45 protein-coding genes and 1 riboswitch are annotated in these 46,679 nt (G+C 51.9%); of the genes, 10 read left to right on the top strand and 35 right to left on the bottom strand.

Annotated elements, in window-relative coordinates:
- Window positions 1-181: 181 nt before the first annotated feature.
- The 5 genes from BN3772_RS27585 to BN3772_RS27565 form a co-directional block, all read right to left on the bottom strand.
- Window positions 182-1,141, bottom strand: coding sequence for a glycoside hydrolase family 43 protein (locus BN3772_RS27585; RefSeq protein ID WP_042203572.1), 960 nt, complete (start codon window positions 1,139-1,141; stop codon window positions 182-184).
- A gap of 33 nt (window positions 1,142-1,174) precedes the next feature.
- Complete coding sequence (locus BN3772_RS27580; protein ID WP_042203571.1) at window positions 1,175-2,653, bottom strand: alpha-N-arabinofuranosidase; 1,479 nt, start codon at window positions 2,651-2,653, stop codon at window positions 1,175-1,177.
- Window positions 2,654-2,684: 31 nt separating this feature from the next.
- Window positions 2,685-3,575 (bottom strand): carbohydrate ABC transporter permease, encoded by an 891-nt coding sequence (locus BN3772_RS27575; protein WP_209443716.1) that lies wholly within the window; start codon window positions 3,573-3,575, stop codon window positions 2,685-2,687.
- 80 nt (window positions 3,576-3,655) lie between these two features.
- Window positions 3,656-4,534, bottom strand: a complete 879-nt coding sequence (locus BN3772_RS27570) for a carbohydrate ABC transporter permease (RefSeq protein ID WP_042203568.1) — start codon at window positions 4,532-4,534, stop codon at window positions 3,656-3,658.
- Window positions 4,535-4,613: 79 nt separating this feature from the next.
- A complete protein-coding gene (locus BN3772_RS27565; protein ID WP_042203566.1) occupies window positions 4,614-5,858 on the bottom strand; it encodes an extracellular solute-binding protein in 1,245 nt (414 codons plus the stop codon).
- Window positions 5,859-6,449: 591 nt separating this feature from the next.
- Between BN3772_RS27565 and BN3772_RS27560 the strand changes: the two genes are divergently transcribed.
- From BN3772_RS27560 to BN3772_RS27550, 3 genes are all read left to right on the top strand, one after another.
- The gene (locus BN3772_RS27560; protein ID WP_042174439.1) at window positions 6,450-7,409 is read left to right on the top strand and encodes an ArsR/SmtB family transcription factor; all 960 of its coding nucleotides are present in this window, start codon (window positions 6,450-6,452) and stop codon (window positions 7,407-7,409) included.
- A 317-nt stretch (window positions 7,410-7,726) separates the two neighbouring features.
- On the top strand, window positions 7,727-8,554 hold the full coding sequence (locus tag BN3772_RS27555) for a carbonic anhydrase (protein WP_042203564.1): 828 nt from the start codon (window positions 7,727-7,729) through the stop codon (window positions 8,552-8,554).
- A 76-nt stretch (window positions 8,555-8,630) separates the two neighbouring features.
- Window positions 8,631-8,957 (top strand): hypothetical protein, encoded by a 327-nt coding sequence (locus tag BN3772_RS27550; protein ID WP_042203562.1) that lies wholly within the window; start codon window positions 8,631-8,633, stop codon window positions 8,955-8,957.
- Window positions 8,958-9,064: 107 nt separating this feature from the next.
- Here BN3772_RS27550 and BN3772_RS27545 read toward each other — a convergent pair whose 3' ends face one another.
- The 4 genes from BN3772_RS27545 to BN3772_RS27530 form a co-directional block, all read right to left on the bottom strand.
- Window positions 9,065-9,421, bottom strand: a complete 357-nt coding sequence (locus tag BN3772_RS27545; protein ID WP_042203561.1) for a hypothetical protein — start codon at window positions 9,419-9,421, stop codon at window positions 9,065-9,067.
- Window positions 9,422-9,662: 241 nt separating this feature from the next.
- Window positions 9,663-10,496, bottom strand: a complete 834-nt coding sequence (locus BN3772_RS27540; RefSeq protein WP_042203560.1) for a carbohydrate ABC transporter permease — start codon at window positions 10,494-10,496, stop codon at window positions 9,663-9,665.
- A gap of 3 nt (window positions 10,497-10,499) precedes the next feature.
- Window positions 10,500-11,396, bottom strand: coding sequence for a carbohydrate ABC transporter permease (locus tag BN3772_RS27535; RefSeq protein WP_042203558.1), 897 nt, complete (start codon window positions 11,394-11,396; stop codon window positions 10,500-10,502).
- 65 nt (window positions 11,397-11,461) lie between these two features.
- Window positions 11,462-12,796 (bottom strand): ABC transporter substrate-binding protein, encoded by a 1,335-nt coding sequence (locus BN3772_RS27530; RefSeq protein ID WP_042203557.1) that lies wholly within the window; start codon window positions 12,794-12,796, stop codon window positions 11,462-11,464.
- Between the two features lie 371 nt (window positions 12,797-13,167).
- On the opposite strand from BN3772_RS27530, the gene BN3772_RS27525 reads away from it, so the two are divergent.
- Window positions 13,168-13,326 carry a hypothetical protein gene (locus BN3772_RS27525; RefSeq protein WP_042174418.1) on the top strand — a complete coding sequence of 53 codons (159 nt, stop codon included), beginning with the start codon at window positions 13,168-13,170 and terminating at the stop codon, window positions 13,324-13,326.
- A 124-nt stretch (window positions 13,327-13,450) separates the two neighbouring features.
- Here BN3772_RS27525 and BN3772_RS27520 read toward each other — a convergent pair whose 3' ends face one another.
- The 17 genes from BN3772_RS27520 to BN3772_RS30805 form a co-directional block, all read right to left on the bottom strand.
- A complete protein-coding gene (locus BN3772_RS27520; protein WP_042203556.1) occupies window positions 13,451-14,218 on the bottom strand; it encodes a class I SAM-dependent DNA methyltransferase in 768 nt (255 codons plus the stop codon).
- Between the two features lie 15 nt (window positions 14,219-14,233).
- Window positions 14,234-15,145 (bottom strand): CvfB family protein, encoded by a 912-nt coding sequence (locus BN3772_RS27515; protein WP_042203555.1) that lies wholly within the window; start codon window positions 15,143-15,145, stop codon window positions 14,234-14,236.
- Window positions 15,142-15,489 (bottom strand): ribosome silencing factor, encoded by a 348-nt coding sequence (gene rsfS / locus BN3772_RS27510; protein ID WP_042174413.1) that lies wholly within the window; start codon window positions 15,487-15,489, stop codon window positions 15,142-15,144. Before rsfS ends, BN3772_RS27515 begins: the two co-directional genes overlap by 4 nt.
- The gene (yqeK, locus tag BN3772_RS27505; protein ID WP_042203554.1) at window positions 15,486-16,064 is read right to left on the bottom strand and encodes a bis(5'-nucleosyl)-tetraphosphatase (symmetrical) YqeK; all 579 of its coding nucleotides are present in this window, start codon (window positions 16,062-16,064) and stop codon (window positions 15,486-15,488) included. Before yqeK ends, rsfS begins: the two co-directional genes overlap by 4 nt.
- Entirely contained in the window at window positions 16,036-16,638 is a 603-nt protein-coding gene (locus BN3772_RS27500) for a nicotinate-nucleotide adenylyltransferase (protein ID WP_042203553.1), read from the bottom strand. The genes yqeK and BN3772_RS27500 overlap by 29 nt, the downstream gene beginning before the upstream one ends.
- A gap of 36 nt (window positions 16,639-16,674) precedes the next feature.
- On the bottom strand, window positions 16,675-16,968 hold the full coding sequence (gene yhbY, locus BN3772_RS27495) for a ribosome assembly RNA-binding protein YhbY (protein ID WP_039871239.1): 294 nt from the start codon (window positions 16,966-16,968) through the stop codon (window positions 16,675-16,677).
- 44 nt (window positions 16,969-17,012) lie between these two features.
- Window positions 17,013-17,894 carry a shikimate dehydrogenase gene (gene aroE, locus BN3772_RS27490; protein WP_167336700.1) on the bottom strand — a complete coding sequence of 294 codons (882 nt, stop codon included), beginning with the start codon at window positions 17,892-17,894 and terminating at the stop codon, window positions 17,013-17,015.
- Window positions 17,895-17,913: 19 nt separating this feature from the next.
- Complete coding sequence (yqeH, locus tag BN3772_RS27485) at window positions 17,914-19,041, bottom strand: ribosome biogenesis GTPase YqeH (protein ID WP_042203549.1); 1,128 nt, start codon at window positions 19,039-19,041, stop codon at window positions 17,914-17,916.
- Window positions 19,041-19,565, bottom strand: coding sequence for a YqeG family HAD IIIA-type phosphatase (locus BN3772_RS27480; protein WP_042182348.1), 525 nt, complete (start codon window positions 19,563-19,565; stop codon window positions 19,041-19,043). Before BN3772_RS27480 ends, yqeH begins: the two co-directional genes overlap by 1 nt.
- A 38-nt stretch (window positions 19,566-19,603) precedes the next feature.
- Window positions 19,604-21,850, bottom strand: coding sequence for a DUF4129 domain-containing transglutaminase family protein (locus BN3772_RS27475; RefSeq protein ID WP_042203548.1), 2,247 nt, complete (start codon window positions 21,848-21,850; stop codon window positions 19,604-19,606).
- Window positions 21,847-23,094, bottom strand: a complete 1,248-nt coding sequence (locus BN3772_RS27470) for a DUF58 domain-containing protein (RefSeq protein WP_042203547.1) — start codon at window positions 23,092-23,094, stop codon at window positions 21,847-21,849. The genes BN3772_RS27475 and BN3772_RS27470 overlap by 4 nt, the downstream gene beginning before the upstream one ends.
- A gap of 2 nt (window positions 23,095-23,096) precedes the next feature.
- A complete protein-coding gene (locus BN3772_RS27465) occupies window positions 23,097-24,053 on the bottom strand; it encodes an AAA family ATPase (RefSeq protein WP_042203545.1) in 957 nt (318 codons plus the stop codon).
- A 275-nt stretch (window positions 24,054-24,328) separates the two neighbouring features.
- Complete coding sequence (locus BN3772_RS27460) at window positions 24,329-25,801, bottom strand: methyl-accepting chemotaxis protein (protein WP_052380726.1); 1,473 nt, start codon at window positions 25,799-25,801, stop codon at window positions 24,329-24,331.
- A 159-nt stretch (window positions 25,802-25,960) separates the two neighbouring features.
- Window positions 25,961-26,311 (bottom strand): stage V sporulation protein AE, encoded by a 351-nt coding sequence (spoVAE, locus tag BN3772_RS27455; RefSeq protein WP_042174395.1) that lies wholly within the window; start codon window positions 26,309-26,311, stop codon window positions 25,961-25,963.
- Complete coding sequence (gene spoVAD, locus BN3772_RS27450; RefSeq protein WP_042203544.1) at window positions 26,308-27,348, bottom strand: stage V sporulation protein AD; 1,041 nt, start codon at window positions 27,346-27,348, stop codon at window positions 26,308-26,310. The genes spoVAE and spoVAD overlap by 4 nt, the downstream gene beginning before the upstream one ends.
- 2 nt (window positions 27,349-27,350) lie before the next feature.
- Complete coding sequence (gene spoVAC / locus BN3772_RS27445) at window positions 27,351-27,848, bottom strand: stage V sporulation protein AC (RefSeq protein ID WP_425280469.1); 498 nt, start codon at window positions 27,846-27,848, stop codon at window positions 27,351-27,353.
- A gap of 137 nt (window positions 27,849-27,985) precedes the next feature.
- The gene (locus BN3772_RS30805) at window positions 27,986-28,156 is read right to left on the bottom strand and encodes a hypothetical protein (RefSeq protein WP_157643662.1); all 171 of its coding nucleotides are present in this window, start codon (window positions 28,154-28,156) and stop codon (window positions 27,986-27,988) included.
- A 173-nt stretch (window positions 28,157-28,329) separates the two neighbouring features.
- On the opposite strand from BN3772_RS30805, the gene BN3772_RS27440 reads away from it, so the two are divergent.
- Together BN3772_RS27440 and BN3772_RS27435 are read left to right on the top strand one after the other, a co-directional pair.
- Window positions 28,330-29,403 (top strand): M42 family metallopeptidase, encoded by a 1,074-nt coding sequence (locus BN3772_RS27440; protein ID WP_042174391.1) that lies wholly within the window; start codon window positions 28,330-28,332, stop codon window positions 29,401-29,403.
- 25 nt (window positions 29,404-29,428) lie between these two features.
- On the top strand, window positions 29,429-29,860 hold the full coding sequence (locus BN3772_RS27435) for a hypothetical protein (RefSeq protein ID WP_042203543.1): 432 nt from the start codon (window positions 29,429-29,431) through the stop codon (window positions 29,858-29,860).
- 68 nt (window positions 29,861-29,928) lie between these two features.
- Here BN3772_RS27435 and BN3772_RS27430 read toward each other — a convergent pair whose 3' ends face one another.
- The 7 genes from BN3772_RS27430 to BN3772_RS27400 all read right to left on the bottom strand — a co-directional run bounded on the left by BN3772_RS27430 (window position 29,929) and on the right by BN3772_RS27400 (window position 37,063).
- Window positions 29,929-31,074, bottom strand: coding sequence for a mannitol-1-phosphate 5-dehydrogenase (locus BN3772_RS27430; protein ID WP_042203542.1), 1,146 nt, complete (start codon window positions 31,072-31,074; stop codon window positions 29,929-29,931).
- Window positions 31,074-31,508 carry a PTS mannitol transporter subunit IIA gene (locus tag BN3772_RS27425; protein ID WP_042174387.1) on the bottom strand — a complete coding sequence of 145 codons (435 nt, stop codon included), beginning with the start codon at window positions 31,506-31,508 and terminating at the stop codon, window positions 31,074-31,076. Before BN3772_RS27425 ends, BN3772_RS27430 begins: the two co-directional genes overlap by 1 nt.
- A 16-nt stretch (window positions 31,509-31,524) precedes the next feature.
- Entirely contained in the window at window positions 31,525-33,591 is a 2,067-nt protein-coding gene (locus BN3772_RS27420; protein ID WP_042203541.1) for a BglG family transcription antiterminator, read from the bottom strand.
- A gap of 98 nt (window positions 33,592-33,689) precedes the next feature.
- A complete protein-coding gene (locus BN3772_RS27415; RefSeq protein ID WP_042203540.1) occupies window positions 33,690-35,150 on the bottom strand; it encodes a PTS mannitol transporter subunit IIBC in 1,461 nt (486 codons plus the stop codon).
- Between the two features lie 269 nt (window positions 35,151-35,419).
- Window positions 35,420-36,283 carry an aldo/keto reductase gene (locus BN3772_RS27410; RefSeq protein WP_042203539.1) on the bottom strand — a complete coding sequence of 288 codons (864 nt, stop codon included), beginning with the start codon at window positions 36,281-36,283 and terminating at the stop codon, window positions 35,420-35,422.
- A gap of 108 nt (window positions 36,284-36,391) precedes the next feature.
- Window positions 36,392-36,706, bottom strand: coding sequence for a DMT family transporter (locus BN3772_RS27405; RefSeq protein WP_042203538.1), 315 nt, complete (start codon window positions 36,704-36,706; stop codon window positions 36,392-36,394).
- On the bottom strand, window positions 36,707-37,063 hold the full coding sequence (locus BN3772_RS27400; protein ID WP_042203536.1) for a DMT family transporter: 357 nt from the start codon (window positions 37,061-37,063) through the stop codon (window positions 36,707-36,709).
- A gap of 91 nt (window positions 37,064-37,154) precedes the next feature.
- A riboswitch (guanidine-I (ykkC/yxkD leader) is annotated at window positions 37,155-37,260 on the bottom strand.
- A gap of 289 nt (window positions 37,261-37,549) precedes the next feature.
- Here BN3772_RS27400 and BN3772_RS27395 point away from each other — a divergent pair.
- A complete protein-coding gene (locus tag BN3772_RS27395) occupies window positions 37,550-38,059 on the top strand; it encodes a DinB family protein (protein WP_042203576.1) in 510 nt (169 codons plus the stop codon).
- Window positions 38,060-38,129: 70 nt separating this feature from the next.
- Here BN3772_RS27395 and BN3772_RS27390 read toward each other — a convergent pair whose 3' ends face one another.
- On the bottom strand, window positions 38,130-39,083 hold the full coding sequence (locus tag BN3772_RS27390) for a hypothetical protein (RefSeq protein WP_052380725.1): 954 nt from the start codon (window positions 39,081-39,083) through the stop codon (window positions 38,130-38,132).
- A 407-nt stretch (window positions 39,084-39,490) separates the two neighbouring features.
- On the opposite strand from BN3772_RS27390, the gene BN3772_RS30980 reads away from it, so the two are divergent.
- On the top strand, window positions 39,491-39,952 hold the full coding sequence (locus BN3772_RS30980; protein WP_042203535.1) for a hypothetical protein: 462 nt from the start codon (window positions 39,491-39,493) through the stop codon (window positions 39,950-39,952).
- A 191-nt stretch (window positions 39,953-40,143) separates the two neighbouring features.
- Here BN3772_RS30980 and BN3772_RS27375 read toward each other — a convergent pair whose 3' ends face one another.
- Window positions 40,144-42,963, bottom strand: coding sequence for a glycoside hydrolase family 3 protein (locus tag BN3772_RS27375; protein WP_209443715.1), 2,820 nt, complete (start codon window positions 42,961-42,963; stop codon window positions 40,144-40,146).
- A 198-nt stretch (window positions 42,964-43,161) separates the two neighbouring features.
- Between BN3772_RS27375 and BN3772_RS27370 the strand changes: the two genes are divergently transcribed.
- Together BN3772_RS27370 and BN3772_RS27365 are read left to right on the top strand one after the other, a co-directional pair.
- Window positions 43,162-44,385: a sugar efflux transporter gene (locus BN3772_RS27370; RefSeq protein ID WP_042203534.1), complete on the top strand. Its 1,224-nt coding sequence runs from the start codon at window positions 43,162-43,164 to the stop codon at window positions 44,383-44,385.
- Between the two features lie 174 nt (window positions 44,386-44,559).
- On the top strand, window positions 44,560-46,679 hold a 2,120-nt coding region (locus tag BN3772_RS27365), incomplete at its 3' end, for a hypothetical protein (protein ID WP_042203533.1).

Raw genomic sequence — 46,679 nt, 5'->3', positions numbered from 1 at the left:
CCCTTTATTCCGGCGATTTGGCTGCGCCGGCCGGATTCAAGGGCAGTTTTGCCCTTTATCCCGCCGATTTGGCCGCGCCAGCCGAATTCAAGGGCATTTATACCCTTCATTTCGCCGATCTGGCCGCGTCGGACGGATTCAAGGGCATTGTTGCCCTTCACCACACCCGGCCATGGTCCGGCTACTTGTTATCCGGCAGCGGCACGCCGAAGTCCGGTGTGCCGTCTGCCTTCCAGCCCAGCACCTTGGCGCGGGTGTGGCGGTTCGGATCATACAGCGGATCGCCTGTGATGTCCTTGTAGCTGCGGGCGTGGTAGATCAGCACATCCTCCCCGTCAGCACCCACAGTGAAGCTGTTATGGCCCGGGCCGAACTGGCCGTTCTCCTCGCTAGTCTGGAACACCGGCACCGGATGCTTGCTCCACGAGGCCGCATCCAGCAGATCGCTGTCCTCATCGGCAGTCAGCAGTCCCATGCAGTAGTTGTAGTCGGTCGCGCTGGCCGAGAAGCTCATGAAGATCTTACCGCCCCGCTTCAGTACAGCTGCGCCTTCGTTCACGCTGAAGCCGATTGTCTCCCAATCGTATTCCGGCTGGGCAATCATAGTCTGCTTCCCGGTCAGGGTCCACGGATTACTCATTTCCGAGATGTACAGGTTGGAGTTGCCCGGAATGTCCGGGTCCTTCTGGGCCCACACATAATAGAGAATACCTCTATGCTGGAAGGTCGTTGCATCCAGGGCAAAGGATTCCCAGGCCGTCTTAATCTGGCCCTTCTCCACCCAGCTGCCTTCCAGCGGATTAGCGGAATCATTCTCCAGCACGAACATGCGGTGGTCAAACAGCCCATCCTGTGTTTCCGTGGTGCGCGCGGCGGCAAAATAGATATACCATTTCCCCTGCAGATAATGAATCTCCGGTGCCCAGATATTAGCGCTGAGCGGTCCCGTTTCGTATTTGCGCCAGGCTACAGCCGGCACCGCCTCTGCGAGGTCTTCGATTGCTGCGGCTCTGCGCACTTCAATCCGGTCATATTCCGGTACGGAAGCGGTAAAGTAGTAATATCCGTCTGTATGCTTATACACCCAGGGATCAGCGCGCTGCTCCACAAGCGGGTTGCTGTATTCTTTGCCAGTACTCATATCAGTTTCTCCTTTGGTCCATTTAAGCTGGATCTATTTAAGTGTAAGCACAGTAACGGATGCCGGCGGGAGGACGCAGTGCAGCACGCCGTCCGTCAGTTCGGCACCTTCGTAGGCAGCCGGGGCTACAGTATCCGGTGCATCGAAGGTATTATGTGCTCCCAGCTCTGTGTGCGTCAGAATCTGTCCGGATACCCGGCCTGCCTGTGTGCCTCTGATGTCAAGGCTTAAGGCGGCATCCGCCTCATGGCTGAGGTTACAGATCGAGACATAGACCTTGCCTTCCGAGTCGCGGGACGCAGAAACGCTAAGCTGCGGAACCGTTACATCCCCCCAGGTATACAGCGGGCTCTCAAAGGCAACCTCCAGCAGCTCATTATCCTGATGCACCTTATACATTTCAAATACATGATAGGTAGGCGTAAGCAGCAGCTTATCCCCTTCCGTTAGGATCAGCGCCTGCAGCACATTGACCATCTGGGCAATGTTCGTCATCTGCACGCGGCCACTGTGATTGTGAAAAATATTCAGGTGGATGCCGGCAACCAGCGCATCTCTGAGGGTATTCTGCTGGTAGAGGAATCCGGGATTGGTTCCCGGCTCGTTCAGGAACCAGGTGCCCCACTCATCTATAATTAATCCTACCCGCTTCTGCGGATCATATTTGTCCATGATCGCCGTGTGGCGGGTAATCAGCTCATCCATACGTAGGGATTTCTGCATCGTCTCAATCCATTCGGCTTCATCGAAGCCAAGCGCCGGACGTTTCTCCTCCCAGCTGCCGGGAATGGTATAAGAATGCAGGCTGAGGCCGTCCATCATGCCGCCTGCCTCACGCATCACAACCTCTGTCCAGTTGTAATCATCCACATTGGCTCCGCCGGCAATCTTGTATAGCTTGTTGTCGCCGTAATTACGGACATAGGTCTGATAACGCCGGTAGAGATCCGCATAATACTCAGGGCGCATATTTCCGCCGCAGCCCCAGTTCTCATTGCCGACGCCAAAATATTTCAGCGCCCATGGCTTCTCCTGCCCGTTCTCCTGCCGCCAGCCGGCCATCGGTGATTCCCCGTCAAAGGTCATATATTCGACCCATTCTGACATCTCCTGAACCGTGCCGCTGCCGACATTGCCGCATATATAAGGCTCACATTCCAGCAGCTCACACAGGCGGAAAAATTCATGCGTACCAAAATGGTTGTTCTCCACCACGCCGCCCCAGTGGGTGTTAACCATCCGTTTGCGGCCTTCCTTCGGGCCAATTCCGTCCTTCCAGTGATACTCATCGGCAAAGCAGCCGCCCGGCCAGCGAAGCACCGGAATATTCAGCTTCTTGAGCGCAGTCACGACATCATTGCGGATGCCGTCCGTGTTCGGGATCGGCGAATCCTCGCCTACCCAGATTCCTTCATAGATGCATCTGCCCAGATGCTCGGCAAAATGCCCGTAAATATTTTTATTGATCCTGTTTTTAGGAAGATCGGCGTTGATTACAAGCTTTGCAGTCATAGTTTCTCTCTCCTTGGGTTAAGCCTTATATTTAGCCCTTTATCCCTGAATTCAAATTGATTGATTGTACAAAGTATTTCTGTGCGAACAAGAAAAGCACCAGTGTAGGAATAATGGCCAGAATCGCCGAGCCCATCAGCTGCCCGATCATCCGGTAGTTTCCGTATATATCCTGCAGCAGCAAGAGTCCTGCTGTAACCGGCATTTTATCAACATCTGTGAACACGATAACCGGCCACAGGAAGTCATTCCATGATCCGGTGAACGAGAACAGGCCGCATACAATCAGAATCGGTTTCATCAGCGGTACAATGATCGAGGCATAAATCCGGAAATGGCCCGCACCATCCACATGAGCCGATTCATCCAGCTCTTTAGGGATACCATTCATAAATTGTCTGACCAAAAAGAGGTTACCCATACCCGCAAGCCCCGGTATAATCATCGCCCAGGAAGTATTCACCCATCCCAGGGCATCAATGATTTTGTAGGAAGGAATCAGGTTCACGACACCCGGGAAAAAGGAAATACCCAGTAAAGTAAAAAAGAGTGTATCTCTTCCTCTGAACTTCATCCGGGAATACCCGTAACCGGTTATGGAAATGACCACAACGACGAGGAATGTATGCATGGTGGCAATAAACAGGGAGTTCATCAGCCAGCGCAGAATTGGAGCCGTAGAGGTATTATTTAAAATTGCGATATAGTTATCAAAAATCCATTCCTTCGGAAACATTCTGAATCCTGAGCTGACGACCTCAGTCTGCGAACGGAAGGAGGTAGTGATTCCAAACACTACAGGAACGATCCAGATTACACACAGAATGATCAGAAACAGATAGGAGATATATTTTGAGATGCTAATGCCTGAACCTTTTCTTTTATCGATTCGCTGTCCGTTTATAAGCGGACCTTTATCCATTTGCCCGGCCACTTGGTTTGCCATACGGGTACACCTGCCTTTTCAATTTCGCTGCTTGATCCGTTTGTCTTATGGGAGAATTAGGTCGCATTCCGGTTCATTACATAATATTGCAGAGCCGAAATCAGCAAAATAACCAGTCCCAGAAGCACTGCCATTGCCGAAGCCATCCCTGCAATAGATTCACCGTTGCCGAATGCGAGCTGGCGGATATACATCATTAATACATGCGTACTCTGACGCGGACCGCCGTCTGTCATCATGAGCGGCTGGCCGAAGACGTTGAAGGCCCCCGCAGTCGTCATAACAAAGGTATAAATAAGCGGGAAGCGGATTGAAGGCAGTGTGATGCTCGTAAATCTGCGGACAGGGCCTGCACCGTCAATTTCAGCAGATTCGTATAAATCCTGAGCTACACCGCTGATGGAAGCACGGTAAATGATCAGGTTGCCCCCGACACCGCCCCAAATGGTAATGATAATAATGAGAATCCAGGCATACGGCTGGTGAGTCGGCCAGGAGACATCAGAGCCGAACACATTACCGGCCATCCCAAGCTGTTTGTTGAAGAGCAGCAGCCAGATCAAGGCGCCCGCAGAAATGGAGATCAGGCCGGGAACATACAAAATAGCTTGAATCAGGCTCTTCCCCTTCACTTTTTTGTGTTCCAGCGCAACCGCAATCAGCAGCGGAAGCACAATTAACAGCGGTACACTAAGCAGAACGAAAATCAAAGTATTCTTGAGACCGTTGTTAAACTGCGTATGAAAGGTGGAGCTGTTGTCAAAAAGAATGGTCTTGTAGTTGTCGAGGCCAACCCAGACCGGATCATTCATCAGATTCCACTTCGTGAAGGAAGCATAAATCCCGTAAATGGTCGGCAGCAGGATAAATACAATGAATAAGATGACATGTGGACCTACAAAGAAAACAGGCGCCAGATTTAATTTCTTTTTCATAGGCAATCTTTTCTCCTTTGGCATAAAGCAATGTGCCACAAGTGGCACATTGCTCCATACAATCATTTCCGCTTGCTGTTTATTGCGCTGCGCTTGTTCCTTCAGCGATCTTATCTTCTACGAATTTCTGCATGGTCTGCAGGGTTTCGTCAATATCCACGTTGCCGCGGACGATATCTCCGCAATAGGTATCAACAGCTTCTGCGATGTACGGGTAGTACTCATAAGTGTAGATATAGAGCGATTCAATCTCTTTTTCGTCAGAGGTAAAGAAAGATTGCATGTAGTTCTTGTACTCAGGGTTCTCGATAACTTGCTTACTCGCTACCGTTTGTCCGGCTTTCGCCCACTCCATGGAGTTTTCACGGATGAACTCCAGGAAGCTGCCGATTCCGGCTACTTTTTCTTCCGATCTGTCTTTGTTCTTCAGCATCGCGAACAAATGGGAGGACGATCTGTTCGTAAACTTGTCAGGTGTAGGGGAATAAATATTGGTTACTCCGAAATTAAGGCCCTCTACTCCGGCATGTGCAGTGGAGCTCCAAGTACCGTCAGTGGAGAACAATACGTTACCGGCTTGGAACATCAGGTAGCCGTCTTCACCAAATGGTGTCATCAGGCCGGCATCGTTGATTTTTTTAACTTCCTCAAAGGCTTGCTTCATAACCGGTGTATTCACAGCAGGCTTGCCGTTCTCCTGGATATCTCCGCCAAGGTTCTGAATCTGCGCCAGAATGACCCAGCCAAGCAGGGCGTCATTGACGACAAAATCGCCTTCATCCAATTTGCCCTGCAGAGAGAGCATTTCATCGATGGTTACAACGTTATCGTCAAGGAAAGATTCGGCGCCGTATTTCGCGAGCAGATCTTTGTTGTAATACATAACATTACTATGGATATCGAGCGGTACTGTATACTGCGTTCCGTCGATGTTACCTGTATTCCATGCTTGCGGCAGGTAGTTCTCTTCCTTAATTTCAGTCTGGGCAGCAGTTACGGCAGTCATGGGCTCCAGCTGCCCCTGCTTCACAAAGCCCGGTACACGGTCCGCGTGAATAATCGCGAGGTCAGGTACGCCTTTACCGGAGTTAAGTACAGTTGATACCTTTGTATACATATCTGCAGTAATGACATGCTTCACTTGAATTTCAGGATTGGTTGCATTGTAATCCTTCACCAGCTGATCCATATAAGCACCATCATCACCGGTCAGCGGCGTCCAGAACGTAATTGTCTTTGTATCATCGTTCCCGCAGCCTGCCAACACCGTAGATAATGATAGAACAAGTGCTAATGCTGAAAAACCCCACTTTTTAGTCAACACTTTCTCCTCCTAAATGATTAAAATTAGTGAATCATCTACAAAAATGTTTTTGCAAACAATTAACTCTCGGTTGATTCCGGGTCATGCCGCTGATCCCACCGATTTGCCCGGACGAATAATATTCCAGGATGCCTTGGTCAATCGGCGCGCTTATGTTGCCGGCTCTTTAATGAATGAACCGTAAGGATGCTTGTCCCTTTCGGCCTTACGCGCCGCTCTCAGTGTGTGACGACAATGTGAGCCCATCCATTTCACATATTCATTAATTAATTAAAAAACATTTGAATGTATTCGCTTACAGGTATAAAATAACATATATAAACTACGTTGTAAACATAATAATATAAAACTATTTATATATATACAAAATAAACATAGTTTTATCGTCAATATAGATAATAGAAGCGCATTTTTTAAGATTTAAGCGAATTTATATTTATATAAATACAAAATAAAATATTTGATTTTGTAAATGTTAACTTATTTTTAATATAATCTCACAAATAAAGGCAGGAAGCTTTCCTTTTCACCTCAATTAGTTTATAATTTCATAAAATAGTCATTACAGAAGTCTGCGGAAGAAGGTTTGAGATGATATATATAAAAGATCTGATGAGTGGCATTGATATTTTCAAAGCGCTTAGCTCTGAAATCCGGATTCAAATTCTGGAGCTGCTCGCCGGTAATCAGGAGCTTAACCTGAATGAAATCGCCAAGAAGCTGAACCTCAGCAACGGTGCTATCACAATGCACATTAAGAAGCTGGAGGAGAGCGGACTGATTGAAATTAACACCTCTGTCGGCAAACACGGCATCCAGAAGGTCTGCTACCTGAACAAGGATAAGCTGATGGTGGATCTGCGCAGCAAGGATGTCGACAACCTCTATGAGGTGGAGATCCAGGTCGGCCACTACAGCAACTATCAGGCGGTTCCTACCTGCGGGCTTGCTACCAAAGACAGTATAATCGGAGACTTTGATGAGCCGCGTTACTTCGCCGATCCCCAGCGGATAGATTCCGAGATTATCTGGATGGCCGAAGGCTTCCTTGAGTACCGTATACCGAATTACCTGAAAGCGAACCAGACCTTCCGGGAGATTCAATTCTCCATGGAAATCGGCTCCGAAGCCCCGGGCTTCAGCGACAACTACCCGTCCGATTTGTATTTTTACCTGAACGGGATCGAGATTGGCTATTGGACCAGCCCGGGCGACTTCGGCGACCAGCGCGGAACATTCAACCCGGACTGGTGGCCGCCGCATCTTAATCAATACGGGATGCTGAAGCTGATCCGGATCAATAACGAAGGAAGCTTTATCGACGGCTGCCGGATCTCCAACATCACACTGAACGATATCAAGCTGGATTACAAAAGCGAGCTGACCTTCCGCATTGCCGTCACCGACAAGCCGGTCAACAAGCGCGGCCTGACTATCTACGGCAAGCATTTCGGCAACTACAGCCAGGACCTGCTGGCCCGCGTGCTCTACAATGTGCATGAGGTAGAGGAAATGAACCGGCGGCCGGCGGCCGAAGCTATTACTGAATAGCAGCTTACTTTGAGCTGTCTAAGAGTGCTGAAGCACTCTGAAGAACAGCTAAGAGCCCTTAAGTGAGGGAAAGCTGTCGATCTGTTTCTTTGCCCTTTCGCTTCCTGCCTGGATGCGGAAGGGTATTTTTGTATGTAACGGTAGATTTACAGTTCGGGAGCCTTCCCACGGGAGAGCCTGATTTCTATAGAAATCTGGTTTATTATGGATATTTTGAACTAGTTAGGCAGCTGAGTCTTTGTTCTCTGGATACTAGTTCATCCATTATTTACAATATAAATAACAATGTTCCAAATCATTAGAGAGAAGGATGAAGTATGCAAGTTACCAAACGGGTGTCGCGACTCCTGTTCTCAGCCGCTTTCCTGACTGTAATGGCCGGCTGCGGAAACAACAACAATCTCAACCTTAACGAACAAGCTGCACAAGAAACTACCGCCCCGTCCACCGCACACCAGACACACTGGTCTTATGAAGGCGATACATCTCCTGAACACTGGGCGGAGCTGGATCAGTTGTTCGCTACCTGTAATACCGGCACAGCCCAGTCCCCGGTTAATATCCTGCATGATAAAGTACAGGCGGATGAGCACCTCTCCCCTGTCAAAGTCGAGTACTCTCCTTCACCAGTGTCTATCGTCAACAATGGCCACACGATCCAGGTGAACATTAACAACAAGGACAATAAGCTTACTATTGAGGGCAAGACTTACCTGCTGCAGCAGCTCCACTTCCATCTGCCCAGTGAACACGAGGTTGACGGCAAGCATGCAGAGATGGAGCTACATCTCGTTCATAAAAGCAAAGATGGTTCGCTCGCCGTACTCGGTGTATTGATCAATGCCGGCAGTGAAAATACCGCCCTGAACCAGCTCTGGTCCGTGCTTCCTGCGGAGGAAAGCGCAGAGGAGATTGTAATTGACGGAGCATTCGATCCGGCCGGGCTGCTGCCCGCCGATCTTCACTCCTTCCGTTACCAAGGCTCGCTCACTACGCCGCCGTGTACCGAAGGCGTCCAGTGGATCGTCCTGGAGAATCCGGTAACCTGGTCCGCAGAACAGATCGGCCAATTCGCTGCGATTTTCCCGCATGATAACCGCCCTGTTCAGCCGCTGGGCAGCCGGGAGATCGGCAGCGATGAATAAGCACATATAGTAATGCGATATAAAAAGGCGATCTCCGCGGTTGATGGGGATCGCCTTTGTTGGGGCAGATACATAAGTGAAAGCGAGTAAGTCTACGGATGGACGCGGGCAGATCGCCGGGTTCAAAGGCATTTTTGCCTTTGATTCAGCTCATTTAGCTCAGATGCCTGATTTCAAAGGCACTTTTGCCTTTGATTCGGCTCATCTCACGCAAATTTCCGATTTCAAAGGCACTTTTGCCTTTGATTGGGCTCATTCTGCTCAGATGTCCGATTTCAAAGGCACATTTGCCTTTGATCTGGCTCATCTCACGCAAATGTCCGATTTCAAAGGCACTTTTGCCTTTGATCTGGCTCATTCTGCTCAGATGCCCGATATCAAAGGTATTTTTGCCTTTGATTAAGCTTCCCGGGAGCGGATCCGCAAAATTAACAGCATATATCCCGTACTTCTCCCTCGCCCGCGGCTAGCAAAAAAAAAAAAAAAGCAACTCATCCGCAGATGAGCCGCTTATGATGCAGTGCCGCCGTTCCCTTTGAAGCTGAAGCGCATCCGCAACCAGGCCAAAACATAGATAACGCACAAGAAAATCCAGTAGCTATTATCGAACAAGCCGCCCCCGGTTACCGCCGACAGAACCGCATGGTACACACAGGTAAATATAAACAAAGACAGGAATAGCAGCGAAATCCCTTTATACGATGCCGGCTTCCGGATTCCCGCTTTTGAAAAAATATATAACACCACCAGCGCCAACAGTATGGTGAAAGGCACCCTGTAACTGAAATCCGAAAATACGTCGTGCATGGTAACTACTGCTGCTACAAGCACAAAACACAATGAAATGTTAAGCACACTTTGCTTCATGACCAAGACCTCCGCCCTAAAGAAATATTTTCCATATATTCTAATAATAAAACGAATCCAGCATATTAGCAAACGAAAACGCAAATAAAAAAACAAGCCGCCCACCACTCAAGGTAAGCCGCTTGCCAAATTTACAACCGGTCTATATACTTGTCTTGCTTAGGGGCAGGTGAAAGGCAGATCAGGTTAGACTTATAGCCCTTCACCTGCCCACTCTTCACCAGCTTCACGATCACCTGCCTCACCCCTTCACCGCACCCGCCGTCATCCCGTCAATAAAATACTTCTGAAACCCGAGAAACAGTACCAGAATCGGCAGAATGGAAAAGAACGAGCCTACGATCAGCAGATCATAGTTGTTACCGTAGGGAGTGAGCAGCGTCTTGAGGCCGATCGGCAGGGTATATTTATTTTCATCACTCAGCACCATAAACGGCCAGAGGAAGTTATTCCAGCTGTTCATCCCGTTCAATATCGCCATCGCGGCAAAAGACGGCTTCATCACCGGCAGAATCAGGCGCGCATAAATCGCATATTCATTCGCCCCATCCACCCGCCCGGCCGCAATCATTTCCTTGGGAATCCCCCGCAGATACTGCCTGAAGAAAAAGATCGTCGCCGCACCCGCCACACCCGGCAGAATAATCGCCGAATAGCTGTTCATCAGCCCCATGTTAAAGGTCAGCGTGTACAGCGGCAGCAGCAGAATCTCAAACGGCACCATCATAATGAGCAGCACGCAGACAAACAGCAGATTTTTCCCTCTAAATTCGTAAGCAGAAAAGCCGTAAGCAACCGTTGCGCTGACCAGCAGCGTCAATACAACCTGTACCGCTGTCAGCAGCAGTGAATTGAAAAACCAGGTGAAGTAGGCATGCTCCCCGGTGAACAGAAAGACAAAGTTATCGAAGCTCATCGCCGACAAGTCGAAGCGCAGGTTAAGTCCGTAACGGATCAGATCCTCTCCGGGCTTGAACGAGGCAATCGTCACAGCGTAGAAAGGCACCAGGATCAGCAGGCACAGCACACTGAAAAAGGCAAACAGGAGGATTTTGCGGAGCGTCCCTGTATTCATCCTTTACTCCTCCTCCTTCTTGAACATCCCGCTGAGCGCCAATTGCGTCAGATTAATGACCATGGTGATGATGAGCAGTACGATGCCGACCGCAGCCGCGTAGCCTAGATTATTTTTTTCGATCCCCTGCCGGTACAGGTAACCTACGATGGTCAGCCCGATGTTCTTGGGAGAGTTATTCCCGTTCCAGAGCATCATGCTCTCAATAAACATAGCCAGTCCGGCGTATATGCTGATCGTCAGCACGTAGATTGTCGTCGGCTTCAGCAGGGGGATGGTAATCCGGGTGAACCGCTGAAAGGCGGATGCCCCGTCGATGGAGGCGGCTTCGTAGTAGTCGTCGGGGATATTTTTCAATCCGTATAGAAAATACAGCATGTTCACACCCATCCACCGCCAGCTCGCCAGCGCCACCAGAGCAACGAAGCCGGTAGTCTGTCCCTTCAGAAATTTAACCGGCTCCACGCCGAACACACCGAGAAGGCTGTTGATCAGCGAGCCCTCCATCTCCCCGAACATCAGCCGGAAAATCGTCCCCGCCACCACCACCGAGGTCAACGCCGGGAAAAAGAACGAGGATTTGAAAAATTCACGGCCCCACATGGCTTTACTGTTGATCAGCACGGCGAACAGCATCGGGAACGGGATCAGAATCAGCAGGGTCAGGATCATATAGACAGCACTGTTACGTACCGCTTTGAAAAAGATCGTGTCCCCCATCAGCTTGGTGTAGTTATCCGCTCCGATAAAACTGGCCTCCTGGCCGAGCGTGACCTTTTGAAAGCTCATGCCGAATGAGCTCAGCAGCGGATAAACCCAGAAGATGATGAATACGAGCACAAAAGGCAGCACGAACACGTAGGGAGCGACTTTTTGCGAATAAAGGAAATTTTTGATCATGGCTAATGCTCCTTTAAAGTAGAGCTGCCCACCGGGTGGACAGCCCCAAAGAGTAACCGTACTTGTTATTTCAGCTCCTGTTCAATCTGTGTCTGGGCATCATCAAGCGCCTGCTGCACATCTTTTCCGTCCTCAAAAATTTCATTCAGCGTCACCGTACACAGTACATTATTAATCGTCGGCGAGGCGGAGGTGGATTTGATGAGGTTGATCTCCTCTTTAATCTCGTTCAGTACATCAAACGGGTTGTTGACAAAATATTTGACGAACTGGTTCTCCGGATTGTGGGTTACCTCCTTCATATCCCAGACGCTCATGTTGATCGGGTCAAAGCCGAGCGTATTCCAGATTTCGATGTTGGCATCGAGCGATAGCTTTGCATAGGCGATAAAATCTTTTGCCAGCTGAATATCCTTAGCCGTCTTGGTCACGACAGTTCCGGTACCGCCGCCGCCGTAGGATCTGTGCATGCCTTTTTCGAGGACGGGCAGCGGAGCGATGGAGATTTTGCCGCTCAGGTCCTTCATGTAGTTGGTGTATCTGGACATCTGCCACAGCGGCATAAAGGCGGCCGCATAATTGCCTGAGTTATACTCGCCGTAAGCTTCCTCCGTATCAGGCTGCCCGCCGGCGATGGTTGAAATGACGTTGTTGTCCTGCAGGTCCTTCAGCATCGTCATCGCTCTGACCATCTCAGGTGAATTCACCTGCGGCTTGCCGTCAGCATCCGTCAGATCCGATTCCTGCTGGGCCAGGAGCAGCGAAGCCTGCCAGATCGCACTGGTGTCGGCGGTGCCCATGTATTTGCCGGTTTTTTCATAGACCTGAATACCCGCCTTTTTGAAATCATCCCAGGTTACGATACTTTTGTAGTCCACTCCGGCTTCATCAAGAATTTCGGTATTGTAAAAAGCGACCGTCGCCCCTACGTGGGTGGATAAGCCGTAGATTTTTCCTTCTTTGGCGTAAAGATCGAGCTGAGACTGCACGACCGTGCCTTTAAAGGGCTCTGCCACATCATTCAGCGGCTCCAGCTGCGGCTCTCCGGCCAGGAAGTCCGGGAACTTGCCCAGCTCGATATCGGCAATATCCGGGGCTCCTACTCCCGTCTGCACCGCAATGGACAGCTTATTGTGCATATCGTCATACGGCATGACCGTTACATTCAGCTTGATCTGGCGGTCAGGATTGGCGGCATTCCACTTCTCCAGCATTTTCTCAAAATGCTGCCCGTGCAGCTCGACAAACGTCCAGTACGACAGCTCTGTTGCCTTATCTCCAGCCCCGCCGTTCAGTACAGAGGACTCTCCGCCTGAGGTTCCTGAGGAAGATTTCCCACAACCGGCCAAGAACACCAGCATGGAGACGACCAGAAATGAGATTAGCCATTTGTTTTTCATGCTTGACCCTCCTATAGTTCAATATTGTTGCCCGAGCGTAATGTAAACGGATACAAAATAACTCCGTAATCAAAAGCCCTCCGGAAAGCCTGCGGCTCCTTGCCGCTGCCTGTCATCCTCCTTTACACATTTATTAAATGTTTTAGGCTGTTATAATGTATTCAGCCAGGCGAGGAATTAGAAACTTTTGAGGTACAAAAAAACGCAATTTTACGCATTTCCGTTTATCCATCAGTTTTGTTTCCGGACCGTTTTCAGATGTTTCCTTTATAAAGATCTAAAACAGACAACCATTATCCGCCATACATAATCCCAGGCTGGAAAACGAACAATAAACCTGTCTCCCATACCACCGAGAAGGAGTGTTTCGAATGCGCGAAGGTCTGATTCCCACTGTTCTTGGTACCGTAGTTTCCGCTTCCGGCGCAGCTTTTCTAGGAAGTAAGTATAAGCTGGCCGCAACAGGCGTACTTGGCTTTGGTCTGGCACATATGGTCCTGGGTGCCATCGACTTGTTTGAGCACCGGTAAAAGGTTGGAAGATGCCGGACCTGTACAGCATGTACAGGCCGGTTCCTTTTAAGGATCCTTTTAATGAACAACACAGAAAAAAAGTCCTCACCCCGCGGGTAAGGACCACTTTCGTACATATGATTTATTTCACCGCTACATAGAACAGGCGCTGGGCGCTGTCATCTGCCGGAAGCCATTCAAAGTCCGCATATAGCTGGACCTCACTGAAGCCTGCTTTGCGGAGCTCTTCTTCCAGCCACTGCGGATCATACGCGCGCTGCACATGACTCTCTTCAAAACGGCGGTACAGGCCGCTACCCTCTTCCCGTGCAAAGATGGACAGATGATGCTCAATCTCCCGGCGCGGTACATCCAGCTCACAGGTCCAGATGTAGGAGACTGAAGGCTCATCCAGCACAAACGGCTGCTCCTCTTCGTATCTCACCAGCGTATTCGGGTGATGGACATCAAACAGGAAGGTCCCGCCCGGCTTAAGGCCTGCATACGTACGGGCCAGAACGTCCTGAACATCCTTTTCTTCAAGCACATAATTCAGGCAGTCACAGAAGGAAATGACCGCATCTACCGGCTCCGGCAGCTCCCATTGCGTCATATCCTGCCTGATCCAGCGCACACTGCCCTCGCGCAGAAAGCGGCGGCCCTGCGGATGCTGCTCCATTTTTTGCTGGGCTACGGACAGCATGTCTGAGGAAAGATCTATTCCGGTCATGTGATAGCCTGCTGCTGCCAGCGGAATTGTAATACTGCCGGTTCCGCAGCCAAGCTCGGCGACTGTACGCGGCTTGCCGTATTTGCTCCATGCGGCTTCTGCAAAGGCCAGCCAGTCCGGATACGGCATGTCCGCCATCAGTTCATCGTATACATATGCAAATTTCCCGTAGGAAGACAATACGCACACCGCTTTCTATTCCTGATTCTGTTCCGGGGCACTTTCTTCAGGCTTGGCCAGATAGGTCCAGTTCTCTTTCTGAGTAATAAGACCTTCCTTCATCAGCTTGCCCATCGCCCGTTTGAATGCAGACTTACTGATGCCGAAGCGCTGCTTGATAATCTCCGGAGGCGTAGCATCTGAGTAAGGCATTGCGCCGCCCGGGCGGGAGTGCAGGAACTCCAGCAGAGCAGCGGAATCGACATCGCGGCCGATTTCCTTGCGCTGGGTCATCGCCAGATTGACCCGGCCGTCCTCACGGATGTGAGAGACACGCGCTTCAATCTGTTCCCCCAGACGCAGCAGCCGGCTGCGTTCGGAGGCATGAACCATACCGATTACACCAAAGCCGAGTACACCGCCGTCTATGATCACGAACGTGCCCATCTGCAGCGGTCTATACACTCTTGCTGTAACGTTCTGTCCCCGCCAGGAATCAGGCGCGGCAAAGGCAAGCGGATCGAGCTCCTGCTCACCGGCCAGCTTGGCACGCAGGCGTCCCTGCTTATCATGCTCCATCAGTACAAACACCTTGTCGCCAATCTGCGGGCGGAGCTCGATCAGCTCAGGCAGTTCGCCAATCGGCAAGAGCAGCTGGCGGCCAAGCCCCATCTCCAGGAAACAGCCCAGCCGGGGATGAATATCCGCCACTTCCAGCAGCGCCATCTCGCCTAGCGTCAGAAACGGCTTTTTCATGGTAGCAGCAAGCCGGTCCTCCGTGTCGAAGAAGATAAACACTTCTACCTTAGCACCGATTTTGGGCTTACTGCCGACAAGCTCTGTATAATGCAGCATGACATCCTGGTCACCTGCACCAAGGAAATATCCGTAAGGGGATACTTCACGAAGTACTTCCAGTGTAACGATTGTTCCGGCAATCAGACTCATACCGTCTCCACAACCTTGGCGTCAGACCAGAGACGCTCGATATTATAGTACTCCCGTTCATCGCGGTGGAAGACATGCACTACTACATCCCCGAGATCCATCAGAACCCAGCGGGCTGCATCCATGCCTTCAATCCCGCGGATCAGGCCGCCGGCTTCGTGAACGACTTTGCGCACTTCAGTGGCAATTGCCTGCACCTGGGTGTCGGAGTTACCGTGACAGATGATGAAATAATCACTGATAGGTGATACGCTGCGCAGGTCTAATGCGACAACATTCATTGCTTTTTTGTCTTCGACTGCCTTCAGGGCCAGCTCCAGCACTTTGCTTGATTGTACACTCATATTTTTTCCTCCAGTATTCTTACTAAATCATTACGTGCAAGCACGGTAAGCGGAAATACGACCCGGCGCTTCTGCAGGAGCAGGCTGATGGTTGAATCGAATCCGGCAATCAGCCCTTCTTCAAGGCTGACCATAGACAGCCTGCGGATCTCGTCCACTCCGGGAAAATCACGGCCCGGTTCGATGTAATCCGCCAGGCAGACCACCTTCTCCAGCAATGTCATCCCTTCGCGGCCCGAGGTATGATAACGAATCGCCCCAAGAATACCTGCGTCAGTAACTTCATACTCATGCTCAGCGACAAATGCCCCAACCTCGGCATGCCACAGCTGCTTGTCATGCTGAAGCAGCTCAGTTGAAAGACCGTTCTGCTCAATAACGTCCCTCATCCGCTCCACCGGCCAGTATTTGGCTACATCATGCAGAATGGCCGCCGTTTCCGCCTGCTCCGGATCAGCTCCGTAATGCTTCGCCAGCTTGACCGAAGTCTCCATCACGCCCAGCGTATGCTGCCAGCGCTTGTCCGGCATCTGAGCAGAGACAGCCTCAATCAGCGCTTCGCGGCTGAATCCCATACAATCCACTCCTTTGCACATATTCATATACCTGCTCAGGCACCATATAACGGATTGAACGGCCGCCGGCCGCCCTTGACCTGAGCATCGTCGATGAAATATCTACCTGCGGCATATCCGCCAGCAGCACCTTGCCTGAGATGAAATCCGGCAGGGCTGACAGGTCAAGCGGAGTTCCGGGCCTTCCCACACCAATGAAGGTCAGCAGTTCCACAAGCTCATGAATCCCATGCCATTTAGGCAAGTATTCAACCATATCCGCGCCGACAATAAAATAGAACTCATGCTGCGGATATTCCTGCCTCAGTCTGCGCACGGTATCAATGGTATAAGAGACACCCCCCCGGACGATTTCCCAGTCGAGAATGCCAAACGACTGATCACCCTCTACCGCGTATTTCACCATAGCCAGCCGGTCTGCACCGGAGGCTCCGGCTTCGTGCTTATGCGGCGGAATATGTGAGGGCATGAACCATATCTCGTCCAGGGAAAATGAATCCCTGGCAGCTTCCGCCGCCAGCATATGGCCTATGTGAAGAGGATCAAAGGTTCCTCCCATAATTCCTACTTTCAAGAGGTGTACCTCCTCTTATCATCCGGATACAAAGCTTTAGCGCGGCAGCTCGATTGTCTTGTTGTCGCGGGATTCCTTATACAGCACGATTGTCTTGCCGATCACCTGCACCAGCTCTGAACCGGACTGCTCTGCGAGGGCAGCGCCGATTTCTTTCGGATCATCGGCATTGTTGTTCAGCACACTGATCTTCATCAGCTCGCGCTTTTCAATCGCTTCCTCAACGTGACGGATCAGATGGTCGTTAACGCCGCCTTTGCCAACCTGAAAGACAGCATCTAGATGATGGGCCAAAGAGCGGAGATAACGTTTTTGTTTACCAGTTAACATAAATGAACAAACCCCTTAATTAACAAATATTAAATATTATTACCCTATTTAAGCAATTCCATGTCGGCTTCGCTGACCCCGAAGGCATCCAGCATAGTCTGCCGCATGATTTCTACCGGAGCAGCTTGGCCTGTCCAGTATTCGAACGCATAAGCCCCCTGATAGATAAACATTCCCAGGCCGCCGTGAATGGTACAGCCTGTGTTAAGCGCCTGCTCCAGCAGCCGGGTGCGCAGCGGATTATAGATGAGGTCGCTGACAACAAGCCCTTTATGAAGCAGGCCCGGATCAAGCGGCAGCTCATCCGGATAGGGATACATTCCGACTGAGGTTGTATTAATTACAATATCGGCAGCCGGAATGATGCCCGCAATATCTTCCATTGCTACTCCGCTTACTGTTCCTGCTGACTGCCACGAGGCTGCAAGCTCATGCGCCTTGCCGGCCGTGCGGTTAGCAACTACGACAGCAGCCGGCTGCTCCTGCAGCAGGGCACTGATGATGCCTCTGGCCGCACCTCCGGCGCCCAGTACCAGAATGCGGGCACCTGTCAGATCCGGGACAGCCTCTGCCTTCAGCGAACGGACATATCCGATCCCGTCGGTGTTGTATCCGGTCAGCACACCGTTGTCATTGACGATGGTGTTGACAGCACCTCCGGCAAGTGCGCTCTCATCCAGCCGGTCCAGGTATTCCATCACCGCAATCTTATGCGGTATTGTCACGTTAACTCCGCGGAACCCGAGCACACGGATTGCCTGAACCGCTTCGCCCAGCTGCCCCGGGGCAATGTGAAGCGGTACATACGCACCGGGAAGGCCGAGGGCTTTCAGTGCTGCGGTATGCATCAGCGGGGATTTCGACTGGGCAATCGGATCGCCCATCACGCCCAGCAGCAGATCTGTACTTCCGGTCTTACCGGCCATAGGCATGTTCCTCCTGAGATTAAATTAGCGAAGGACGGGTGAGCACCTTAATACCGCGCGGAACATGCACGGCAATTACTGCACCTTCTGTCCCGTTCACTTTGATCCAGCCAAGCCCTGACATGAACAGCTCAGTCTGGCTGCCCCGGACGATCCGGAATTCATGGCGCTGCCATTGCGGCAGCTTCTCCATATCCTCTGCCGAAGGCGGAGTCAGCAGCTCACCGCGGTGATCCTGATACAGCGAATCCGCCCGCTCCAGCTTCGTGCGGTGGATCTTCAGCGCCCCGCTAATGTAGCAGGTAAAGGATTGGCGAGGCCCCTGAACAAAATCAAACCTTCCCAGTCCGCCGAAGAACAGCGTCTGGCCTTCATTCAGCTGATATACAGCAGGCTTAAGCGGATTCTCAGGCATTACCGCGCCCAGGTCACGCCGCTCCACCAGCTCGCTGTAACGCCAAGGATATACGATCCCCGGTGTATCGATAATATAGTGGCCGTCGTCGAGCGGAATTTTGACCATATCCAGGGTTGTTCCGGGATAACGCGAGGTCGTCAGCTCCTGCTCCAGGTCACTGTAATCAGAGATCAGTCGGTTAATCAATGTGGACTTGCCCACATTTGTCGCCCCGACAACATAGATGTCACGTTGTCCGCGCAGCTCGCTTACTGTCTCCAGCAGGCGTTCAAAGCCCTGGTTGCGCTTGGCGCTGACCAGAACGATCTCCGCTGTCCGCAGGCCATGCTCCTTACAGCGCTGCTGCATCCAGTTGCGGACCTTGTTCCAGTTCGTCACCTTCGGCAGGAGATCGCATTTGTTAACCGCCAGAATAACCGGGTTATTGCCGACAAACCGCTGAAGCCCGGAGATCAGGCTGCCTTCAAAATCAAACAGGTCCACAATGTGGATTACAAGCGCATTCTTCTCGCCGACTCCGCTCAGCAGATGAAGGAATTCATCCTGATCGACGGATACAGAAGAAGCCTCGTTGTAATTCTTAATCCGGAAACAGCGCTGGCAGATGACCGGCTCCCGTTCAAAGGCCGTCTCCGGGATGTAGCCCGGAAGCTCCTTATTTCCGGTCTGCAGCTTAATACCGCAGCCGCTGCATTTCACCGGGCGCTCAGCTTCATTGGGTTGACTCATTAATATTTATCCTCCTCTTGCCACAATCCTTGCTTACGCAGCCGTGTCAGTGCAATCTGTTCAACACGGCGGTTAATTCTTGTCCCGAAGCCTTCATCCTTAACGGAGATCGGCAGGACCAATACCGTATACAGACCCAGGCGGTTGCCGCCCAGCACATCGGTAAGCATCTGATCACCGACTACAATGGTCTGTTCCGGCTGAAGCTCCATCAGCTTCATTGCTTTCAGAAACGGGGTATTAATCGGTTTGCGCGCCTGATGAACAAACTGGATATCCAGCGGCGTGGCAAAACGGGACACACGGTCCATATTGTTATTGGAAACAATGACAAGCTTGAATCCAAGCTCCTTTACCTTTGCGAACCACAGCAGCAGCTCCGGGGTAGCCAGCGGCGCTTTGGCGCCGACGAGCGTGTTATCCAGATCTGTAATAATGCCGCGGTAGCCCTTCCGGTACAATTCTTCAAGGTTAATATCAAAAACGGTATTTACCCGCAGTTTCGGGACTAGCCTCTCAAACAATACGTTCACCTCGATTTTCATACAAGTTGCTCAGACAACTATATCATACTCTTAGTTCTGTGCCCTTTCAGGCTGCGCTGAAGCTGCAAAGCTTCAGTATACACGCTGTGCCAGTCTTTGTCTTTAATAATATCAGGACTGTATTTCGCCTGCTCGAACAGGTGCAGCAGCGAAGTAAAACTGCCCGCAGCTTCCGGGGTTTCACGGCTCCAGCGGCCGACAGCTTCACGCAGTGTTTCATGCTCTTCCTTCAGCATACCCTTTCTGCGCACATACCTTACCCATCTCTCCGTTTCAGCGACCACTTTCTGGACCGGCGTAAGCGGCCGGCCGGTGCGCAGACGCTGCAGCAGGAAGCGCAGGCTCAAGCGGTGCTGCCACAGCAGATAACCGCTCCAGAGCAGCAATACGGCGGCAGCCGCTGCTACACTCCATGCGCCGATGTTCAGGTTACCGCCGGAATTGCTTTGTGCCGGTGCCTGCACCGGCTCCTCGGCCTCTTCCTCCTCCTGCACCGGCTCTTCGGGAGTCTGCTCCTCACTCTGGGTCATCAGCGGAACAGTGAAGCCGGGCGTTGCCTCGATCGGAACCCAGCCGTATTCCCCGAAATATACTTCTGCCCAGGAATGGGCATCTGCATTGGTAATTGTATAATTGTTGTTAGACACACCCTGTGCCATCAGATTGTCCGGCAGCTGTGCCTGTTCACCGGGCGCATAGCCTTTTACCCAGCGGGCCGGGATATCAAGTGAACGGGCCATGGTAACAAGCGCTGTAGAGTAGTAGTCACAGTAGCCCTCCATAATTTCGAACAGGAAGCTCTCCACCATATCCTTGCTTCTCTTACGGGTGAGGTCAGGCTGGTTGGTATATGGATAGGTTACTTGTAAATATTGCTGCAGCAGCGCTATTTTTTCGTAAGGTGTCTGTGCGCCGGCGGTAATCTCTTCAGCAAGCTCGCTGACCCGCTGCGGGAAATTGTCAGGCAGCTGAAGATACCGGTCATTGTCCTGGCCTCCGTACAGCTGCTCAAAGGTCTGCTGGCTCAGCTCCTGCACCGGAACAACCGGGATCTCAGAGGTCAGCACATAGGTCTGCGGATAAGTCAGGACATCATCTGAACCCCAGATCATCTCATTGTCCTGGCTCCGCCAGAACAGTCCGTTGCTTGCCGCTTCACCGTCTATCGAATCCACACTGGAAATAGAGTAAGCGCCGAACAACACAGGATAATCATTGCCGCCGAGCAGCCTTACCGTCTGCTGCAGCGGCTTTGTCTGCACCTTAGGCGCAGTCTCCCGCTCCAGCTCCTGACCTACGGCAGCCCGTATCAGCGGACCTCTGTTCCACCTGTCGTCATCACTCCAGCCTCTGCCGGAATAGACAGCCCGCGACTCTCCCCGCATATAAGTACGCTGATCGGAGGTCACCGTCATCACCGGTGAGTAATCAAAGCTGAAGCCGCCGCCCAGATTATCATCGTCCAGGCTATAGCCGGATGAGGAGCTGCCGCTTCCGGTTCCACCGCTGCCAGGGCTTGTATTCTGGCTGCCCGGGGTGCCTGTTCCGGACGATCCCCCGCCCCCGTTCCAATCCTGCCAGGCTGTGTAAGGATCGGTCAGCGTTGGCCGTACGTCAGGCATATTCACCCCTGTCACAATAACCAGCGAGAAAATGACAGCAATGTTAACCAGCACCTTAAGCGGATAACGCAGCAAATAGGTCCAGCCCCGGGGGTAATGCAGCTGAAAGCTGCGTAAATGCTGTGATACCAGCCAGCCCATGCCGGCTGCTACGGTCCAGGCTACCTCCTGCCAGAGAACGGCGGCAGTAAAGGAGTCGAGCGCCGCAAAAGCAACGATGTTAGCGGTAAGAAACATTAAAATCCTGGTTTTGGAATTGACCCACCAGGAAGACAGCAGGAGCGCTGCTCCTGCTGCCAGAGCGAACCAGATATACGGGACCATATGGGCTGCAGCATCATTCAGCCGGTCACCTAAAGCGGTTGCCCAGGGATCAGGAATATAAATACCCTTATTCAGGATTTGCCGGTAGGTAATGTACAATATCGCGGCTGCCTCAAGCAGCAGCCTTACTCCCCACTTAACAGGCAGGAGAATTTCGATGACTGCAACGGTGACCAGCGCCAGCAGCACCACCTCTGTCGTAGCCTGCAGCCAGAATGGCTCGGTAAAGGATACCCACTGCAGGCCGATTAGGGTCAGCCACAGCAGACTGAAGGAATGATGCCAGGATGATTTGATGCCGTTCCACCAGCGGCTCATACTGCATCACCTCCCAGCACTGCGGGCAGCTCCTGCAGGGAGTTGACACTGTAGCCTGTGATGCCGCGTGATCTCAGCACACCGGCCCACTCTCTGGCACCGCTTGCCGCTGCGGGATTCAGCACCTGGATATGGGCAGGTGTCATTCCCCGGCTCTCCGCCCAGCGCAGGGTATCCAGCACCGGCTGGCCGCTCTGCGGGCTGATCAGAACAAAATAGGCGCCCTTAGGAAACATCCGGTGGCTCTTTTCCAGCCTTGGGACCAGCGGTCCGCTGCCTTCCGCATTAATATCTATCAGATATTGAATCATCTTGTGCCGTTCAGCAGCGCTCTCAGCGGGAACGAAGACTTTGGTGGTCCGGTCCAGACAGCACAGGCCGATGCCGATCCTGTCACGGATACCATAGCCGAGTAAGGAGGCAGCAACGGATACGGCCAGCTCAAACTGGTTGGAGCTGCCGTATGCCGCAGCACTGCCGTCGAGGACGAGTACCGTCTTGGGGACTGATTCATGCTCGAATTCTTTGGACTTCCACTGGCCTGTTTTGGCCGTAGCATTCCAGTGAATACGGGTTAAACGGTCACCGTACACATAGTCGCGGACCCCGTTGATCTGTGTAGTTTCACGCCGTGAATGAGCAAGCGAGGTCTGCAGTCCGGCGAGCCGTGACCTGCGTTCATACAGCTGCCAGCGCGGAACGAAGACGGCCCGCGGGAGTACACGGAACTGCCCTTCCGCCTTAAAGGTCCCTTTATGCTCCACCAGCCCGAAAATATCTTCAGCAAGAATATCCGTGCGCTCAAAGCTGTAGCTGCCGCGCTCAAGCATAGGGGTCTGAAACTGCAGCTCACCGTGCCCTCTCAGGCTCGGAATCATACTTTCTTCGAACACCCACGACTCACCGTTGTGCCGCTTAAGAATTTCCCTGACAACTACGTAAGGCAGCGGCAGAAACCCCGGTATGTTCACCTGCAGCTTCACACGCAGATATCCGCCGGCATAGAGCAGCTCCGGCTTATCCTGCTCCGAATAGAGGCTGCGGGTGCCCTTGGCCCTCCGTACTCCGCCAAGAGTACCGATGATTAAATAAAGGATGAGCACTGAGACCATAATAAACAGCATGAATGATGTTTTGCCGCCCTGAAACAGCACATATAGGAGCGTAACAGCCCAAATCGCGAGTATGCCGGCGAACTTGCGCGGCTGGATGCCTGCTGCCACTCCGGACAGATAGCTCTTCATCGCTATTGCCTCATAGTAACGGGCACATGGATGCTCTGCAGCAGCTTGACGAGCAGGGATTCCACGCTGACATTATCCAGCCGCGATTCCGGACGCAGAATAATACGGTGCCCCAGGGCATAGGGCGTGAGGATCTTCACATCATCAGGCAGAACATAATCACGTTCCTGCAGGAACGCATATGCCTTACAGGCCATCATAAAGGACAGCGAAGCCCGCGGGCTTGCCCCCAGGAGCACCAGCGGATGCTCTCTTGTCTGGCGGACAATATCCAGCAGGTAGCCCAGCACCGGTTCACTGATATACACTTCGCGGATTTCCTCCTGGATGGCTGCAATCTGCTCCATGCCTGTAACGGGAGCCAGCTTGTCCACCGGCTGGCCCGCCTGATGGCTGAGCAGCAGATTCCTCTCGGTCTCGCTGTCCGGATAGCCGAGGCTGATCCGCAGCATAAAGCGGTCAAGCTGGGCTTCAGGCAGTGTATAGGTTCCTTCGAAATCAATCGGGTTCTGTGTAGCACAGAGCATGAAGGGATGCGGAAGCGGATAGGTCTCACCGTCTACTGTCACATTCCGTTCCTCCATCACCTCAAGCAGTGCTGATTGTGTCTTTGTCGTCGCCCGGTTAATCTCGTCGGCGAGCAGAATATTAGTCATTACCGGCCCCGGCCGGAAATAGAACATTTCATCACGCGGATGATAAACGGACACCCCGGTGATATCACTCGGCAGAATATCCGGATTACACTGGATCCGCCGGTAGTCACCCGACATTGACCGTGATAATGCCCGTATCAGCTGGGTTTTTCCGGTTCCCGGAACATCCTCGATCAGGACATGTCCCCCGGCCAGAAGTGCTGTGAGCAGCAATTCTATTTCAAAGCTTTTTCCAAGTATACAGGATTCCAGATTAGAGCGAACAGCCTTCATAATTTGTGTGGATTCTTGACGTACGGGCATATATGATTAGACCTCCTATGTCAGAATAAGCAGTAATAATTATATTTTACATGATTATAGGACCCAAAGTACATTATTGAAGACTTTGAAATTGCCGGTCACCAAACATATAGCCTTTTATACAAAGGACAGAAGCGGTTCCGCTCGATTCTTGTAAGAAATCACAAATATAAAAGCTCGTTCATAAACACACCGCAAAGCGAACAAGCAGCGCTGCCGTCCTCCTGCGTGGAAGAACCGCCGCGCTGCTTGTTAACGCCTATCCCTCTAATCCTCTATCCCTGCCTATGATCATTCACCAGCTCATTCAGGCTGACGATCAGGCCTTCCAGCTGCTTGAAGCTGTCTATCATATTGCCGGTCATCGTGCGCTGCTCCTCGACTCCGGCCAGAATTTCTTCAGTTGCGGCACTGGACTGCTCCGTGACACTTGAGAATTCGGTTATCTCACTAACAATTTTCTCCGAGAACTGCTTCATGCCTGCCGAGCTCTGCTCGACCTCTCCCGCCTGCTCCAGCACCTTATGTGCGTTCAGCAGTATGGAACGGAAGACAGCCTCGGTGCGCTGCACCGATTCACTGCCTGTCTGCAGGATACCGACGCTCTGTACAAACTGGTCGCTCAGCGAGTCTGTCTGCTGTCTCAGGCTGCCGATAACCCCGCTGATCGAATCCGCTGTTTTACCCGAATCCTCGGCCAGCTTGCGCACCTCACCGGCAACCACTGCGAACCCGCGTCCGTGCTCGCCTGCACGCGCTGCTTCGATTGATGCATTTAGGGCCAGCAGATTTGTCTGTCTGGATATTTGCGTAATGCCCTCCAGCATTTCATGGATATCCTGGCTGCGCCGGCTGAACTCCTGCATCTGGCCCGAGGTCTGCTCCATCATCTCCCTGAGCTCGGAGAACTGCCCGGCCAGCAGGGAGATGTTGCCGCTGCCTTCTTCACTAACTGCTGCAGTTTCTGCCGACAGCTTCTTCATCTCCTGAGAATATCCCGCTACGTCCTGAATATGACGGTCGGAGACTGAGACAGCTTCGGTAATTTCCCCGATGCTGCTTGCCTGATATTCGATTCCCTTGGATACCTCCTGAAAGCCGATTGCCACCTCATTGGTAATTGCTCCAGCCATTTCGACTTCCACCTTGAAGCTGCCGGTGAAATCATAAAGGCCGTCAACAGCTGATTTCACCCGTTCAAGCAGATACTGTACCTGTTCACCGGAAGCTTCGACCTGCCGGCGCTGCTCATAGCTCTGGCGCTGCAGCTTCTCATTCAGGTACGAAACGACAAGCAGTATAATACTGATAATAAGGTACAGGCCTAATCCGGCAAAATAGGTAAGCATTCTGCTCTCTTCACCCGAAACCTCAGCTCCGCCGATCAGCTGGACCAGAATGTGAACTGCACTTATTCCGGAAGCGGCCGCATAGTATTTATAATGCGGATAGAGCAGGAGCAGCGAGCATAACAGCAGCACTACCAAGCTGTTCAAAGTGCCGAGTGTTAAGTAAAACGCCATAAATGTTAGAATTCCTGTAATGATCCAGGGTATCACCAGCACACCCTTCCGCCGGCTGTTAAAGAGGGTAAGTGCAGCAGCGAGCGGCACGGCTACTGCACTGCTAATCCAAAGCTTTGGGGTCTGGAAGGCAAGAATTACGCCCACCACTGTTACCGCCCAAAAAATAATCATAATAATTGTGTTTCTTCTCCAAAACAATTCGACCTTCTGCTGATTTTGCAACTTCTGCACGTCCCCTGTCATTATGTATATCAAGCATTCAATCAACCTTATATATCGGCAATAATCGACATTTTTTTGAGATTAATTACCTATTTTCATGAAAAAAGACCGCTACTCAGCGGTCCACGGACTTTATTTATTCATTTTAACGAAGATAACTTAGCCCTTAGGCCTTACAACGAGCGCTGCCAGGAACGAAAACACGATAGCCGAAGAAATCCCGGCACTCGTTACATCGAATATGCCGGTTACCACGCCTACCCAGCCGTCGCGCTGCAGTTCTGTCAATGCGCCGTGCACCAGGGAGTTACCGAAGCTTGTGATCGGCACACTGGCCCCGGCTCCGGCAAATTTCACAAGCGGATCATACAGTCCGAATGCATCGGCAGCGGCCCCGAGCACTACGAGTGTACTCATCGTGTGGGCTGGCGTAAGAGCGAGTACATCAAACATCAGCTGGCCGATGACACAAATAGCTCCGCCAACGAGAAAAGCCCAAAGATAGATCACTGTCCTTCACCTCCGATCTCAAGAGCTACAGCATGCGCTACACAGGGAATACTCTCGCCTTGCTGATAGGACAGCGGAGACAGCAGTGCTCCGGTTGCTACGACAAGCACCCGCTTAAGCTCCCCTTTTCGCATCCGCTTCAGAATATGCCCATATGTGACGACCGCAGAGCATCCGCAGCCGCTCCCGCCGGCGATTACATATTTCTGCTTGTCCAGATTAAAAATAAGCAGGCCACAGTCATCAAAGGTCGTCTGCTCCATCGGGATGCCTTCCTCCGCCAGCAGCTCTTTGGCAATCGGCAGACCTACTGATGCAAGATCACCGGTTACAATCAGGTCATAATATCCGGGTGTAAGGCCGGTGTCCCGGAAGTGGGCGGTAATGGTATCCGCAGCAGCAGGCGCCATTGCAGTCCCCATATTAAAAGGGTCTGTCAGGCCCAAATCCATAATCCGGCCGATCGTTGCCGATGTGACATGGACCTGCGGCCCCTGTGCACTGCCGTCATTGCGGCCGACAACTGCGCAGCCTGAGCCGGTAATGGTGTATTGGGCGGTAGGCGGCTTTTGCGAGCCGTATTCTGTCGGATAGCGGAATTGCTTCTCCACTGTACAGTTATGGCTTGAGGTTCCGGCCAGTGCATATTTGCCGCCGCCCGAATCAACGATCATTGAGGCAATAGCCAGACTCTCCATTGAGGTGGAGCAGGCACCGAATACGCCGAGATAAGGAACACCCAGCTTGCGGGCGGCAAAAGAGCTGCTGATAATCTGGTTCATAAGATCACCGCCGACAAAAAACTCCAGCTGCTCCTGTTCGATTCCGGCATTCATCAGCGCCAGCTTGGATGATTTTTCAAACAAGGCGCGTTCTGCTTTTTCCCAGGTTTTCTGTCCCATCTCAAGCGAGTCATAAATAAAATCAAAGTCAGAGGCCAAAGGGCCCTCCCCTTCCTCCGGTCCAACAACCGAGGAAGCACCAACAATGACTGGACGGGTGGTGAATTTCCAGGTCTGGCTGCCAAGCTGCTCCATAATTAGTGTGTACCTCCCCAGCCCATAACGGCATAAACTACGCCGACCACAAATGCGGCGACCACACCAAAGACGATAACGGACCCGGCCAGCTTGAACATATTACCGCCTACGCCAAGCACAAGACCCTCAGCACGGTGTTCAAGTGCTGCGGAGCACATGCTGTTCGCAAAACCGGTAACAGGCACGGCTGTTCCAGCTCCGCACCACTGGGCCAGCTTGTCGTATACGCCGAAGCTGGTCAGGATTACCGAGAGCAGAATCAGGACGGCTACCGTCGGGCTTGAAGCTTCCCGGGAGGACATGTCGAAGATCGCCATAAAAGCCTCCTGAATGGCCTGTCCCAGCACACAGATCAGGCCGCCGGACAGAAAGGCACGGATACAGTTTTTGAACACAGGCCTTGAAGGGACAAACGGCTTCGACAGCTTCTCGTAGTCCTGGGGAGTCATGGTGTCAAGCCGCAGCTTCACACCGCTTTTTTTCGTTTTTGCCGGCAAAATAGGACACCTCCTGGAATATGTGCGAAGGGAAGCTGCCTCTGAGAGCTTTGCTGCCCGCTTCCCCGCGGTTGTTCTTCGCCTAGAAGTTTTTCCTTATTGTTCACCATATTCCGCCTTGTTATGTCCCTGTATACTCAGGAAAAAAACAGCAGCACAACTACCAGCAGCATAAACAAAACGAGTATCAGCACCGTTTCGCTGTCCCGTCCGTAACGCCTGCGGTATCTCCGCTGCATGCCGCGTGTAGGCGCTCTACGGGGAACACCCTGTGTAAAAGGTCCGGAAATTCTTCCTGCACCCTTCATTCTATCCGCTTCCTTTCCCGGCTCCTGCCTGCAGATCCGTTACTGTATGGTATTCAGCGGAGCAGCTCCGGGTGTGCGCCCGGTCCCCTTAGAGATAGACAAGCGGCGTGCTGAAGTTCATACTATATAGGTTAAGCTTGAACACTTGAGACAAGAAAAGGAGCGCTATCCGTATGAATCAGGAAACTATGGATTTATTTAAAACACTGACTGAGTTCCCCGCAGCCCCGGGCTTCGAGCGTGAACTTCGCGCATACTTCAAAAACGCCATGTCCCCTTATACAGATGAGTTTGTGCAGGACCGGCTTGGCAGCCTGTTCGGCGTGCTGCGCGGCGAGGAGAACGGGCCAAAGATTATGGTTGCCGGTCATTTCGACGAAGTGGGCTTTATGGTTACCGGCATTACAAGCAGCGGAATGATTCGTTTCCAGCCGCTCGGCGGCTGGCTGGCCTCGGCTGTCGCTTCACAGCGGCTGCAGATTATCACACCTGAACGTGTGCTTACCGGAGTCGTCGGCAGCACTCCGATCCATCTGCTTAGCCCGGAAGAGCGTACCAAGACCGGTGAGATCAGTAAAATGTACCTTGATATCGGCGCAGACAGCAAGGAAGAAGCCGAAAGCTTTGGCGTAAAGCCCGGCCAGCAGATCCTGCCAATCTGTCCGTTTACTCCGCTTGCCAATCCTAAGAAGATCATGGCAAAAGCCTGGGACAACCGCTATGGTGTAGGCCTTGCTCTTGAGCTGGTGAAGGCGCTGCACGGTAAAAAGCTGCCTAATACCGTCTATTCAGGTGCTACAGTGCAGGAAGAGGCCGGACTGCGCGGCGCCCGTACAGCTGCTAACCTGCTGAACCCGGACATTTTCTTCGGGCTGGATGCCAGTGCTGCTGCCGACATGACCGGTGACCGGCAAGCGTTCGGACAGCTCGGCCAGGGTGCGCTGCTGCGTATCTACGATCCGACGATGATTACCCACCGCGGACTGATAGAATATGTACAAGATACAGCAGATACTCATAAGATTAAGTACCAGTATTTCGTATCCCAGGGCGGAACGGATGCCGGAGCTGTTCACACCAGCGGTATCGGTGTACCATCTGCAGTTATCGGCATCTGCTCCCGCTACATCCACACCGCTTCCTCCGTCATTCACAGCGATGATTATGAGGCGGCCAAGGAGCTGCTGATCAAGCTGGTGGAAGGCCTGGACCGCACAACGCTGCAGACCATTTTGGAAAACAGCTAAATTGCACTAATTGGGAGGAGAAGACATGCATCCTACTGAAATAATGGAATATGGTCTAGCCACTATCCTTTTTTTCGTCATTGTGCTTGCCTCTCTCTTGTTCCGGAAGTCCAGAAGAAAGTGGATTTATATTGCAGCAGGCTTATACGTCCTACTGTCCATCGGTTTCTTTATGTATCGCCCAGCCTATATTGATGCCCAGATATCCCGCAAATCAGTTGAGCTGAACCGGTATCTGGAACAGAAATACCCTGAGGAGACCTGGATATTTAAGACGCTTCCGCACCGCGAGGACGGCTATGCTCCGTATAATCCTTATGTTATTGAAGTAACGTTTGCTAACGAGCCGGATGTGCATTATGGTTTTATGGTAAAAAGAGACGCTATCGAGCTGCGGAGCTATTGGTCCGAGCGTGATTCAATCGGTGAGCTCCGTCACTGGGAACCGATAAAATAGAGAAAGAGCAAGGCTTATCCGCAGCGGAAAGCCTTGCTCTTTCTTATTGTATACAGACGAAAAAGGAATTATTTAAGCGCAGCGTATTCTGCCATAACCGACTGATGTACGGCATGGTCAGCAGCCAGCCCGGTGTACTTGGTCAACGCAGCTTCCACGCCAAGTCCGGCGATAGCAGCTTGAAGCTCTACAGCCTCCGGATCATCAGCTGCCTGGAACAGCAGGGCTCCGGCCATGGAGCGGGTCAGTGCCTTGTAGCTGAGACCGCGGTCAAAGGCCTGAAGGGCTGGCGATACCAGGCGGTCATTCGGAGACAGCTTGCGGACCGGCGAACGTCCCACACGAGACACCTCATCTGTAAGCGCCGGATTACGGAAGCGCTCCAGGATTTTGTCAATATATTTACTGTGCTCTGTGCTGTCAAAACCGTGCTTCTGCTCCAGTACCGCTCCGGTCTCTTCCAATACTTCACGCACCAGTGCAGTCAGGCTCTCATCCGCCATCGCCTGCTGGATGGTGTCGTAGCCGCGCAGGAATCCCAGGTAGGCGGCGGAGCAGTGTCCGGTATTAACGGTGAACAGCTTGCGCTCGATATAAGGCTCCAGATTCTCCACATAATGTACGCCTTCAACCGGAGTATAACCCGGAAGCATCTGGGAAGCATCTACCACCCATTCATAGAAAGGCTCTACTACAACCTTGAGGATGTCCTCATGCTGCTGTAGCGGTACAATCCGGTCTACGGCTGCATTAGGGAAGGCAACCGATACGTCTGCCTTAACACGGGAAGCTTCATCCAGTTGCGCATACACAAGCTCCTTGAGCTGTGCACTGCCGCCGATGGCGTTCTCGCAGGCAATCACATGCAGCGGGGCATTAGAGACGGCAACCCGCCCTTTGATTCCTTCAGCCACAGTGCCGGCGATATGCTTCAGAACGGATACACCGACAGCTGTCGTAACCAGATCAGCTTCTGCAATGGCAGCTGCTACTTCATCGGCATGTGTAACACTACTTAGCGCAGTAACATTTTTTACAATAACCGTTTCCTGTCCTTCACTTGCCAGAGTCACCGGATATTCGCCGCGCTCCTTAAGCTGGGATACAAATGCTTCATTCACGTCTACGAAACAGACCTCATAGCCGGCCTGCGAGAGCAAAAGTCCGATAAAGCCTCTGCCGATATTGCCCGCACCGAAATGAACAGCCTTCATTATTCAAGGCCTCCTTCAAAAATCGCAATAACATCAGCAGGTGTAGGGGCATTCATCACCCGTTCAATCGCATCTTCCTCGGAGAAGATCATCGCAACATTCGTGAGCACTTCCATATGCCCGTCGCCTGCAGCAGCAATCCCGATTACGACAAAAGCAGGCTCATCCCCGCCGAAGTCAACGCCGTCCGGAAAACGGATTATTGACAGTCCGGTGGATTTGATGAAGGGTCTTGCTTCCTTCGTACCGTGCGGAATGGCCAGCCCCTCGCCCATGTAAGTAGACACGACTTCCTCACGCTCCAGCATCTTCGGCACATACTCCTCTGTTACATGTCCTGCATCAACCAGCAGCTGGCCGGCCATAGTGATCGCTTCATATTTGTCTTTGGCGGCACCGTTCATAATAATCTTGTTTTCTGACAGTATACTCATATGGTTTCTCTCACCTTCACATTTTATTTTCGAAGAAATGCAGCAGCTCTGAAGACAAGTAGCCCCGGATTTCCGGCTCTGTCCGTTCCTCCAGCAGCTTCACCAGATCCGAATTCAACAACATGGCGCTAATCTCGCTAAGTACCTCCAGGCTCTCCTTGGACAGCTTGCGGGGAGCAAGCATCAGCAGGATCACCCTGACCTCCGTATTCCCTTCCAGTATAACAGGATGCTGCAGACGGTAGAGCGTAAGAGACGACATCAGAACATGGCTGCTCCGGGTATGAAAAAGCGCAAGTCCCGTGTCCGGAATAACCTGGCTGGACATCCTTTCCCGCTCGAGCAGCCGCTCCAGCAGGATATCAGCATCCCCTACGACTCCAGTTCCCTTAAGAGAATCAAGCATTGCTGCTATCGTAGACTGTAAAGGAATACCTTCATTATTCAGCGGATAAAAGCGGAAGCGCTCCAGCAGGCTTACTGTTTCATCCAGTATGCCCTTGTAGCTCTTCAGCCGGTTCAGCGCATTGTCATCCCGGCTGCCCTTATCACTGTCTCCCTGTGGTACGCTCTCCCGCTCCCGCAGGGTGATATTCTGAATGTAGCTTAACAGCTGCTCCATTTCATCTGCGGTAAGCAGCGGACTGATCTTAATATAGCGTTCCTTGTCAAGCGGCAGATCAATAGTGGAGATAATCAGATCATAGTCAACCTCCGGCAGGCGGGCGGCTTCGTACCATGATATATTACCCAGTATTTCAATCTGGGGCATCTCTTTGGCCAGCCTGGTAGCCAGCAGCCGTGAGGAGCTGAGTCCGCTGGCACAGACCAAAATAGCCCGTACACTGCGCTGCAGCTGGTTCAGCCGTTCCATGGAGGCCCCGAAATGCATGACCAGAAAGCCTACCTCTTCATCGGGAATATCCAGATCCAGCTGCAGATCCTCCACAGCAGCCCTGACAATCTGGAATAAATAATCATAATCCCTGCGGATCGGCCCCAGCAGCGGGTTACGGATGCGCGTACCCTCCCGCAGCCGCTTGAAGGCCGGGTCCATATGCTCCAGCAGACCCTCGCGCAGGGAGCGGTCACTTTGGAACGGCAGCCCTGTCCGCCTGACCACACTCTCGGTCAGCCTGTAGACAACCTCCATCAGCTCTACATCGCCGTAGGCAATCCCGCCGGAGGAGAATGATTCCTGGGCCCGGTCGAATAATCCGGCAATATACAGAATCTCTGCCCGGGGAATAGCCTCTTCTAGCGCCAGGCCAAGCCGTTTGACAAAATGCTCTGCTCCGGCAATATTTCGGTGATCAGACATCCGGGGATAGCCGGCCTCACCGCCGTTGCCGATCCCCTGGCCGATAGAAATCCGTCTTGACGCAACAGCAAGCCCCAGTAGCATTTCCATGTAGACAATTTCCGGAAGCTCCGCAGTCCATTTCCATTCCATATCCCATAGTGTATTTTCCACTTCCAGCAAATTGTTCTTTCCGACGGTCATTAGCAGAATCCGGTAGACCGGGCTGCTGGCCAGCTGCGGAGTATGCCCTACCAGATCCGAGAGGTCCAGATGCTCTGCCGCCAGCCGCCCGATTGCCCTGCGCTTATCCGCCTCACTGCCGGTTATCTCTACACCGTACCCCCGCCTTCGGACCAGATGCAGGTTGAATTTACGGACCCACAGCTCCTGCTCATCCAGATCATAGCTCACCGTTGCTACAGTTACTTTCAGCCAATGAGCGAGCGTGAACAGCTTCACCGGCTCTTCTGCCTCAAGCAGCGTACACAGCTCGTAAATTTTGCGTTCTTCGCTGGAATACTCGGCAGGCTTTTCCTGGCGCAGGAACAGCCTGAGCTCAGCCAGACCGTCTTCCGGTCCGCTCAGTTGTATGCCTTTTCCCGATTTACGGATGAGATCCAGGCCGAAATCCGCAAGCGTGTGTTCAATGTCTTCCATCTCGCGGTGAACGGTTCTTACGCTTACCCCGATCCCTTCGGCGATCTCGGCGGCTGTGATTTCTTCATTGACGCCCAGCAGCAGCCAGATAATCTGGCGCTGCCTGGCGGTAACCTTCCTCATAACCGTGTACCTCCGCCCTAAAATGGAGACAAACGCTGGCTCCCGGGGGCCAGCGTCTCCTTATTTAGCGTTATACGTCATATCTAAACGGTATTCGTTTATTTTAAACGTTCAACCAGCTCATCGTACTTAGGACTCTTCAGGAAGTTGTCGATGGAGATGTGCTCTGCATTAGGATTGGTTGCTATAGCACGGTCGGTCAGCGTTTTCTGCGTAATTACGATATCAGCATCAGCCGGGATTTCACTTACTGCCGAATTGACTACCGTTAGATTAACGCCTGCGCTCTGCAGCTTCTTTCTCAGTACGGAAGCGCCCATTGCGCTGGAGCCCATTCCGGCATCACAGGCGAAGACGATTTTGCGTACATCAGCTTTGTTACGGACATTAGCAGCAACGTTATTTGCAGCTGCTGTTGCAACTGTTGCGGAAGCTGCAGTACCGGCAGTCTTCATGTCTTTCATTTTTGCTGCTGCTGCTTCCAGATCCATATCTTCCTCATCCGTTTTCTTCACAGTCTTAAGCAGCAGTGCTGCAAGCACGAAGGAAACAACGGTTGCTACAACTACACCGGCAAGCATCGGGAAGTATCCACCTTTAGGCGTCATAGCGAAGTAAGCGAAGATACTGCCTGGTGATGGAGAAGCTACCAGACCTGCACCCAGCATCTGGAAGGTGAATGTACCGGACACACCGCCACCGATTACCGCCAGAATCAGACGCGGGTTCATCAGGATGTACGGGAAGTAAATTTCATGAATACCGCCAAGGAAGTGGATAACTACGGCACCAGGTGCGGAAGCTTTGGCAGAACCGCGTCCTACCAGCCAGTAAGCCAGCAGAATACCAAGTCCAGGTCCCGGGTTAGATTCAAGCATGAACAGAATGGATTTACCCAGTCTTTGTGATTCTTCTAGTGCGATCGGTCCCATAACCCCGTGGTTAATGGCGTTGTTCAGGAACAGCACCTTCGCAGGCTCAATGATGATGTTAACAATCGGAAGCAGGTTGTGATCAACCAGGAATTGCACACCATTGGACAAAATGTTGGTCAGACCTTCTACCAGTGGTCCAATCCCCTTCAGTGCAGCAATGGACAAGCCGCCGCCGATGATACCGAGTGAGAAGTTGTTAACAAGCATTTCGAAGCCGGCTTTGATTTTGCCGTCAACCGCTTTGTCAAACTGCTTCAGAATCCAGCCGGCCAGCGGTCCAACGAGCATGGCTCCGAGGAACATTGGAATGGAGGAGCCGACGATAACCCCCATTGTAACTACGGCGCCGATAACACCGCCGCGTTTGCCGTGTACCATTGTACCGCCGGTGTAACCGATCAGCAGCGGCAGCAGGTAAGTAATCATCGGACCTACTAGTGCTTCAAGAGTTGCATTTGGAAACCAGCCTGTTGGAATGAACAATGCTGTAATCAAACCCCAGGCGATAAAAGCACCGATATTTGGCATAACCATACCGCTGAGCAAGCGGCCGAATTGTTGGACTTTCACCCTTGCTCCGCCGGATGAAGGTTGTGTTGCAGGCGTAGTTGCCGATGTGGCCATTTAAAATGCCCCCCTATTGAATTGAATGGGATTCCCTACACTTAAGCTTTGTTGTAAGTTCATCCCCTATGCACACATCGTAAATCAAAGCGCTTTCTTTGTCACCAAATTGAAAATGCGGTTTCGTCATGAACGTTGTTGACAACATTTAAGAGCTGTTGCCATAAGCTTTTACCGGGCCTTAGGGCCTATCTTACAGAAAAAATAGTGATAGGAAATATCATAAATCATTAAAAAAGCTGCCCGTGAAATCACGGACAGCCAATTCATCAGATCATATCCAGCGGAACTCTCCAGGCCGGCTGCGGGAACGCCTCATCCAGCTGCCGCAGCTCCGCCTCATTCAACCGGATCCGGCCAGCCGCAGCGTTCTCGGTCACGTGCTTGCGCGAGGCTGCCTTCGGGATGGCAATGACATCCCCCTCACGGATGCTCCAGGCCAGCAGGATCTGCAGCGGAGTAACCCCGTGCTTAGCTGCAATATCCCGGACCGCCGGGTTGTCAGTCAAGCCTCTGCGCAGGCTGCCTGCCTGGGCGAGCGGAGAATAGGCCATAACGGGGATCTTGTGGCTCCGCTCCCAGGCCAGCAGCTCGTGCTCTATGCCTCTGGAGCCCAAATGGTAGAGCACCTGATTCACGGCGCAGTTCTCTCCGCCGGGTATACCCATCAGCTCTCTCATATCCTCGGTATCCAGATTGGAGACACCCCAGCGCTTGATTTTCCCTGCTGCTACCAGCTCCTGCATTCCTTCAACGGTTTCTTGAAGCGGTACATGTCCCCGCCAGTGCAGCAGATACAGGTCCAGATGATCTGTACCAAGACGCTTGAGGCTCTCCTCACAGCTGCGGACCAGCTGTCCTTGGCCCGCATTGTGCGGGTAAACCTTGGATACTAGAAACACCTCATCACGGATGCCGCGGATCGCTTCACCAACCAGTTCCTCCGCCCGCCCCTCACCGTACATCTCAGCGGTATCGATCAGGTTCATGCCGAGCTCAACACCAAGGCGCAGTGAGGCAATCTCCTCTGCCCGGCTTGCCGCATCCTCCCCCATAAACCAGGTGCCCTGGCCGATTCTCGGAACAGAAGCGCCGCCCCGCAGATTAATCCGGTTGTGAATGCTGTTATTCATATGCTGATGTCTCCTTAACAGATGGATTGTATACTTACTATACTTACCATGTTGCTTCAATCGAAACATCGTACAGGTGTCCAAATCTTTAACATCTTAGTGCAGCTTTCAGCCCGCCAGCTTCAAGCCGACCGCAGCACCGAGGATCATTACAATACACAGTATCCGCCGCAGATCCCGTGATTCCCCGTACAGCAGCATGCCGAGGACCGCTCCGCCGGAAGCACCGATACCGGTCCACACCGCATAAGCTGTCCCCATGGAAAGGGTCTCCATCGCCAGGGATAACAGTACAAAGCTGGCACCGAAGCCGCCCATCAGCAAAGTCAGTGTCTGCCAGTTGCGGCGTATCTGCAGCCTGGCCATCATCGCAACACCGAGCATCTCAAAAAGCCCGGCGCCAATCAGCATCAGCCAATCCATCTATGACACCTCCTTAGTTTGCTTTTTGGCGCCGTCCCCGGTTGCCAGCTTGAGTCCGATTACACCCGAAAGCAGCAGTACGATCAGCGCCACTTTTCCCGTATGGAACGGCTGTCCGAACCACACCATATCCGCCAGGACCGTTCCCGCCGTTCCCAGGCCGACGAACACTGCATAGACAGTGCCCGCAGGGAGCCTGCTGCTGGCTGAGATCAGCACATAGAAGCTGATAATAATAGCCAGCACTGTCCCCGCCCATTCCCAGGGTGTTGCCGCATGCTTCAGTCCAATCACCCATGCAACCTCGAAGCAGGCTGCTCCCGCTATTTTCAGCCAGGCCTTGCTGCTCTTGCCCATTTCTCTTCTCCTCCAGTAAGCTGCTGATTCTTAATCCGGGCCTTCCCGACGCAACACAAAAGCCCGGAAGGCCACCGTCATTACTGACGATACCTCCCGGGCTTTTATCCCTCCGTGTAGACACGGATTGGAATCCGTGCGTTTTCCCTCGGACCAGTCCGGCCGTGTGCAGCCGCGGAACCCTAGAAAACCAAATTGATTAAGTTACATCGTATGTTAGCAAACAACTGCGGGGAAAGCAAGCCTATGGCGGAAAAACGAATCCTTCTGGGCCTTACTTACGTACAATAAAAAATGAAACGACCCGAAGAATTCCATGTGAAACCGCAAATTATAGGGTCCGGCATGGGAATTCCCCGTATGACGAAACAACCTAACGAACACGAGGGCTTACCTACAAAATGGAACTTGAAGGTCTGGAGCTAAAGGAATTCACCAGATTGTAGAGCCCTTGATAAGGAGGATACACTTATGAATCAGCAATCATTGAACCAAAAACCATCGGAAGAAGAATACGCCGGGGACGCAGGCAATTATATCCGGTTGGTGCCGGAAGGAGATATTATCGACATTTTGCTTGCTCAGGGCAATCAAATGACCGGGCTGCTGGCCTCGTTCACCGAAGAGCAAGGCTCATACCGGTATGCGGAGGGCAAATGGTCACTGAAAGAAGTGGCAGGCCACATTATAGACAGTGAACGCGTAATGACCTATCGGCTGCTCCGTTTCTCCAGAGGGGATCAGACACCACTGAGCAGCTTCGACCAGGAGCTGTTTATCCCTCCTTTTGATAACTGGACGATGGCACAGCTGGCGGAGGATTACCGGGCGGTAAGGCAAGCGACGATTACGCTTCTGCGCGGACTGCCGGAGGAGGCGTGGACCCGCCATGGAACAGCCAACCACTCCAGCATAACGGTACGTGCCCTTGCCTACGGCTGCGCAGGACATGAGCTTCACCATGTCAGGATAATCCGGGATCGCTATTTGCGTTAAACGTTCAGAAGACGGGGCGGAAGCTGCGCGAAGCAATGCGGCTCCCGTCTTTTTACACCGAATCGGGGTTTTACTGATTTTCAAGAAGCATATCATCTATAACCTTTTGAAAATTATCACGATGCATACGGAATGGCTCGGTGTCAAAGTCCGTGTTCGGGTCTTTGGGCTTGGGCGGATTATTACGGAGCTGGGTATATAAGCGGTCAGTCTCTGCGGATAACGGTGCCCACAATCGCTTCACTTCATCGTACTCCGCATCCAGTTCTCCGATATAGCTGTCATATTCTTGCTTCTGGGTCATCGTTTTGGCCAAGCGGTCCATAGTTGCCTGAATCTCCATCTTTTCACCGACAGCGTTGGTGCCGTCAAGAGCATAATAATGGAATTCCGCAAAACCATAATTCCAAACATCTACAATAACAAAGTTAACCATATCGTCCAATACGGTAAGAGGCGGCGTTGTTTCAGGAGGAATAGGTGTCTGGAACTCGCTGCGGATGTTGTTGAATTCGCCACCACGCGGTGTTTCCGTGGCCCAGGTCACTTTACCATCTGCAATCAGAACGATGACTTCATTATACAATCTGTAACGGGTCTCGCCTTGAAGCAGCACCGCTTCCGTCTGATTCCCGTCCTTATCCGTATAATTCACAGATTCAATGACCCGGGGGTGGCGCACTTTAAGCTCAGGCTCTGTTTCAGTCAATTGATCGGAGGCGAATAAAGCTTGCACATCAGGATGGAGATGCTCGGAAACAAACTGCTTTTTTGCTTCCAGATCCGAATTATTCACATATGTAAGGATGTAATTAAGAGCCAGTGTTTCCGCAGCGGACGGCTCTTGGGATTCCGCCTTAGGGACTTCGGTGGGCGTGGGCGATGAAGCAGGGGTGGCAGTAACCTGCGCAGTTGCTTCCGTAACAGCCGGCGAGCCTGTTGGATCAGCCGAATTGGCGTCAGAGGCACAGCCCGAGAGCACAGCACCGGTCATAATGAGGCCGAGCACCAGTTTTTTATTCACATTATCTTCCTCCTTCAAAAAATTGGATGTTTCATGATCTAATCTTTCTTTACCCCCCAGACAGGGGGTTAAAGCTGCTATTGCAAGTCAATGATTCTCCGTATCATAAGCGATGGGTGGAGGGAGCGGTCTTGCCCGCTCTGGCAGGTCTTATTTCTGCGGTCACATTAGTGTTGACTTCTGGCAGCCCTTGAAGCTGTTCATTGCATAATCGGCCTATGGCGGTGTTGTACTGGCCTTGCTGGCGGGCTGTTCAAGAAGCTGACAGGATTGACTCCCAGGCAGTTCAGGAAGGACACGGGTTCAGTTTAGAAGTGACAATAGCTCAACAGCCTTTTTTTGCAGATTATGGTATGATCACTGGAGGAACTCTTCTTTTATTTTTCAAAAAAAGGAGCGGGAACAGCTTGGGAATTGGGATTATTTTTGTTGGTGTGGCTTTGGTTATCGTTGTTCAGGCGGTTGTACGCAATAGCGGCGGAAATGAACGCAGAAGAAACGGTATTGATGGAAGCGGCAGCCCGTCCGGCAACTATTTCTTTACGGGAGCCGACCCGAACATGCTCACTAATGACCTTCACCGTAATGATGACAACAACGGAACGAACAAGCATCACAGCCACCACAATCACAGCCATCATCATGATCACCATCATGGCGGAAGCAGCTGGAGCAGCAGTCACGACAGCAGTCACAGCGGCGGCTGGGACAGCGGTGGCCATAGCGGCGGTGACTCAGGCGGCGGAGATTCCGGCGGCGGAGATTCCGGCGGCGGAGATTCCGGCGGCGGAGATTCCGGCGGGGGAGATTCCGGCGGCGGAGATTCCGGCGGCGGAGATTCCGGCGGCGGAGGGGGCGGCGGAGACTGAGCATTCACCGCTGGTTCCCCGGACCGGCTCTGTCATGTAGCCGGATACAACAATTTAAATGTAGTCTGTGCAATTAAACGGTCTTTTGTAAGTTATAGAAGCTTTTAAATCCAATAAACACACAAAAAGCCCCGTCATTCGGGGCTTTTTGTGTGTTTCAGGAGTATATTCTTAGAGCATGCAGGAGCATATTACTGCGTAAATTTGAAGCGGCTGAGCAGTACCTCCCCTGTAAAAATCAGAAAGACATCGGCTGTTCCGGCATCCACTCCGGCATCAGCCGTCAGGCTGTGCCATTCCTGCTGTCCGCCTGCCGTGACCTGCAGCGTAGCTGCAAGCTTACCGGACGGGCTGCCGGTTCTGACCTCGATGCTGCCGCCGCTGCCTGAGGAGACCAGCGCTTCAAAAACAGCCGCCCCGTCAGCAAATGCAGCATTATGGAAAGCAATCCAGGCGCCGTCCTGAACCGGATGGATGGAAGCGCCGCCGGCTTTGCACTCGTCCAGGTAGACCGCTTCGTAATCATCATAGTTCTCTGCCTTTACAGGTGTATACAGATTACGGGCAGGCACAGTGTCGCCATGCACCCTGATTTTTGCTGACAGCTGAATGTCACCGGAGGAACGGCCGACCAGAATATTGTATTCCCCGTCTTCCACACAGTATTGCTCACGGGTTACATCCCAGAACGCCAGCTCAGACACCGGCAGAGAGAATGAGACTATCTTTGATTCACCTGCTGTGAGGCTGATTTTATCAAAATCTCTTAACTGCTTAAGCGGACGTCTGATCCGGGTCGACAATGACTGCACGTACAGCTGAACGACCTCGTCGCCGTCTACTGCGCCGGTATTCTCCAGCTCTACGCTCAGCTCAATGGTTTCATCCTGCTGAAGCACATCAGCGGCAAGCACCAGCTGCTTATAAGCTACCTGCGCATAGCTCAGTCCATGGCCGAACGGGTACAGCGGCTCGCCGTCAAAGTACATATAGGTTCTCTTGCCTTTGATAATATCATAGTCCATCAGCGGCGGAAGCTGGTCCACCGACCGGAACCAGGTCATGTTCAGCTTGCCGGACGGGCTATAACCGCCGAACAGCACCTCCGCCACCGCGTTGCCCAGCTCCTGTCCGCTGTGTGAGGTGTACAGCACGGCTGGGATATGCTCGTCGATCCAGGTAGAAGTAATCGGGTAGCTGCCGACAATAACTACAACTGTATTCGGATTGGCGGCATAGACTGCTTTTACCAGATTCTCCTGCTCTTCCGGGAGCACGATATCCGGTCTGTCAATCTCTTCCTTGCCGTTAAGCAGCGGATGATTACCGACGAACACAACTGCAACCTCTGCAGACTTCGCTGCCGCAACGGCTGCATCCACACCGTTAACGACCGTTTTCTTGCGGAACTTATGCGCCTCAGCTTCAGCATCCTGTTCAGCCGAACGCAGTGTTCCGTCTCCGGAGACTGTAATCGGCTTACCGTTCCAGGTGCGCAGCGTAACCGTTCCGTCTTCCTCTGTCACCAAATCCAGCGATTCCTTCACATACCAGCCATAGATTTCATCCGCTGAAGCCGTCAAAATTCCTTCATCCTTCAGGGTGACATACTGGCCGCGGCTGGTTGCCTCAAGTGTATTGGCAGTCCAGCCCCAGGCTGTATGCCGGAACAGTTCCCCGCGCTCAGGAGCCTCATGCAGCACAGCCAGCCGGCCGTCTTCACCCGTCATGCCTACCGCCTTGCCCCCGTCTGCCGAGGTCAGGATAATCCGGTCATCCCCGCTTTCAAACGTCACCTGCCTGCCGGCCAGCTTTTTGGTCACACCCTGCAGCGGAGTAACCCCATAGGCCAGTGTACCGGAGTACCAGTCTCTGAAGGCTTCATCCGCCAGCGGTCCGATCAGTGCCACCTTAGACAGCTCCTGCGGGTTCAGCGGAAGGGCGGCGTTCTCATTTTTCAACAATACAATGGATTGCTTCGCCGCTTCCAGTGCCAGCTCGCTGTGCTCCTTGCTGAGAATGACAGAATCGTCTATAGCCGCATACGGATTGCCCTCCTCAGGATCAAATTCACCAAGACGGAAACGTACACGGAAGGTGTTAGACAGCGCGCGGTCCAGGTCCTCTTCAGCCAGCAAGCCTTCGGCAAGCGCCTGATGAATTACTTTTATCGTCTCTTCTGTCTCTTCGGTTACGCTGTCGATCCCGTTTTTGATTGATTCCGCCATTGACCGGGCAAACGAATCATAGTATTTATGATCTTTTACAATTCCGAACAAATCCCCGGCGTCGCTCACAATGAACCCGTCCATCTCCCACTCGCCCTTAACCACATCCATCACAGCCGGATGCAAAATAACCGGTACGCCATTAAGCGAATTGTAGGCGGTCATCATCGACTGTGCGCCGCCTTCCTTGAAGGCAGGCTTGAAGGCTTCCAGATAATATTCGCGCAGATTGCGCGGGTCAATGCTGGAGGAATCCACTCCTCGGTTGATTTCATTGTTGTTGCCCAGGAAATGCTTGAGCGTTGCTACCGCTTTCAAATACACAGGATGATCGCCCTGAATCCCCTGCACAAGCGCGGTACTCAGCTGACCGGTCAGCTCAGGATCTTCCCCGTAAGCCTCCTCCGTCCGTCCCCAGCGAGGATCACGCTCCATATCAACGGTAGGCGCCCAGAGGGTCAGTCCGTTAATCGCAGGATTTTTTTTGTAAAAGGCTCGCGCTTCATCGCCAATTGCCGAGCCCACCTGCTTCAGCAGCTCCGGATTCCATGTGCAGGCCAGCCCGCCCGGCTGCGGAAAATAGGTTGCTTTTCCCAGCCAGGAAATCCCGTGCGCCCCTTCCGTACCATGCTTATAGGCACCTATGCCCAAACGCTCAATTTCCGCCTGATATTGCGGCATCAAGCTTACTTTTTCATCCAAAGTCAATCTGGACAGCAGATCCTGCACACGTTCATTAAGCGGCAATGCTGTCTGCTGAAAAGGGTATGTCACGGTTTCCATCGATCGTCACTCCTTCGGTCTATATGATAACGGTTACATTCTATTTAATCATAAAAGATAAACGCTTTCAGAAACACCAGCATAATTGACGGAAAAATCACTGTTAAATTAGACATTTCTTTCTGTATAAAAAACTCAATATAATAAATACAAACCAAACCGATACCGCAATGAACGCAAAAGGAGACCTTCATCCCTATGTCAATCCGTATCCGCCAGCTTTTCAGCATTCCCGGCTACACCCCGTTTATGATCTGTATGATCCTGCAGGGAATGGGCATTTCCATCAGCTCCCCGTTTTTGGCTGTTTATTTCACTTCTGAGATAGGCGTGTCCGCAGGTGTCTTCGGCATCTTCACGGCAGTCACACTGATTAGCGGTGTCGGGATCAGCACACTGCTCGCCAAGCGCTCCGATCACGGGATGAACCGTAAGACACTGATGGTCACGGCCATGTTTTTTAATGCCATAGCTTTCTCGGGATATTTATTCATCCATGAGTTTTATCTGCTGCTGATTTATATGACCGTATTTACGGCAATCGGCGCACCTGCCATGCCTCAGCTGTTCGCCAGCGCACGCGAGGCAGTGAATGCCAGCAGCAGCCCGGATCATGCCTTTGCCAATTCAACGCTCCGCTCCATGTTCTCCCTGGGCTTCATTACCGGCCCGCTGATCGGTGCGGTTCTGCTGGAGCATGCCGGCTTTCAGGGGATTTTTACCGGCACCTCGCTGATCTTCGTGCTGAATGCCGTGCTGATGCTCTGCACCGCAAAACGTCCGGCAGGGAAAGCAGCCGCTACAGCTAAACCCGGGCAGCCGCTGAAGCTTCATCAGGATACCCGGGTCCTTATCCCGTTTCTCGTGATGACACTGCTCTATTCCGGCCACTGGATGAACAACCTGAATATTTCACTGTTCATCATTAATACGCTTGGCGGCAGCACGCAGAATGTGGCTTCCGTATCCAGCGTGTGCGCATTGCTTGAGATTCCGTTCATGCTGGTGCTTGGCGTTCTGTCCGCTAAATATTCCAACCGCCTGCTGCTGCTGTGGGGAATCGTGCTGGGCGCGGCCTATTATGTACTGGTCCTGTTCTCAGGCGCCCTGTGGCAGATTATCGCCGGCCAGGTGCTGCTCGCTGTATTCGTCGCTGTGATTTCAGCGATCGGCATCAGCTACATCCAGGATCTGCTGCCGGACCTGCCCGGCTATGCCTCAACGCTCTATACCAACGCTACTACGCTAGGCCGGTTATTCGGCAGTCTGGCAGGCGGAGCAGCCGCCCAGTGGCTCGGCTACCGTCATGCTTACTGGGGCTGCCTGCTGCTGCTCGTTGTTTCTTTTGTGCTGATGGTGGTTCCAGGCTCCGGACGGGCCCGTTCAGATAAAAGCCCGGTTCAAACGGGGGGAGCGCTGTGATGAAAGGGGCTGACGGGCAGGGAATAAGTTTATGTGTGCATTTCAACCGATCCGGCTGCTGTCAGCAAAGTGTTCAATATTTGAATTTAATGCATCCGGGCCTCAAATAATCCTAAATATTCCATTGGCTTTCACCGATATAATGCTAGAGAACTATGACGTCTGGAGGATTAGATGAGAAAATATCACAAACAGCATGGTTATGACAAAACCAGCCTAAAAAAGAAAACAACCGCTATTATTTATTTAACAATGATGCTGACACCTCAGGCTGCACAATACGCCCAAATTGCCAGGGCTGCTCCCCATATTGCGCCTGTTAAAAAAATCACCATCCCCTCTAACCAAAACGTACAATTAAATCTGGATCAAAACTATAGTTATAAAACCCCGGATTATAGTAATAACAATGTAATTAAGATTTCTTCCGAAGCCGGTAACAGTTTAAGCATTGAGCCGTTAAAGGAAGGCAGCACATTTTTAACATTAGCGCTTTCGGATTCACAAAATACTGTCATTCAATCTTTTGTAATTGATGTAGTTGATGCTGGAATTGATGGAATTTTCGATGTTGAGGATATCGTTAATTATTTGAACATCTTCCCTTCATCGGCAATTGTTACAGATGTCCGAAAAATGCTTGAGCAGATTGATTCCCGGATCATTACCTCTGCTGCTAACAATCAGCCTCCTGAATCTCTCAGCCAGCAGTTAATAATTTTCGATCCGAATCAACAAAAGTTTGTTCAGACTTACTCCGATCTCAGCAATTTTTTCACTGATCCTGACGGTGATTATCTTTCCTACTCTATTATCGAAGCTCCTGATCTGCTCAGCGGATTGACGCTTGCCCTACATGGCGGAATGTTAACTATTGGAGGCACACCAACTCTGCCTACAGCATTTACAGTTCGTGCTACAGACCCGGGCGGTCTATATGCTGACCTGAAAAATACGCTGAACTTTGTACCCGAGCCTGTTTCTCATTCCGTTATTTATGCAGATGGAAATTTAACACAGATTGATCTGGGTAATTACTTTGCTGACCGTGATCATGATACATTAACGTTCTCCTATGAACAGTCACAGATTAGTAATTCTTCAATACATAGCTGGCTTAATGAAAACATTTTATCCATTTCCGGCCCGATTACGGGTCCGCTGGATATCCATATTTCTGCGACGGATGGAAATGGCTGGTGGGCCCATAATGAAGTCCATATTGTAGGAAAAAAGATTACTGAGGATAACCTTGCCCCCATTGCTCTCAGTCAGGCAGTCATCATTTTTGACCCGACACAGAAAAAATATGTCCAAACTCCTGGCAGTCTAGACGCTTATTTTCAGGATCCGGACGGAGATTCTTTGTCTTACTCCATTGTAAAAAAACCGGATCCGTTTAGTGGATTAAGCCTGAGTATAAACAACAATATCCTGTCGATAGGTGGCATAGCTACGGCACCTACGGCGTTCACCATTCGGGCAACCGATCCGCACGGGCAATACGCTGAAACACAAGGTAGGCTGAATTTTGTTCCGGAAGCTATCTCTCATTCGGTGGTTCAGCCAACGGGATTACTGACACAGATTGACTTAAATGAATTCTTCATGGACCGTGATCATGAGTCACTTTCCTACGCATTAAGCACTATCGGGTATAACAGTAATGCGATTATTTCCTGGATTGAAGGTAGTATACTTTCTGTATCCGGCAGCATCCTCCATCCTATAGAACTTCATGTTACTGCCATTGATGGACAAGGCTGGTCGGCACAGAATTATATCCATATTAATGGAGCAGAGGTTACTGACGAGAATTTTGCACCGATTGCTTTATGCCAGCCTCTTTTTGGATATGACCCAAATCTTGAAGAGTTTGTGCGTGGCTTTGCCCTCTTGAATACCTTGTTTGAAGATCCTGATGGGGACAAACTGTCATACTCCATCGTGCAGAAGCCTGAATCTGATAGCGGGTTGAGCTTAGAACTCGGGGGTATCAATAATAGTTATCTCTACTTTGGAGGCAATCCAACAAAACCGGCTTCATTCACCATCCGGGCAACCGATCCGCGGGGGCTGTATGCCGACATGAACACAACTTTGAATTTCGTGCCGGAAGCAATCTCTCATGCCGTTGTCGACGCGACGGGTCTGCTGACTCAGCTGGATCTGAACGAATACTTTGTGGACCGGGATCACGAAGCGTTGTCCTTCTCTCTTGGGAGTATCGAAAATAACGGCAACGCCATCCACGCCTGGGTGGACGGAAACATTCTGTCTATCTCCGGGGCGAT

It is taken from the genome of Paenibacillus camerounensis (assembly GCF_000723885.1).
In the GTDB taxonomy this organism is placed as follows: domain Bacteria; phylum Bacillota; class Bacilli; order Paenibacillales; family Paenibacillaceae; genus Paenibacillus_AQ; species Paenibacillus_AQ camerounensis.
Note: the sequence above shows the minus strand (reverse complement) of the source record. Positions and strands in the feature narration are given on the sequence as shown.

Excerpts from the sequence above, each read along its gene's own strand:
- BN3772_RS27585 (WP_042203572.1), bottom strand. The coding sequence starts at position 1,141 with ATGAGTACTGGCAAAGAATACAGCAACCCGCTTGTGGAGCAGCGCGCT.
- BN3772_RS27580 (WP_042203571.1), bottom strand. The coding sequence starts at position 2,653 with ATGACTGCAAAGCTTGTAATCAACGCCGATCTTCCTAAAAACAGGATC.
- BN3772_RS27575 (WP_209443716.1), bottom strand. The coding sequence starts at position 3,575 with ATGGATAAAGGTCCGCTTATAAACGGACAGCGAATCGATAAAAGAAAA.
- BN3772_RS27570 (WP_042203568.1), bottom strand. The coding sequence starts at position 4,534 with ATGAAAAAGAAATTAAATCTGGCGCCTGTTTTCTTTGTAGGTCCACAT.
- BN3772_RS27560 (WP_042174439.1), top strand. The coding sequence starts at position 6,450 with ATGATATATATAAAAGATCTGATGAGTGGCATTGATATTTTCAAAGCG.
- BN3772_RS27555 (WP_042203564.1), top strand. The coding sequence starts at position 7,727 with ATGCAAGTTACCAAACGGGTGTCGCGACTCCTGTTCTCAGCCGCTTTC.
- BN3772_RS27545 (WP_042203561.1), bottom strand. The coding sequence starts at position 9,421 with ATGAAGCAAAGTGTGCTTAACATTTCATTGTGTTTTGTGCTTGTAGCA.
- BN3772_RS27540 (WP_042203560.1), bottom strand. The coding sequence starts at position 10,496 with ATGAATACAGGGACGCTCCGCAAAATCCTCCTGTTTGCCTTTTTCAGT.
- BN3772_RS27535 (WP_042203558.1), bottom strand. The coding sequence starts at position 11,396 with ATGATCAAAAATTTCCTTTATTCGCAAAAAGTCGCTCCCTACGTGTTC.
- BN3772_RS27530 (WP_042203557.1), bottom strand. The coding sequence starts at position 12,796 with ATGAAAAACAAATGGCTAATCTCATTTCTGGTCGTCTCCATGCTGGTG.
- BN3772_RS27525 (WP_042174418.1), top strand. The coding sequence starts at position 13,168 with ATGCGCGAAGGTCTGATTCCCACTGTTCTTGGTACCGTAGTTTCCGCT.
- BN3772_RS27515 (WP_042203555.1), bottom strand. The coding sequence starts at position 15,145 with ATGAGTCTGATTGCCGGAACAATCGTTACACTGGAAGTACTTCGTGAA.
- rsfS (WP_042174413.1), bottom strand. The coding sequence starts at position 15,489 with ATGAGTGTACAATCAAGCAAAGTGCTGGAGCTGGCCCTGAAGGCAGTC.
- yqeK (WP_042203554.1), bottom strand. The coding sequence starts at position 16,064 with ATGGGATTCAGCCGCGAAGCGCTGATTGAGGCTGTCTCTGCTCAGATG.
- yhbY (WP_039871239.1), bottom strand. The coding sequence starts at position 16,968 with ATGTTAACTGGTAAACAAAAACGTTATCTCCGCTCTTTGGCCCATCAT.
- aroE (WP_167336700.1), bottom strand. The coding sequence starts at position 17,894 with ATGGCCGGTAAGACCGGAAGTACAGATCTGCTGCTGGGCGTGATGGGC.
- yqeH (WP_042203549.1), bottom strand. The coding sequence starts at position 19,041 with ATGAGTCAACCCAATGAAGCTGAGCGCCCGGTGAAATGCAGCGGCTGC.
- BN3772_RS27475 (WP_042203548.1), bottom strand. The coding sequence starts at position 21,850 with ATGAGCCGCTGGTGGAACGGCATCAAATCATCCTGGCATCATTCCTTC.
- BN3772_RS27470 (WP_042203547.1), bottom strand. The coding sequence starts at position 23,094 with ATGAAGAGCTATCTGTCCGGAGTGGCAGCAGGCATCCAGCCGCGCAAG.
- BN3772_RS27465 (WP_042203545.1), bottom strand. The coding sequence starts at position 24,053 with ATGCCCGTACGTCAAGAATCCACACAAATTATGAAGGCTGTTCGCTCT.
- spoVAD (WP_042203544.1), bottom strand. The coding sequence starts at position 27,348 with ATGGAGCAGCTTGGCAGCCAGACCTGGAAATTCACCACCCGTCCAGTC.
- BN3772_RS30805 (WP_157643662.1), bottom strand. The coding sequence starts at position 28,156 with ATGAAGGGTGCAGGAAGAATTTCCGGACCTTTTACACAGGGTGTTCCC.
- BN3772_RS27440 (WP_042174391.1), top strand. The coding sequence starts at position 28,330 with ATGAATCAGGAAACTATGGATTTATTTAAAACACTGACTGAGTTCCCC.
- BN3772_RS27435 (WP_042203543.1), top strand. The coding sequence starts at position 29,429 with ATGCATCCTACTGAAATAATGGAATATGGTCTAGCCACTATCCTTTTT.
- BN3772_RS27430 (WP_042203542.1), bottom strand. The coding sequence starts at position 31,074 with ATGAAGGCTGTTCATTTCGGTGCGGGCAATATCGGCAGAGGCTTTATC.
- BN3772_RS27425 (WP_042174387.1), bottom strand. The coding sequence starts at position 31,508 with ATGAGTATACTGTCAGAAAACAAGATTATTATGAACGGTGCCGCCAAA.
- BN3772_RS27420 (WP_042203541.1), bottom strand. The coding sequence starts at position 33,591 with ATGAGGAAGGTTACCGCCAGGCAGCGCCAGATTATCTGGCTGCTGCTG.
- BN3772_RS27415 (WP_042203540.1), bottom strand. The coding sequence starts at position 35,150 with ATGGCCACATCGGCAACTACGCCTGCAACACAACCTTCATCCGGCGGA.
- BN3772_RS27410 (WP_042203539.1), bottom strand. The coding sequence starts at position 36,283 with ATGAATAACAGCATTCACAACCGGATTAATCTGCGGGGCGGCGCTTCT.
- BN3772_RS27405 (WP_042203538.1), bottom strand. The coding sequence starts at position 36,706 with ATGGATTGGCTGATGCTGATTGGCGCCGGGCTTTTTGAGATGCTCGGT.
- BN3772_RS27400 (WP_042203536.1), bottom strand. The coding sequence starts at position 37,063 with ATGGGCAAGAGCAGCAAGGCCTGGCTGAAAATAGCGGGAGCAGCCTGC.
- BN3772_RS27375 (WP_209443715.1), bottom strand. The coding sequence starts at position 42,963 with ATGGAAACCGTGACATACCCTTTTCAGCAGACAGCATTGCCGCTTAAT.
- BN3772_RS27370 (WP_042203534.1), top strand. The coding sequence starts at position 43,162 with ATGTCAATCCGTATCCGCCAGCTTTTCAGCATTCCCGGCTACACCCCG.